This window comes from Bradyrhizobium sp. Ses1 (genome assembly GCF_059512365.1).
In genome coordinates, this window is record NZ_JCAMOQ010000054.1 from 1 (window position 1) to 54,377 (window position 54,377).

A 54,377-nucleotide genomic window follows, 5' to 3' on the forward strand; every position below is an offset into this window, starting at 1 on the left:
CCAAGGCTTCCTCCTAAAAGAAAGCCTTGAATCACGTTCCGTCTGATTTGAGAATCCCAAGAGTCCACACAGCCTAACCGGACAAGGGGTGAGCCGCCACGGCTCCCGCGTTTGCTCGCTTCCGCTTCAGGCGGCGCACGACCGGAATTCCGCCCGGGGTCAACTGCTGCGACGGCACCATGCGACGCCGACGCCACGCGTCCGTTTCGTTCTTCAGCTTGGCTGCCCAATCGGCTTCGCCGCCGATACCCTTGTCAGCCACATCCGAGCCAGCCATGCATTCTCCAACAATCATGTAAAATAACAGCCACGACGCTGCTCGCGCGATGACAGGCTTGGCCGCCGCGCTCGTGCGTTCTGCAACGATCAGGTTCATTGAATTCTCGAGCCCGGGCTGCAGTTCCCTCGGCAACGCCGATCGCAGCCTCGCGCTTGTGCGGGTCGAAGAATGCTGCATCGTGTTCTTACGTCCCGCCGAAGGGAACGGAATCTCCACTGCAATGGTTAGGGTGAACAGCAGTCCGGGCGTTCATCATGGCCATTGATGATCGCAACCCCGACATTTGGTGGTGGATTCGTCGCGCCGCTGAAATAGTGGGAAAAATCGGAAAAATCGCCGCGGCGTCCTCCGGCAAGAGCAGATGCGGTGATTGCAAAAATCAACAATTTTCGTTGCTGATCGTCCGATCAGTCGGATGCTCCTTGGCAATCGATATCGGGATAAAATGGAAATTCGCTCGGCGCGCCCCGGAACTTGTGCGAGTCCATGAAGTTCTTTGAGCGCCGCATGTCGCGGCGAGGAGAATCCAGATGAGGAAGATGCTTTTGCTTTCCGCGGCTATCGCTCTGATGTCGAGCGGTGCGCTCGCGCAGAGCACCGTGACGACTACGACCGGGGCCGGACGTGCAACGGTTCAGATCGAGCCAGAGTACCGCACCAGAATCAAGACCTACGTCACCGAGCACAAGGTTCGTCCCGTGACGACAAAGGAAAAGATCGTCGTCGGCGGAACGGTGCCGAGTGATGTCGAGCTCGCGGCGGTGCCGTCCGATTGGGGACCATCGCTCACGAAGTATCGCTATGTGTATTCCGGGGACCGCGTGATGCTGGTGGATCCCGGCACGCGCACCGTCGTTCAGGAAATTGACTGATGCAGGATAGAGGCTGCCGTTATGGCGGCCTCTGTCTCTTCCAATGGAGGGAAATTTGGAATCTCATCGCGAGGCCAGGATCGTGGGCGTGAGCCTGGCCATGGTCTACGTCGCCTGCCTGGTATTCGCCGCCATCAGCCTGGCCTGACGGGAAGTACTCGGCGGCTATTCGGTTCTGATGCAATCAGAACCGAATATGCTCTAATCCGGATACGAAAAGGCCGCCCAAAGGCGGCCTTTTGATTTGATTGTTAGAGGGGCTCAGAAGCCCATGCCGCCCATACCGCCGCCTCCGGGCGGCATCGCAGGCGCCGGCTCCTTCGGCAGTTCGGCGACCATGGCTTCCGTCGTCACCAGGAGGCCGGCGACCGAGGAGGCGTCCTGCAGCGCGGTGCGCACAACCTTGGCGGGGTCGATGATGCCTTCTTCGACCATGTCGACATATTCCTCGGTCTGGGCGTCGAAGCCGAAGGTCTCCGACTTGTTCTCGAGGATTTTGCCGACCACGATCGAGCCTTCGACGCCGGCGTTTTCCGAGATCTGGCGCACAGGGGCTTCGAGGGCCTTCAGCACGATGTTGATGCCGGCCTGGACGTCGGAATTGTCGTTGGAGAGACGGCCGACCGCCTTCTTGGCGCGCAGCAGCGCCACGCCGCCGCCGGGCACGATGCCTTCCTGCACCGCGGCGCGGGTTGCGTTCAGCGCGTCCTCGACACGGTCCTTCTTCTCCTTGACCTCGACCTCAGTTGCGCCGCCGACGCGGATCACCGCGACGCCGCCGGCCAGCTTGGCCAGCCGCTCCTGCAGCTTCTCGCGGTCGTAGTCGGAGGTGGTCTCCTCGATCTGCGCCTTGATCTGGCCGACGCGTGCCTCGATGTCGGCCTTCTTGCCGGCGCCGTTGACGATCGTGGTGTTCTCCTTGTCGATCACGACCTTGCGGGCGCGGCCGAGCATCTTGATCGTGACGTTCTCGAGCTTGATGCCGAGCTCTTCGGAGATCAACTGGCCGCCGGTCAGGACCGCGATGTCCTCCAGCATCGCCTTCCGGCGGTCGCCGAAGCCCGGCGCCTTGACGGCGGCGACCTTCAACCCGCCGCGCAGGCGGTTGACCACCAGTGTCGCCAGCGCCTCGCCCTCGACGTCCTCGGCGATGATCAAGAGCGGACGGCCGGACTGCACGACAGCTTCCAGCACCGGCAGCATCGCCTGCAGACCGGAGAGCTTCTTCTCGTGCAGGAGGATGTAGGCGTCCTCGAGCTCGGCGGTCATCTTCTCGGCATTGGTGATGAAATAGGGCGAGAGATAGCCGCGGTCGAACTTCATGCCTTCGACGATGTCGACCTCGGTCTCCAGCGACTTGTTCTCCTCGACCGTGATCACGCCCTCATTGCCGACCTTCTGCATGGCCTGGGCGATCATCTTGCCGATCGCGGTGTCGCCATTGGCCGAGATGGTGCCGACCTGGGCGACCTCGGAAGAGGCGGCCACTGGCTTGGCGCGCTTCTCGAGGTCCTTGACCACGGCGGCGACGGCAAGGTCGATGCCGCGCTTCAGGTCCATCGGGTTCATGCCCGCAGCAACCGCCTTGCCGCCCTCTCGCACGATCGCCTGCGCCAGCACGGTCGCGGTGGTGGTGCCGTCACCCGCGGTGTCGTTGGTCTTGGAGGCGACTTCGCGCAGCATCTGCGCGCCCATGTTCTCGAACTTGTCCTCGAGCTCGATCTCCTTGGCGACGGTGACGCCGTCCTTGGTGATGCGAGGGGCACCGAAGCTCTTTTCGATGACGACGTTGCGGCCCTTCGGGCCGAGCGTGACCTTTACCGCATTGGCAAGGACATCGACGCCGCGCAGCATTCGCTCGCGGGCTTCTCCGGCAAATTTAACGTCTTTGGCAGCCATATCTTGCTCCTGGAATGATTGAGGGCACTGGGCCGCACACCCTTGTCGTCATTGCCGGGCTTGACCCGGCAAATCCATCGCTCTTGAAGATCGATGGATGCCCGGGTCAGGCCCGGGCATGACATGTGTGGATGTTGCGGCCGCTCCGCTAAGTTGCGTTAGACCAGCACGCCCATGATGTCGGACTCCTTCATGATCAGGAGTTCCTCGCCGTCGAGCTTGACCTCGGTGCCTGACCATTTGCCGAACAGCACGCGATCGCCGACCTTGACGTCGATCGGGATCAGCTTGCCGGTCTCGTCGCGGCCGCCTGGCCCGACGGCGGTGACTTCGCCCTGAGAGGGCTTTTCCTTGGCGGTGTCGGGGATGATGATGCCGCCCTTGGACTTCTCTTCGGCTTCGATGCGCTTGACCACGACGCGGTCATGCAGCGGGCGGAATTTGGATTTAGCCATGACGTTTCCTCTTGGAGGCTCGGTTTCAGGTCTCGTTCATCGAGGCCGGGGTTGAATGCCGGCCGGTCGATGGCTCGCGGGCAGGATATCCAGCGCATTAGCAATCGTCGCGCCAGAGTGCTAATTGTGGGGCGGGGAATATGGCTTGGCGCCTTTCCTGTCAAGCAAAGTGGTTAAGGCCTTGGTGAGGCCAATATAGGATGCTGCAACCAAATCAAATCAGAGCCCAGGTTGGAGTTCTCACGTCATCGTTTCGACGTCATTGCTCTGCCTTACGTTTTAAGCTTGGCTGCAGGACGGGTGCGGCCCAAAGGTGCGACCCAAGGATATTTCGGGGGAATACGGATGATCGGATCAGGTGACGCGCGCGCGGTTGCGAAATTTGCGACCGTCTCGGCGCTGACGCTTCTGTTGGGCGCGTGCAGCAGCGTCAACCTGCCGTCGCTGTCATCCAACCCGGGGCCTGGGCCCGAGGAGGCCGCGCCGGAAATGCCCGCCACCATTCGTTCCGACGAGATCGTCGGCCGCTGGGGCTTGGCCTCCTACCAAAATCCGGCGGACCGCGCCCGCACCGAGAAGATGGCGCGCGACCAGTGCAAGCAGCCTTACGTGATCGGCGCCGGCCAGTCCGGCGGCGTGATCATGCATCTCGCAGACCAGGCCACCCCCCAGGAGCTGCGTCTGAAGGGCTCTCCGAGCGGCAAGAACTATATCGGCCCGCCCGGGCCGTCCGGCGGCGAGCAGGACCGCGAGATCGTCTCCTTCGACGGCCGCGTCATGGTCACCCGCTTCGTCGACAAGGACGCCGCCGTCCGCTACGGCAACATGGTCTACGTCCGCTGCGCGCCACGGGCGTGAAGTGCCAATTGCTGTGCCCTCTCCCCTTACAAGGAGGGCTATATGCGGCGGTGCCGGTTGATGTGCCCTCGCCGCTTGGGAGAGGGCAGCTCCGCTGCCAGAACTGGACTCATTTGGGTGAGGGGTTCTCTCCGCGAACGCTATCGCTCGCGGAGACAACCCCTCATCCGGCGCTTCGCGCCACCTTCTCCCACAAGGGAGAAGGGAAGAGGGGGCGCCGCCGCGCATAAAAAAACGCCGGCGTCGCGCCGGCGTTTTGCGTTGTTCCCTGCGACCTGCCTGCTCAGTCGAACATCGCGTCGATATCGTCCTGCGAGGCGTGGCCCACGTCGCCGTCGAGCTTCGGGCCGTTGAGCAGGCGGGCGTCGCCCTCGCGGGTGTCGACGATCGGCGGCGCGTGCGCCTTGATGGCGTCGACACCGCCCCAGATATCCATCATCGCATTGATGTGCTGCTCGATGAACTTCATCGTGTTCATCACCTTGTTGATGCGCTGGCCGGTGAGGTCCTGGAAATTGCAGGCCTCGAAGATTGTCACCACACGTTCCTGGATATCCTCGGCAAGCAGCTTCTGCTGTTCGGGCGAGGCGACCTTGGTCAGCGCGGTGGCGGCCTGGTCGATCGCCTCAGTCGCCTCGAGGATCTGCTGGGTCGCCTCCTCGGTGCCGCCGACGACGGCCCCGAGCTCGCCGTTCACCTTGGCCATCTCCGGGCCATCGAAGCCCCTGCCGTGCAGCGCCGCGATCTCGCGCTTGGTGCGGTTGATGGCATCGTGGATCAGGTCGAGCTCGACCTTCAGCTTCTCGCATTGCTCGATCTGTGCCCGATAGGTGTCGAGCAGCGCATGCGCTTCGGCGACCTCGCGCGCCACCGCCGCCTCGGTGGCTTCGGCTGCGACCGGACGCTGGGCGTGGACGCCGAGCGCCATCTGCGCGCGGATGGATCGAAGCTCCGCCATGATCTCCCGATGCATTGGACCGATTTCACCGCCTTCCACCGTAACCGGTGCCGGCATCGGCATGTCGCCCATAATGGCTTGTTCAACACGAAAACGCTTGCGACTAACTGACATGAGACTGTTCCCGCCCCCTTCACTCCCAGTGTTCTACGCAGAAGCGATTTAATAGGGAGTTCACACGGGAATGTTTTGCAACGGCGTTTCGCGTCGCGCCGCATACCGGGGATTAACCATGACGCCTACGAATTTAAGCAAAATAAACGCTAATTTTGAAATCCGCCGCCGATTGCCGACGTGGTGAATCCAAACGCTGGTTACGTTTACCAAACCGATGCGGTTTTGATTTTGATTGGTCGCATGCCACGGCGCCTCACGCCGAGTGCTGCTGACGATTGACGAAACAGTACAGAGTACGTCGATGAAGAAAACATTCTTTGCGCTTGTTGCCGGCGCGTCCTTCCTGCCTGCCGCTCCGCACCAGGCGTTTGCGATCGATGGCGCGCCGCTCGCCGGGCCGACCGTGATCTATTCCTACCAGGCGCCGCCTCAGCCGGTGCGCAGGGCCTCCAGCCTCGGCGGCGGCTTTATCGAATTCCTGTTCGGCGACGGTCCCGACCAGGGCTACCCGCAATCCTACGAGCAGCAGCCGATCTATCAGCAGCAGCCGGGTTATTATGGTGGCCGGCGCACGATGCTGCCGCCGATGGATCCGCAGCAGCCGATGATGCGCGAGGAGCAGGCGGCCGATCCCGCGCAGCGGCCGTTCGATCCGAGATATGAGAAGCAGCTTGTCGACTATGACGGCAAGGAAGCTCCGGGCACGATCGTCGTCGATACCCCGAACAAGTTCCTTTATCTCGTGCAGGCTGACGGCAAGGCACTGCGCTACGGCATCGGCGTCGGCCGCCCCGGCTTCACCTGGTCGGGCGTTAAGACGATCTCCGCCAAGCGCGAATGGCCGGACTGGACGCCGCCGCCGGAAATGCTGGCGCGCCGTCCCGATCTGCCGCGGCATATGGTGGGCGGACCGGAAAATCCGCTCGGCGCGCGTGCGATGTATCTCGGCTCCTCGCTCTATCGCATCCACGGCTCGAACGAGCCCTGGACCATCGGCACCAACGTGTCCTCCGGCTGCATCCGCATGCGCAACGAGGACGTCATCGACCTCTATGGTCGCGTCAACGTCGGCACCAGGGTGATCGTGATCTAGCGATGCTGTCGTCCCGGGCAAGCGAAGCGCAGACCCGGGACCCATAATCACAGGCGTTTGTGGTGTGCCCCGCTGCAACAGCTTGCTCGCGTCACAATAGCTTCCTGTGGTTGGGGGACGACGAAAGAGAAACGGCCGCTCACTCGAGCGGCCGTTCTGCTTTGGAATTTGCGTGCGGCTTACGCGTAGTCGCTGCCACCGTCGTCGCCGCCGTCATCGAACCCATCGTCGTCATCGTCGGGACCATAGCCATCGTCGTCATTGTTGTTGTCGTTGTTGTTCGACGCCTGATCGTACAGGCCGGAGCGCGAGTCGTTGTCGCGCCCGCCAGAGCCGATGTCGTTGACGCCGGCATCGCGCGCAAGATTGCCGCCCGACTGGTCATTGCCCCACGGCTTGTTGTCGCCGAGACTGGCGGAGTCCCCGAACGCCTGGTGACCGCCGCCACCGCCCATCAGCCCGCGGATGCTGTTCATCAAGAGCGAGCCACCGACGACGCCGGCGGCGGCCGCCGCAGCGGTGCCGAGGAACGAGCCGCCGCCACCGCCGAACGGAGCCGCCTGTGGCGCGCCATAGGGCTGGGGCTGCTGGCCGTAAGGCGGCTGGCCATACGGTCCAGGACCCTGCGCCTGCTGCAGTGCCTGGCCGGTATTCCAGGCAGGGCGGCTGCCACCCTCCGGCGGGCGCACCGGCGGAACCGAGCCGCGCGGCTGATTCTGGTTCTGGCCGAAGATCGCATCGCGCATCGAATCGAGGAAGCCGCCGCCTTGGCCCTGCTGCTGCGGTCCACCGCCGAGTTCTGCTTCCAATTGCTGGATATGGTCGTTGGCGCGCTTCAGCGCCTCGTCCTGCACCAGCGTGGTCTGCACCAGCGCATAGACGGCGTTGGGCGCCTTGCGCAGCCCTTCCGAGATGGCGGCCAGCGCCTCCGGATCACGCGGGGCGCTCTCCAGCTTGGCGAGCCGGTCGAAGAGATCGTCGATCAATTGGCGTTCTTGCGGGGTCATGGCCTTCTCCATCGCGTCGATTGCGTCGAAGCGCGGAACATGTAAGGCCGCCTTTGTGGCGCAAGGAGTGGGGCCGCGAATTAAATTTGCGTATGCGACAAAACGACCGGCGGATTTCTCTTTGCGCACGATCTTTTCGGAAAACCGGTACCCACTTTTCCGGATCATGCTCAGGCGAGCGTAACATTGTTCGCCGCCAGCAATTGCGGGAAGTGCTCGCTGCCGAGGTAGGCATGCTCATTTTCGCGCTGGGTCGTCAGCGGATCGAGCTCCCTCAGCGTCTCGTCGACGAAGCCGGGATGGCACATCACGAGCCCGCCGTCGGGCAGTCCCTCGAGAAACTGTCGCATCAGGGGACCGAAATCGGGCGATCTCGAAAAATCATAGGCGCCGGCAAAAGCGGGGTTGAAGGCAATGCCGGCGCGTCGTGCACGCTTCCTGAACTGCGCGCTCAGCGTGTCCAGCACCAGTGCTTTCGGCGACCGCAAGCGTTGCGATAACGGCTGGCTGCGTCCGCCCTGGCGCACCCAGGCTTCGGGCGCGGCGTCCTTCACGGCGCGCAAGAAGGCGTCCCGCACCTGCGGAAACAATTGCACATGCTGATGGCCGTCAACAAAGTCAGGCGCGCGGCCGAACATGTCCTTGAACGTCGCGAGCTGCTCGACGAGCTCGGCATGGATCATCTCGCGATCGAGCCGCCGGAGCAGGCCGGCGCGCAACATTTTCGGGAAGGGCAGGAACAGCCCGCCATTGACGGGTCGGAAATGCATGGTCAGCGGACGGAACGGCGCGCTCAGCGTCGCGTGCAGCCCGACCGCGCAGCGCGGGCTTTCGGCGGCAACGCGCTTTAGGGCCGCCACTTCGTCGCGGCCGATTGCCGCGCCCACCACCATCACCGAGGTCGCGTTGAGACGGCCGCGCGCGATGAGATCGCGAATGGCGCGGTTGACGCTCTCGCTCAATCCGTAATCGTCGGCGCAGAGCCAGATCCGGCGCGGCTGCGCGGCATCGTTCATTCGGCCGCGGTCCGTTCGCTGCCCGCGGCGGCCGCATCGGGGCCGGCGCGCTTCTCGCTATGCTCGGCGACGAAATAGATCGGCCGCGCCTTCAGCTCGGACAGGATCTTGCCGATATATTCGCCGACGATGCCGATCATGATGAGCTGCACGCCGCCGATCGTCATCAACCCGATCACCAGCGAGGGATAGCCGGGCACCTGCTTGCCGGTCGTGAAGACCTCCCACAGGATCGAAAGCCCGAACAGGAACGCCGCGGTCGCCAGCAGCACGCCGAGCAGGCTCGCGAAGCGCAGCGGCGCTACCGAAAACGATGTCACTCCTTCGATGGACAGACCGATCAGCCGCGTCGCGCTGAAGGTGGTGACGCCATGCGCGCGCGGCGCCGGCTCGTAGTCGACCCTGATCTGGCGGAAGCCGATCCAGCTCGCCAGCCCCTTGAAGAAGCGGTTGCGCTCGGGCAATTGCCGCAGCGCCGCCACCGCGCGCGGCGACAAGAGGCGGAAGTCGCCGGCATCTTCGGGGATCTTCTGCCGCGCGCCCCAGTTGATCAGCGCATAGAAGCCGTGCACCGCGAGCCTGCGCAGGAACGGCTCGTTGTCGCGATGCGCTTTCGCGGTATAGACGACATCGTAGCCGTCATCGATCCAGTGTGAGACCAGTTTCTCGACCAGGCTGGGCGGGTGCTGGCCGTCGCCATCCATGAACAGCACGGCGCCGCGCCGGGCATGGTCGAGGCCAGCCATCAGCGCAGCCTCTTTGCCGAAATTGCGCGACAGCGACACCACCTGGACATCCAGCGTGTCGGGGATAAGCGAACGCGCGATCGCAAGGGTGTTGTCCTTGCTGCCGTCGTCGACATAGACGACCTCGCAAGCGAGCCCGTAGCGATCCCTCAAAGTCCGCGCCAGCCCGATCAACCGCTCGTGCAGCAGCGCCAGCCCCGCAGCCTCGTTGTAAACGGGAACGACGACCGACAACCCCTGCGCCGCGGCATTCGTCGCGGTGGTGGTCAGGCCGGAAACGTCAGAGCCCAGCGTCATCGATCAGGTTCCAGGGTTCTCAAAGATATATGATACCGCCTGCCGGCTGTCGCCACGATGAACGGACCGGACGCCTCATTGCCGCAGGAAGGCCTCGAGCCTGGCGAACAGCGGATTCTCGCGGTCGAAGACGTAGTCGAGCGAGACCACCGACACTGTATCGGCGCCATGCTCGCGCAGGAAGCTGCCGAGCGCATAGAGCTGCGTCGGTGGGCAGTGCAGCGTCAGCATGCCGGATGAGGTCGGCCCGCCGAACGGGGTGACCACGCCGAAGCGGTTGTGGGCTTCCGCGAGCAATGCTGCATCGCATCCTTTGAAACGGGTGCGGACCTCGCGATATTTGTTGGCCCGGGCGCGCGCGGCGATGTGATCCAGGATGACGCGGGCGGCCTCGCGGGCCTCGGTCGACCAGTCGGCGTCTTTCGAGGCGACGAGGTTGGCCTGGCTGCGCAGGATCACGCCGTCGTCGAGCACCTTCAACCCGTTGGCAGCGAGCGTCGCGCCGGTCGTGGTGATGTCAACGATCAGCTCCGCCGTGCCGACGGCGGGCGCACCTTCGGTCGCGCCGGCGCTCTCGACAATGCGGTAGTCGAGGATGCCGCGGGAGGCGAAGAAGGTTCGCGTCAGGTTGATGTACTTGGTCGCGATCCGCATCCGCCGGTGATGCTGCTCGCGGAAGCCGGTGGTGACGTCGTCCAGATCGGCCATGGTCCGGACATCGATCCAGGCCTGCGGCACCGCGACCACCACATTGGCGTAGCCGAAACCCAATCCGTCGATCAGGTGCACCCGCTTGTCGGCATCGGCGATGCTCTCGCGCACGAGGTCCTCGCCGGTGACGCCAAGATGCACCATGCCTCGCGCGAGCTGGGAGGCGATCTCGCTGGCCGAGAGATAGGCGATCTCGACATTGTCGAGCCCTGCGATGGTGCCGCGATAATCGCGTGCGCCGCCGGGCTTCGACAGCGTCAATCCGGCGCGGGCGAAAAATGCCTCGGCATTTTCCTGCAGACGTCCTTTAGACGGGACGGCGAGAACGAAGGGTGCGCTCATGCCTTGCCTCCGCCGCGAGGCTTGCCATGCTGCGTCAGCGCCTCGATCCAGACCGAGAAGCCGACCGCCGGGATCGGCTCAGCCGAGCCGAGCTGCGTCATCAATCCATCATAGCGGCCGCCGGCGACCAGCGGCTCGGTGCCGTTGCCCCTGGCGTGCAATTCGAACTCGAAGCCGGTGTAGTAATCGAGCCCGCGCCCGAACGAGGTCGAGAAGCGCGTCTTGCTGGTATCGATGCCGCGCGCGGCCATGAAGCCGACGCGGCGTTCGAGCTCGTCGATCGCGCCGGAGAGGTCGAGCCTCGCGTCTTCAGCCAATGCGCGCAGTTGCGCGATGGCCTCGTCCGGCTCGCCCGCAATCGATAGGAAGCGCTTGATGGTGGCGATCGCATCGCGCGGCAATGCGCCTGCTTTCAGCGTCGACTGTTCGAGGAAGCGGTCAGCGATCTCGGCGACGGTGCGGCCGCCGACATTGGTGGTGCCGGCGATCGACATCAGGTCGGTGACGAGCGCCAGCGCCGCCTTGCGGTCGGAGCCGGCAAGGGCGGCCAGCACGCCCTGATATTCGTTGCCGCCGGGGCCGCCGGTCAGCGTCAGCCGTTCGATGTCCTCGGTGAGGTTGACCTTGCGGTTGAAATCCTTGATCAGGCGGCGGCGCCACACGGGATAGAGTCCAAGCGTCTCGATGAGCGCATTGAACAGGGCGACGTCGCCGGTGCGGATCTCGACGTCGGTCAGTCCGAACGCCGCCGTCGCCTCCAGCGCCAGCGCCAGCATTTCGGCATCCGCCGCGGCGCGGTCCTGCCGGCCGAATGATTCGATGCCGGCCTGCAGGAACTCGCTGGGCTGGCCGCCGCGATAGCGGAACACCGGGCCGAGATAGCTGAAACCGGCCGGCTTTCCGGCCTCCGGCGAGGCGAGGTAGTCACGCGCCACCGGGATCGTCAGGTCCGGGCGCAGGCACAGGTCCTCGCCGCTGGCGTCGGTGGTGAGGTAAAGGCTCTTGCGGATCCCCTCGCCCGAGAGGTCGAGGAACGGCTCGGCCGGTTGCAGGATTGTCGGCTCGGACCTGATGTAACCGGCCTGCGCAAATGACAGCAGCAGTGCATCCGCCCATGCGGCGGAGGAGGCGGCACCGCGTGTGGTGGCGGTTACGGTCATCTCGACGTCCAAATCGCCCGAAAATGGGTTCCCGGAGTGGCTTTAAGGGTTCGCGGCGAGCCCTTAGCACGGCAAAAGTGTCGTTTCGACAACCATCGGCCAAATCGCTTAATGAGCGCGTAGCCCGGGTGGAGCGAATGCGCAACCCGGGACATCTGCCTCGGCGTTTGCCATTGATCCCGGGTTACGCTGGCGCTCCACCCGTGCTAGGGCGCCAGTCCCCGAGCGCCGCCTGCACCAAGACCAGCGCCGCGACCCCTGCGGTGTCCGCGCGCAGGATCCGCGGCCCCAGCGACAGCCGGAGGGTCTTGGGCTGGCGCAGTAGCAGCGTGCGCTCCTCTTCGGCGAACCCGCCCTCCGGGCCGATCAAGACGTCGATGCCGTCAGTGGCGGCCCCCTGTTGCAGGGCATACAGGGGATCGCCCAGATCGGCGGCTTCGTCGCAGAATACCAGGAGCCGGTCGCCCACGCGCTCGGTCAGGAAGCGCTCGAGCGGGACGGGATCGGCGACCTCGGCGAGGGCGGTGATCCCGCATTGCTCGGCCGCCTCGACCACATTGGCCCGCATCCGCTCGCCGTTCACCCGCGAAACCTGTGTGAAGCGGGTCAGGACCGGCTGCAGGCGCGAGGCGCCCATTTCGACCGCCTTCTGCACCATGTAATCGAGCCGGGCGTGCTTTAAGGGCGCGAAGACATAGGCGATGTCGGGCAGGCGATCCTGCGGCCGGGTCTGGCGATGGACCGTCAGCGTGTCCGCCCGCTTGCGGCCACTGAGCTCGGCCTGCCATTCGCCGTCGCGGCCATTGAACACCAGGATGGCGTCGCCGGCCTTCAACCGTAATACGTTACCGAGATAGTTGCTCTGGTCGCGGTCCAGCGCGACAATTTCGCCCGCTTGCAGGGGCGCATCGACGAACAGGCGAGGGGCGCGAAAGTCGTAGTCCGGCATGTGTTAATGTTCCGTCGTCACGCAACTCGGCCGCGCTTTTAGCCTAAAGCGCTAGAATCTGTAGCTTATTTTTGATCGATGGCGCGGCGTGACGCCGCGCTGTTGCCCCAATCCACGGGTTGTTAAGGAACGGCTGGAATCGTAAAAAGCCGCATGGAAATTGTGCTTCGTTTGGAAGCCGGCTGCCGGAGAAATATCCTTGATGACCCGCCTGATGGTGTCGCTGACGGTCGCCGCCGTGGTGCTCCACGCCGGCCAGGTTTTTGCGCAGGGCGCGTTTCCCGCGCCGCTGCCCGGTCAGCAGGCCGCAGCGCCTGCCAACGCCTCGCCCTTCCCGCCGGTGAACGGCGGGGTACCTTCCGCGTCGATCGGGGCGCCTTCGGCGTTCCCGAGCCAGGGGGCGGCGCCGATCGGGGGCGGTGGTGCCGGGTTTGCACCGCCACCCTCCCAGTCCGCGGGCGCGGGCCCGTCGGACGCCTGCATGAAGGGCTTCGTCCCCTTGCGCGAGGAGACCGAGCGGCGCGGCAAGCTGATCAAGGCCGCCGGTGAAAAGAAGGCCGGTCCGGACGAGGCCTGCAAGCTGATCGGCAATTACAGCCAGGCCGAGCTGAAGATGATGAAATACGTCAAGGACAACTCGGCGAAGTGCGGAATCCCGCCGCAGATCCTCGAGCAGCTCCAGAACGGCCACAAGAACACCGAGGCGATGCAGAAGAAGGTCTGCGCGGTGGCGCAGCAGATGGCGACGCAACAGGCGCGCGGTCCGGCTGGCCCGACATTGAGCGAAGTGCTGGGCTCGGCCTCCGCGCCCGAAGCAGTGCCGACGCGCAAGGGCGGCAGCACCTTTGACACGCTGAACGGCAACGTGCTGTCGCGATGAGCGACGTCACCGCCCGCGTTGCCGATGCGACCGGCAACTGGGTCGACAGCCACGCGCCGCTCTGGTCGCGGCCCTACTTGCGTCTCTCCCGCTTCGACCGGCCAATCGGCTCGTGGCTTCTGTTGATGCCGTGCTGGTGGTCGGCGGCGCTCGCCGCCGGCATCGCCCATGACCGTCAGCAGCTCCCGCTTGCCATCGTTCTGTTCTTCATCGGCGCCTTCGTGATGCGCGGCGCGGGCTGCACCTGGAACGACATCACCGATCGCAATCTCGATGCGAAAGTGGAGCGGACGCGGTCGCGGCCGATTCCGGCGGGGCAGGTGAGCGTGACGCAGGCGCTGATCTTCCTGGTCGGCCAGGCGCTGATCGGCCTTATCGTGCTGCTGCAGTTCAATCGTTTTGCGGTCGCGACCGGCATCGCCTCGCTCGTCATCGTCGCAATCTATCCCTTCATGAAGCGCATCACGTGGTGGCCGCAGGTGGTGCTGGGACTCGCCTTCTCCTGGGGCGCTCTGATGGGGTTTGCCGTCATCCTCGAGCGCATCGATCTGACAGCGCTTGCGCTCTATGCCGGCTCGATCTCCTGGGTGATCGGCTACGACACCATCTACGCGCATCAGGACGCCGAGGACGACGCGCTGATCGGCATCAAGTCGACCGCACGCCTGTTCGGCGCGGCCACGCACAAGGCGCTCGTGGTGTTCTATTCGCTCGCGGTGGTCCTGATCGGCATAGCGCTCGTGCTGGCCGGCGCGCACTGGTTCGCGTGGATCGGCCTCGCCGCCTTCGCGTTGCATCTGGCGATCCAGATCAGACGGCTCGACATCAGCGATCCCGCCTTGTGCCTGCGCGTCTTCAAGTCCAACCGCGACGCCGGCCTCATCCTGTTCGCCGGATTGCTCGCTGACGCCGTGATGCGCTGACGCTTCCCCGGTCATTCCGGGGCGCGCCCCTTGGCGCGAGCCCGGAATCCATCGGGCCGCATGTACTGGTGGTGAAATGGCTTCCGGGCTCACCGCTTCGCGGCGCCCCGGAATGACGGTGTGTGTTGTGGCGCTCAATCCCGCGCGATGATCTCGCGTTCGCCGCGATGGACATTCCCCGCATCGAGCGGGCGGCCACGGCGGCGGCGTACCAGGAAGCGCGGGCGGCGCGTGTGGATGACGTTGCGGCGCCTGCGCCGGGCTGCAGGCTCGCGCGGCGCTTGCTCGCTGAGTTGCGGCAGGCGGAGCACGTCGCTCCACATCTGCCAGGCGCTTTCGATCTCGTCGCGATCGGAACTGACGCCAAGCGGGATTGCGAGCGACGGATCGCGGTGGACGAGCGTCAGCATCTGCTCGTCGCCCAAATCGCGCAACGCGACGCCGATGAAGTCGCAGACGCGAACATTGATCGCCATCCGCATGCCCTTGACGGCACGGCGCAGCACGACGCGTTCGTGGTGAAGTTCAACCTGCCGCATGCCACCATCCGCGCGGATATCCTGCGCATGGAAGCTGAGCGGAAGAGAAAGCGGGTCGAGCCGTTGCACACGGCCCGACCCGGCGGGGTTGAGCCCGCCTGTTGCTGTTTGACGCCTCACGGCTTTATCTCCCCGCCGGGATTATGTTCCCGGTCGATGCGCGAGACCTTAGCGCAGCCATTTCCCGATCAGCTTAAGAAGGCTGGTTAAAGAGACGTCAAAGGCGCGCATGCTTGACAAGACCTTGCCGCGCTCGAGCAATTCTTCTTCATCGCGCGGCAAAACGCTTGAAATCGCTGCAAATCCGGCCCACTTGGTGGGTTTGGCGCGCCGCGCTGCGTTGAGCCCTTCAATGTCAGGAATCTGTTCGTGAACCCTTCACCCTCGCTTGCCGAAAAGTCCGCGACCGACCTGTTCGACCAGTCGGTTTTGAGTGAACTGGCGCAGCGTCTTGTCGAGGCCGCCAAGCGCGCCGGCGCGGATGCGGCGGATGCGATCGCGGTGCGCGGCGTTTCGCAAGGCGTTGAGGTGCGCGACGGGCGCGTCGAGGAGTCCGAGCGCTCCGAAGGCGACGATGTCGGCCTGCGCGTGCTGGTCGGTCAGCGCCAGGCGGTGGTCTCCACCAATGATGTCACTGGCGACGGGATCGCCAAGCTTGCCGAGCGCGCGGTCGCGATGGCGCGCGTTGCGCCCGATGACAAATATGTCGGGCTTGCGGATCCTGCGCTGCTGGCGCGCGACTTCCCCGCTCTCGACCTGCTCGACCGCAACGTGCCCTCGACCGCGGAACTCGAACGCCGCGCCACCGAGGCGGAAGCGGCGGCGCTCGCGGTGAATGGCGTGACCAAATCCGGCGGCGCGTCGGCTTCCTCCGGCATCGGCGGCATGGTGCTGGTGACCTCGACCGGTTTCCATGGTTCCTACCTGCGCTCGAGCCACGGCATCTCGATGACCGCGATCTCGGGCGAGGGCACCGGCATGGAGCGCGACTATGATTTCACGAGCGCGTTGCATGCATCCGATCTTGCTTCGCCTGCAAGTGTCGGCCGCAAGGCGGGCGAGCGCGCGGTGGCGCGCACCGATCCGCGCAAGGTCGAGACCTGCAAGGTGCCCGTCGTCTACGATCCACGCGTTGCGAACTCGATCGTCGGCCATCTCGTCGGCGCCATCAACGGTGCATCGATCGCGCGCAAGACCAGTTTCCTGAAGGATCGTCTCGGCCAGCAATTGTTCGCGAGCAATATCCGCATCATCGACGATCCTTTGCGGGTGCGCGGCCTGCGCTCGCAGACCTTCGATGCCGAAGGCGTCAAGGTGAAGAAGACCGCCCTGATCGATGACGGCGTTCTGACCACCTGGCTGCTCGATTGCGCCACCGCGCGCGAGCTCGGCATGGTGACGACGGGACACGCGCATCGCGGCGTCTCCTCGGTGCCGTCGCCGGGGGCCTATAATCTGCATCTCGAGCCCGGCTCGGCGACGCCGAAGGAATTGATCGCCGATATCAAGCAGGGCTTTTACGTCACCGACCTGATCGGTTCGGGCGTCAACGGCGTGACCGGCGACTACAGCCGCGGCGCCTCGGGCTTCTGGATCGAGAACGGCGAGATCACCTATGCCGTGAGCGAAGTGACCATCGCAGGCCATCTGCTGGCGATGTTCAAATCGCTGGTCGCCGCGAACGATCTGGAATTCCGCTACAGCGTGAACGCGCCGACCCTGCGCATCGAGGGACTGACGCTTGGCGGACGCTGATACGGACGACGGGATCCTGGCGCGCGACGCCGCGCTGCTGGCGGAGGCGGTGCGGGAAGCAGGGGCGCTGGCGCTCTCGCTATTTCGCACCGAATTGAAGAACTGGATCAAGGGCGCCTCATCGCCGGTGTCGGAGGCCGATATTGCGGTCAATGACCTGCTGGAGCAGCGCCTGCGCTCGGCAACGCCCGATTATGGCTGGCTATCGGAGGAGAGCGCCGATGACCAGGCACGGCTTGGCAAGCGAATGGTGTGGATCGTCGATCCCATCGACGGCACCCGTTCCTATCTGGCCGGGCGCGAGGACTGGTGCGTCAGCGTGGCGCTGGTTGAAAATGCCGCGCCCGTACTGGCGGCGGTATTCGCACCCGCCAGCAAGGAGTTCTTTTTCGCCGCGCGCGGGCAGGGCGCCACGCGCAATGGCATCGCGGTGCGCGCGACCGCGGGCACCGATCTCGATTTCTCTCGCATGGCCGGCCCGAAGCCGCTCCTGCAGCGATTGAGCCCTTCGACGCAGGAGATCACACTGCATCCGCGAATCGGTTCGCTGGCGCTCCGGCTATGCCGGGTCGCGCATGGTGAGCTCGATGCGGCCTTCGCAGGCGGCAATAGTCACGATTGGGATCTTGCGGCGGCGAATTTGATCGTGCAGGAAGCGGATGGTAAGATGACGGCACTCTCGGGGGATGCGATTGAGTATAATCGCCGGGAGCTGGCGCATGGGGTGCTGGTGGCAGCGGGACATGATCGTCATGCACGTATTGTCGAGCATTTTCGCAACCGCCCGTTGCACTGACCGCCGCGCGCCGCAGGACTTGCCTGCCGGGCATCTCATCAGGAAAAACGATTATGTCAGATAGTGCCCAGCCGCAGCAATTGTTGCATCTCGTCATCGGTGGCGAGCTGATCGACCTCCAGCACAACACCTTCAAGGATCTCGATAAGGTCGAGATCGTCGGCGTATATCCGAACTACGCCAGCGCCCACGTGGCCTGGAAGGCGAAGGCGCAGCAGACCGTGGACAACGCCCACATGCGCTATTTCATCGTCCACCTCCATCGGCTGCTCGATCCGGGTCAAGACACAAAGCCCTCCCTTTGAAACGACTGATTCGCGATTTCCTGCGCAGCGGCCTCGTGCAGCGTGCGCTGGGCCTGCTTGCGGCCGAATATCTGCGGCTGGTCTGGCTGACCAACAGGTTCAGCCTTGAGCCGCCTGACGTCTACGAGCAGGTGGAACCGCAGATGCCCTGCATCTTCGTATTCTGGCACGGCCAGCACCTGATGACCCCCTTCATCCGGATCAGGGGAAACCATCGCGCCAAGGTCCTGATCTCCCGGCACCGGGACGGCGAGTTCAACGCGATCGCGGCCGAGCGGCTCGGCGTCGGCACCATCAGGGGGTCGGGGGACCATTCCGGCGGCTTCCATCGCAAAGGGGGCGTCGGCGCTTTCAGGGAGATGCTGCAGGCGCTGGAGGACAAGTGGAACGTCGCGACCACCGCCGACGTGCCCAAGCGCGCCCGGGTCGCCGGCCTCGGCATCATCATGCTGGCCCGCGAGTCGGGCCGGCCGATCATGCCCTTTGCCATGGTGACCAGCCGGTTCATCCGGTTGAAAAACTGGGATTCCACCACCATCAATTTGCCATTCGGAAGGGGCGCATTGGTGGGCATCGATTCCGTGGAGGTGCCGCCCGACGCCGACGCAGAGACCATGGAAACGCTGCGGCTCAGGGTGGAGGCCTTGCTGAACGAAGCGACCCGAAAGGCCTATGCGGTCGTCGGGCGTCCGGAGGGAGCGCTTGGCTAACTCGCTGCCGATGACGTTGCGGGTCTACCAAAGACTGTCGTCCGCGATGGTGCCGCTCGCGCCTGCGCTGATCCGGCGGCGGCTGAAGCTCGGCAAGGAGGATCCAGCCCGCGTCGGCGAACGGCGCGGCGTCAGCGCCGATGTGCGACCGCACGGGCCGCTGGTGTGGATCCATGGCGCCAGCGTCGGCGAGGTGCTGGCGGCGGCGGCGCTGATCGAGAAGCTGCGCGAGCTCAATTTGCGCATCCTGCTCACCTCCGGCACCGTCACCTCGGCGGCGATCGTTGCCAAGCGCTTTCCGCCCGACGTCATCCATCAATATGTGCCCTATGATTCCCCGCGCTTTGTCGCGCGCTTCCTCGATCACTGGCGGCCGTCGCTGGCACTGTTCATCGAGTCGGATCTCTGGCCGAACCTGATTCTTTCGAGCTCCGCGCGCCGCTTGCCGATGGTGCTGATCAACGGACGAATGTCGCAGCGCTCGTTTCCGCGCTGGCAGCGGATGTCGCACACGATCTCGGCCCTGCTCGATCGCTTCGATATCTGCCTGGCCCAGTCGGGAATGGACGCCGAGCGCTTTGCGGCGCTCGGCAGTCGCAACGTCGTCATCACCGGCAACCTCAAGCTCGACGTCGCGGCGCCGCCGGCCGATCCTGCGAAGCTGGAGCGGCTGATGGCGGTGACGCGCGGCCGCCCGATTGTGGTCGCAGCCTCCACCCATCCCGGCGAGGAAGAGCAGCTCGTGGAAGCGCATCGCGCGCTTGCGGGATTCTTTCCCTCGCTGCTCACGGTGATCGTGCCGAGGCACCCGGATCGCGGCGAGGCGGTCGCGCGCGTCGTCGATGGCGCCGGCCTGCACAGCGCGCTGCGGTCGCGCGAGGAGCTGCCGATTGCGACCACCGACGTCTATGTCGCCGACACCATGGGCGAGCTCGGCCTGTTCTATCGATTGGCGCCGATCGTGTTCATGGGCGGTTCGCTGGTTCCGCACGGCGGCCAGAACCCGATCGAGGCCGTGAAGCTTGGCGCAGCGATCGTGCACGGCCCGCACGTCTTCAATTTCACCGACGTCTATGAGGCGCTCGACCGTGCCGGCGGTGCGCGGCGTGCCGAGACGCAGGAAGCGCTGGTGAAGCAGCTCGGCCAGTTGCTGGACGATGCCAAGGCGCGCGAAGCCTCGCTGGGGGCGGCCGAACTTGTGGTGCGGCAGCTCGGCGGCGCGCTGGAGCGAACACTTGGGGCGCTCGAACCGTATCTCTTGCAGTTGCGGATCGAGATGGGAGCCGCCAATGCGTGAGCCGGCCTTCTGGCACGGTCCGGCATCCCTAAAATCGCATCTGTTGCAACCGCTCGCCACGCTCTATGGCGCCATCGCCGCCAGACGTATGCAGCGCAAGGGGATCGACGCCGGCATTCCCGTGCTCTGCGTCGGCAATTATCACACGGGCGGCGCCGGCAAGACGCCGACCGTGCTGGCGCTGGCAAAGCTGCTGCGCGAACTCGGGGAAGTGCCTGTTGTGCTCAGCCGCGGCTATGGTGGCCAGTTGCGCGGGCCGGTGCAGGTCGATCCTGCCAAACATTCCGCCGCCGATGTCGGCGATGAACCGCTGATGCTGGCCGAGCGGCTGCCGGTCGTGGTCGCGCGCGACCGTGCCGAAGGCGTCGCGCTGGTGAAGTCGCTGGGAGCGACCGTACTGGTGATGGATGACGGCTTCCAGAATCCGGCGGTCGCGAAGGATGCCTCGATCATCGTGATCGACAGCCACCGCGGCCTCGGCAATGGAAAGGTGTTTCCGGCCGGCCCGTTGCGCGCGCCGCTGTCGCCGCAGGTTGCGCGTACCGACGCGCTCGTTGTGGTCGGCGGCGGCCCTGCCGCGAAGATGCTGGCGACCGAACTCACGGTGCGCGGAAAGCCTGTGCTGGCGGCGCGGCTGCGGCCGGACGATGCATCGCTTGCGTCGCTCCAGGGCCGGCGCGTGCTCGCCTTTGCCGGCATTGGCGATCCCGCGCGCTTCTTCAACACCCTCCGCAACAGCGGCGTCGACGTCATCAAAGAGAGTGCGTTCCCCGATCACCACGTGTTCTCGAAGGCTGACATCGATAGCCTGGTGTCGCAGGCGAGAGGCGACGGGCTGACATTGGTGACCACGGAAAAGGATCTGGCGCGGCTCAAGCAGCGCGGAGAGCTGCCTGTCTGGGCGCAGGCGGTGGTGCGGTTCGCGGTGACGCTGGAGTTCGAGGATGCAGCATCGCTGCGAAAGTTCGTCTCAGACAGCCTGTCCAAGGCGCGCGAAAACAGGCTCCGTATCTAACTTCGTAGCCCGGGTGGAGCGCAGCGCAACCCGGGACCGCTGCATCCACATCGAGAGCAGACCCCGGGTTACGCGGGCGCTCCACCCGGGGCTACGGCAGTGCCATCTATGGCAGCGCTATCCCTGCTTCAGTGCAGCGGGAAAATGCCGCTGCAGCACCGCGCTCGGGGTGGCATAGGCCTCCTGCAGATCGACGCTCCAGTACTTCAGCTCGTCGAGCGGAATCCGTACGTCCGTGAGGGCGCAGCGCACATAGGTTCCGGGCGAGACCACGCGGAAATCGCCATCCAGATATTGCACCTGTGCTTCGCCATGACCCGAGGGACCAAACTTGTTCAGCACTATGAAACTCTCCGCCCGGCCCTAACACGAGGCCTCGTTGGGGTTGCGATTTTTACCTACCATAAATAGGCTGTAATGTCCGCAGGTTAAACCACCGACTTGTGATGAATTGCGGCCATGCTGCATGATAGTTTGGCAGCCGTGGTCCGCTCGGTCAGCAGCGCCACCATGATCCGGCCAATTGAGATGCGGTTTTTAGCCATTTTCCTGACGTTCGTTGCTGTGGCTTCCGCCGCGACGGCCGCGCCGCTGCCTGCGCCGCATCAGGTCGATATTCCCGCCACCAATCTCACGTTGCACGCGCAGCTCTACAAACCCGACGGCGATGGCCCGTTTCCGACCGTGATTGCGCTGCATGGCTGCGGCGGTCTCGCCGGGCGTTCGGAGCCGGTCTTGCCGCGCTACCGCGACTGGGCGGAACAATTGCTCAAGGCTGGCCACGCCGTGCTGTTGCCCGACAGCTACGGCTCGCGCGAGGTCGGCCCGCAATGCCGCGTCAAGGACCGGGAACGGCATGTGCTGGCGCGCCGCGAGCGGGTCGCCGATATCATGGCGGCGCGGCAATGGCTGATGCAGCAGCCTTGGGTGGCGCATGAGCGCATCAGCCTGATCGGCTGGGCCAATGGCGCCAGTGCGCTGTTGTGGGCCGTGCGGCCGCAACTTCCCTCGCGCAGCACCGAGCCGGATTTCCGCTCGGCGATTGCGTTCTATCCGGATTGCCGGCTGTCCTCCAAGCTCGGCTGGAGCACGCGGGTGCCGACCTTGGTCATGATCGGCGCCAATGATGATGTCAGTTCGCCGCCGGCCTGCCACCAGATGGTCGACGGCGCGCGAGGCCGCAGCGCGCTGGCTCGGATCATCACCTATCCCGGCGCCTATCACGACTTCGATCTCGCCAACCTGCCGCTGCGGGCGATTGCCGGAACAGCCGATGCCGCAATGCCCGAGGTCGGCCACATCGGCACCGATGCGGAGGCGCGCACCGACGCGCAGAAGCAAGTCGCCGCCTGGCTCTCGCGTTAGTGCCAGGTGAGGGCTCTCTTTCCCCACTGCCGTAGCCCGGGTGAAGCGCCCGCGTAACCCGGGGCCGCTCGCAACGCGGACACAGGTGTCCCGGGTTACGCGTTCCACCCGGGCTACAGGCTAGAACAGGCTGCCCTGGTCGACCGGCTTTACGAGCCGCTTCGGCGCGGGTTTCGACTCGCGCGTGACCGGCTTCGGCTCAGGCGTCGGTGCCGCGATGGCCGGGCGATCGCCATCGGCGGTAGCAGCCACGCGGCCGTCGGCGAATTCGATCGACAGAAGTGCATTCGGCGCGACGCTGGCCGCGGCATGTACCGGATGTCCCGCGTCGTCGCGCACCAGGGCAAAGCCGCGCGCCAGCACGCTGCGATAGGAGAGCGCCGCCAGCAATTTTCCGCTCTGGCCGACGCGTGCATCTAACCGCTGCAGCAATGTGACCATGGCGCGCTGCGCGCGCTCGGCGAGCCGATGGGTGCGTTCGCGCTGCCGTGCGATCGCGTTCCGCTGCGCCTGTGCATTGGCGAGCTTGGACGCCTTGAAGCGAACCTCCAGCCCCGTAAAGCGCTCGCGCCGGCTGCGCAGCAGTGAGCGTGCCGAGAGCGCGATGCGCTCGCCCGAGACGGTCAGGCGCTGCCTGGCATGCGAAATCTGCCCGTGCAGCACGCGCAGCGTCAGCCGGCCGCTGGTGGAGGCGAAGCGGCGGAAATGTGCGTGCGTGTTTGCCTTCAATCCGCGCGGCAATGCTGCGCCCAGATGGTCGAGCCGCTGCCGCGGGATCGCCAACAGCTCGCTCGGCGCCGGCAGCGCGCGCGCCGCAGCCCGCAGTTCGTTGCGGCGGGCCTCCTGGCCGCGCTGCCAGCACACGGAGACACGCCGGGCCAGTGCAGCGACTTCGGTGAGCAGTTCGCTGCGCACCGGCACCGCCATCTCGGCGGCCGCCGTCGGCGTCGGCGCCCGCTTGTCGGCGGCGAAATCGATCAGCGTGATGTCGGTCTCATGGCCCACGGCCGAGATCAGCGGGATCATGCTGTCGGCGGCGGCGCGAACCACGATCTCCTCATTGAAGGACCAGAGGTCTTCGAGCGAACCGCCGCCGCGCGCGACGATCAAAAGATCGGGTCGCGGAATCCTTCCGCCTTCGGGGAGTGCGTTGAAGCCGCGGATCGCGGCGGCGACCTGCTCGGCGGAGCCGTCGCCCTGCACCTTTACCGGCCACACCAGCACGCGGCGCGGAAAGCGGTCTTCCAGGCGATGCAGGATATCGCGGATCACCGCGCCGGTCGGCGAGGTGACGACGCCGATCACTTCCGGCAGCCAGGGCAGGAGCTGCTTGCGCGCCTCGTCGAACAGGCCCTCGGCGGCGAGCTTCTTCTTGCGCTCCTCCATCAGCGCCATCAGCGCGCCGATGCCGGCGGGCTCCAACGCCTCGATCACGATCTGGTATTTGGAGGAATTCGGATAGGTCGTGAGCTTGCCGGTCGCGATGACCTCGAGCCCCTCCTGGGGCTTGAAGCGCATGCGGGCGTGGGCGAACTTCCAGATCACCGCCTCGATCTTGGCGTTCTCGTCCTTCAGCGCGAAATAGCAATGGCCGGAGGAATGCGGGCCCCGGAAGCCCGTGATCTCGCCGCGGACCCGGACATGGCCGAACCGGTCCTCCACCGTTCGCTTCAGCGCGGAGGACAGTTCCGAGACGGTGAATTCGGGCGCGTTGAGCAGATTCGGTGCGGCGGTCATCACTTGTTAGAATCGGGCTTTTTAGGCGCGGGCGCAAGGTCCTGGGATGCCAACCAGCCCGTCAGGCCACATATCCACATCAGAGCGGAGCCATTCCTTGCGGCGGCGTGATGCCGTGCTAAACCGTCGCGCTACGGCGCGGCAACCCTTAATTCTGACTGCAATCGCATGAACATTCTCCTGATCGGTTCCGGCGGCCGCGAACATGCGCTGGCGTGGAAGATCGCCGCCTCTCCATTGGTGACAAAGCTGTGGTGCGCCCCGGGCAACGCCGGGATCGCGCGCGAGGCTGAATGCGTGGCGCTCGATGTCGCCGATCATTCCGCCGTGATTGAGTTCTGCAGGCGCAACGCCGTCGATCTCGTCGTGGTCGGTCCGGAGATCCCGCTCGCCGCGGGGATCGTGGATGATCTCGCTGCCGCCGGCATCAAGGCGTTCGGCCCGAGCAGGCTCGCGGCGCAGCTTGAGGGGTCCAAGGGGTTCACCAAGGACCTCTGCAGCGAGTTCAACATTCCAACCGGCGCCTACCGCCGCTTTGATAATGCCGATGATGCGCTGGCCTATGTGCGGGCGCAGGGCGCGCCGATCGTGGTCAAGGCCGACGGACTCGCGGCGGGCAAGGGCGTCGTGGTCGCCAAAACGCTGGACGAGGCGGAAGCGGCGATCGCGATGATGTTCGAGGGCGGATTCGGCTCGGCTGGCGCTGAGGTCGTGATCGAGGAGTTCCTGTCCGGCCGCGAGATCAGCTTCTTCGCGCTGTGCGACGGCGAGACCGCAATCCCGCTTGCCTCCGCGCAGGACCACAAGCGCGTGTTCGATCACGATGAGGGGCCGAACACCGGCGGCATGGGCGCCTATTCGCCGACGCCGTTCGTGACGCCTGAGATCCACGACCAGATCATGGCGCGGATCATCCTGCCGACCGTTGCCGGCATGAAGCAGCGCGGCACGCCGTTCCGCGGCGTGCTCTATGCCGGCGTGATGCTGACGGAGCAGGGCCCGAAACTGTTCGAATACAACGTCCGCTTCGGCGATCCCGAATGCCAGGTGCTGATGCTGCGGATGATGTCCGACATCGTGCCGGCCTTCCTCGCTGCCTGTGACGGGCAGCTCAAGAATTTTGATCTGCGCTGGTTCCCCGAGCCGGCGCTGACGGTGGTGATGGCGGCGAAGGGCTATCCCGGCGATTACAAGAAGGGCACGCGCATCGAAGGGCTCGACGAGGCCGCTCAGATCGAGGGCGTCGAGATCTTCCATGCCGGCACGGTCGAGAAGGATGGCGCCATCCTCGCCAATGGCGGCCGCGTGCTCAACATCTGCGCGTCGGGCAACACCGTCACTGAGGCCAAGCGGCGCGCCTACGCCGCGATTGACCGCATCCACTGGCCGGACGGCTTTTGCCGCCGCGATATCGCCTGGCAGGCGGTGGAGGCCGAGAAGGGCGTCTGACGAACTCGTCATATGCGGGCTTGACCCGCGTATCCATCTTCAAAGAATCTCTTGGTAGGATGGATTGCCGGGTCAGGCCCGGCAATGACACCGCCGCAGGAGTGTTCGCGAATGTCCGATCTCGCCGATCTGTTTCCCGGTTATGCCTCTGAATGGATCAATACGTCCTCCGGCCGCATCTTCGCGCGCGTCGGCGGCAAGGGGCCGCCGCTGCTGCTGCTCCATGGGTTTTCGTCCACGCATGTGATGTGGCATTCGGTGGCGCCAAAGCTCGACGACAGGTTCACGCTGATCATCGCCGACCTGCCGGGCTATGGCTGGTCCGACATGCCTGACAGCGACAAGGACCACACGCCCTATACCAAGCGTGCGATGGCGAAGACGCTGATCGAGGCGATGGAGAAGCTCGGCCATGTGCATTTCGCGCTTGCCGGCCACGACCGCGGCGGCCGCGTCTCCTATCGGCTGGCGCTCGACCATCCGGGCCGGCTATCGAAGCTCGCGGTGCTCGATATCCTGCCGACCTATAATTACTGGGAGCGCATCAACCGGCTCTATGCGCTGAAGATCTATCACTGGACCTTCCTGGCGCAGCCGGCCCCGTTTCCGGAGACGCTGATCCTGGGCGCGCCGGATTTCTTCCTGAAGCACAAGATGGCGAGCCAGACCAAATCGAAAACGCTGGATGCCATCGATCCGCGCGCGCTGGAGCATTATCTGGCGCCGTTCCGCGATCCCTCGCGCGTGCATGCGATGTGCGAGGATTACCGCGCCGGTGCTTATGCCGATTACGAGATCGACAAGGCGGACTTCGAGGCGGGCAAGAAGATCACGATCCCGATGCTGGCGCTGTGGGGCGATGCCGGGATCGCGAGTGCCGCGGCGACGCCGCTCGACACCTGGAAGCAGTGGGCGACCAATGTCAGCGGAGCGCCCGTCGATTCCGGGCATTTCCTGACCGAGGAGAATCCGGAGGCGACGGCAAAATTGCTGCGGGAGTTTTTCCTGGCGGGGTGATCGTCATTGCGAGGAGCGAAGCGACGAAGCAATCCATGCCTCAGCAAGTGGCGGCATGGATTGCTTCGCTCCGCTCGCAATGACGGGCGGGCCCGCTACCGCCGCTCCCGAAAGAACTCCCGCAGCAGCGCCGCCGCCTCTCGCTCGCCGATGGCGGGATAGATTTCCGGCCGGTGGTGGCAGGTGGGCTGCGAGAAGAACCGCACGCCGGATTCGACGGCGCCGCCCTTGGGGTCGGCCGCGCCGTAATAGAGCCGGCGGATGCGGGCGAACGAGATCGCGGCGGCGCACATGGTGCAGGGCTCGAGCGTGACATAGAGGTCGCAATCCACCAATCGCTCGGTGCCGATCGCCTCGGCGGCCTGCCGGATCGCCAAAATCTCGGCATGCGCGGTCGGGTCGCGGTCGGTGAGGGTCCGGTTGCCGGCGGTGGCGATCACGTCGTAGCCTCGCACGATCACGCAGCCGATCGGAACTTCGCCGGCGTTTCCGGCGTTTTTGGCGGTTTTCAGCGCCAAATCCATGAAAGAAGGGGCAGTCATGCCTCGTATCATCGCAAGAAACCTGCTACTAGCTGCGCCTTCAGCAACAGTGGACACCCGGCTTTGCAAGAGATGCGGCCCGATAGCGGCGCACGCAAATGCCTTTTTGACCGACATTTGAGAAGCGAGACCTTTCATGCCCCGCGACCGCGACAAACACAACGACTCCCCGCGCGGCCGGCGGGACCGGCCCCCCGGCAAGAGCCGTTCCGGCGCGGCGCGCGGGCCGGAGAAAAAGTTCGCTAAGCGCGGCTATGGGCGGGACCGGGACGAGGGTGAGAAGCGTTCGTTTGGCGGCAAGCGCGAGGATCGCCCGTTCCGCCGCCGCGAGGAGGGCGATGCGCCGCGCCGCGAGTTTGGCGATCGACCGCGCTTCAAGCGCGACGACCGCCCGCGCGAGGATCGCGGCGAGCGCACCTTCAAGCCGCGCGGCGATCGTCCGAAATTCGGTCGCGATGATCGCGCGCCGCGCGATGATGCCCGACCGGCCGGCCGCTTTTCGGACCGGAAGTTCGGCGACAGGAAGCCATACGCTTCACGCGACCGCGACGGCGAGAAGCGACCGTTCCGCGAGCGCGGTGAGGGTCCTCGCGGCGAACGCTCATTTGGCGAGCGTTCCGAGAGAAAATTTGGTGGCGACAAGAAATTCTCCCGCGGCGGGGATCGCAAGAGCGACCGCGGACCGCGCAAGGATTTCGGCGATCGTCCGCCGCGTGGCGAGTCCAAGCCGTGGGAGAAGCGCGAGCGCGATTTCGACCGGCCGAAGTTCGACAAGCCGCGCTATGACCGGCCGCGCGACGATCGTGGCGGCGACGAGCGCCCGCGCTTTTCGCGCTCGCGCGACGACCGTCAGCAGGGCGATCGTCCATTCCGTGAGCGGCCGAAATGCGATCGCCCGCGCGAGCGCGATGATCGCAAGTTCGATCGTCGCAGCGAGCGCCCCGAGGGGCGGACCGATTGGCAGGAGCATCCGCGCAGCGAAGGCCGTTTCGGCGATCGTCCGCGCCGCGACAATGAGGATGACAGCAAGATCTTTGCGAAGCGCCCGGCCTTCGGCGGCCGCGGCGCCTATCGCGAACGTCCGGCGGACTTCGAGAGGCGGCCGCGTCCGGAGCCGAAGCCGAAAAAGTCCGGCGAGCGGATTGCAAAAGTGCTGGCGCGTGCCGGCCTGGCCTCACGCCGCGATGCCGAGGAGATGGTGACGCAGGGCCGCGTCACCGTGAACGGCCGCGTCATCAATTCGCCGGCCCTCGACGTCACCGCGAACGATGTCGTCGCCGTCGACGGCAAGCCGTTGCCGCCGCGCGAGCGGACGCGATTGTTCATGTATCACAAGCCACGCGGCCTGATGACGACCCATGACGATCCCGAAGGGCGTCCGACCGTGTTCGACAATCTGCCCGAAGGCCTGCCGCGGCTGATCAGCGTCGGCCGGCTCGATTTCAACACCGAGGGATTGCTGCTGCTCACCAATGACGGCGGGCTCGCGCGCGTGCTCGAACTGCCCGACACCGGCTGGCTGCGCCGCTATCGCGTCCGCGCCCATGGCGAGGTCACGCAGGCGCAGCTCGATGAACTGAAGAAGGGCGTCGAGGTCGAGGGCGTCAAATACGGTCCGATCGAGGCGACGCTGGAGCGCGACCAGGGCTCGAACGTCTGGCTGGTGTTCGCGATCCGCGAGGGCAAGAACCGCGAGGTGCGCAATGTGATGGCGCATCTCGGCCTCGAGGTGAACCGGCTGATCCGGATCTCCTACGGTCCGTTCCAGCTCGGCGAGCTCGAGGAAGGCAAGGTCGATGAGGTCAAGACACGGGTGCTGCGCGAGCAGCTCGGCGAGAAGGTCGCCAAGCTTGCGGGCGCCGACTTCGCCCGGCCAGAGCACCATGCCGGCGGTGACGACGATGCGCTACGTGACAGGAAGCCGCCCAAAAGCAAGCGCGCGGTGATTGCCGACAGCAAGGGCCACCGCGTGCTGGTGCAGCGCTCCGGCAGCGAGGAGGCGCGCATTCGTAACGAGGAAGAGAATGCCGGCTACGGCCCGCCGCGCCGCGTCAAGCGCGCCTATCACGGCAAGCGCGACTTCAAGCCGAAGGACGAGTAGGCGGGCCGATGCGTAGCGGCAATCGGTCCGCTCTCAGTGCTTCGTCATGGCCGGGCTTGACCCGGCCATCCACGGCTTTCTCGCGCCGCGGACTGAAGCACGTGGATGCCCGGGTCGAGCCCGGGCATGACGGAGAGTTGTGAATGCGCGTCGTCGGGGGACGATTGAAGGGCCGCAACCTGGCCGCGCCATCTTCACGCGACATCCGTCCGACCGCGGATCGATTGCGCGAGTCCGTGTTCAACATCCTCGTCCACGCCTATGACGATCCGATCGAGGGCGCGCGCGTGCTCGACCTCTTCGCCGGCACCGGCGCGCTCGGCATCGAGGCGGTGTCGCGCGGCGCGAAGTTCGCGCTGTTCGTCGATAACGGCGCCGAAGCCCGCGCGCTGCTGCGTAACAATGTGGAGTCGCTGGGCCTCGGCGGCGTGACAAAAGTATTCCGCCGCGACGCCACCAATCTCGGGCCTGCGCATCCCGTCGAACCGTTCTCGCTGGTGTTCCTCGATCCGCCCTACGGCAAGGGACTGGCGGAGAAGGCGCTGGCGTCCTTACGCGACGGTGCGTGGCTGACGCCGGGCGCGCTGCTGGTGGTGGAAGAGGCGAAAGCCGCCGCGCTCGCTGCGCCGGATGGTTTCGAGGAATTGGAGCGCCGCGCCTACGACGACACCGAGTTCGTGTTCTTGAAGGTGCCGTAGGGTTGGCAAAGCGAAGCGTGCCCACCATTGCGAGCGCAGTGCTGATGGTGGGCACGGCGCAAGCGCGCCTTTGCCCACCCTACCGCATCTCACGCCTCATCTTCTGCCGAACAGCTTCTCGATATCCGACAATTTCAATTCCACATAGGTCGGCCGGCCGTGGTTGCACTGGCCGGAGTTCGGCGTATCTTCCATCTCGCGGAGCAGCGCGTTCATCTCTTCCGGCTTGAGGCGGCGGCCGGCGCGGACCGAGCCGTGGCAGGCCATGGTGGCGGCGACATGCATCAGGCGTCGCTCGAGCGGCAGCGCCTCGTCCCATTCGGCCATGTGCTCGGCGAGGTCGCGCAAGAGCCCGGCCGCGTTGGCCTTGCCGAGCAGCGACGGCGTCTCGCGCACCGCGACCGCGCCGGGGCCGAAGGACTCGATCGCAAGCCCGTAACTGGCAAGCTCCTCGGCGCGATCGAGCAGCTTCTCGACGGTGGATTCATCGAGCTCGACGATTTCAGGAATCAGCAGGATCTGCCGCTGCACGCCGTTTTTGGCCAGCGACGCCTTCAGCCTTTCATAGACGATGCGTTCATGGGCGGCGTGCTGATCCACCACGACGAGCCCGTCGCGGGTCTGCGAGACGATGTAGGTCTCGTGGATCTGCGTGCGCGCTGCGCCAAGCGGGCGATCGAGCAGGTCGGCCGCCGGCTGCGCCTCGAAGCGGACATCGGCGGTCGGCGTGCCGACGTCGAAGGCGGCCTGGCCAGGTTCGGCCAACGCGTTCGCGGCCGCGCCGTCGAATGAAGGCATCGGCCGCACCGGATAGGCCGGCGACTGGCGCCAATCCCAATTGCTCGGCCGTGGCGGCGCGAACGAGGGACGGAAGGCGGAGAGCGCCGCGCCGTCAGTATTGGCCGCGGTGCGCCGTCCCTCGCGCCCGAGGCCTTCTTTGAGCGCATGCACGATCAGGGCGCGGACGAGGCCGGCATTGCGGAAGCGCACCTCGGTCTTGGCCGGATGCACATTGGCGTCGACCTCCTGCGGCGGCAGCGTGACGAACAGCGCCACCACCGGATGGCGGTCGCGCGGCAGGTAGTCGGCATAGGCCGCGCGCACCGCGCCCAGGATCAGCTTGTCGCGCACCGGGCGACCGTTGACGAACAGGTACTGCCCAAGCGCATTCGCCCGCGTCAGCGAGGGCGCGGCGGCAAAGCCTTCGATCACGACGCCCTCGCGCTCGGCGCGGACCTCAATGGCGCATCCGCGGAAATCGCTCCCCAGGATATCACCGAGCCGCGTCAGCCGTCCGGGGGCGCCGGGCAGTGCCGCAGCCCAGGTCACGGGCGCGCGCTCCTCGCCGGCGAGGGTGAAGGCGATGTCGGGCCGCGCCATCGCCAGCCGCCGCACCACCTCGCGGATCGCTTCCGCTTCGGTGCGGTCGGTCTTGAGGAATTTCAGCCGCGCCGGCGTCGCATAGAAGAGATCGCCGACCTCGACGCGGGTGCCCTGACCGAGCGCCGCGGGCATGATCTCGGACTTCGCGCCGGCTTCGACCGAGAGCGACCATGCATGCGGCTCGCTCGCATGTCGCGTCACGATGTTGAGCCTTGCCACCGCGCCGATCGAAGGCAGCGCCTCGCCGCGGAACCCCAGCGTCCGGATCCGCAGCAGGTCCTCGTCGTCGAGTTTTGAGGTGGCATGGCGGTCGACCGCAAGCGCGAGGTCGGCGCGGGTCATGCCGCCGCCGTCGTCGGTGATGCCGATCCGCCGCCGCCCGCCGCCATCGGTAAAGATGTCGATCCGGCTGGCGCCGGCATCGATCGCATTCTCCACCAGTTCCTTGACCACGCTCGCGGGACGCTCGACCACCTCGCCGGCGGCGATGCGATTGACGACCTGTTCGGGAAGCTGACGGACGGGCATGGCGTGGGATCGATTCGGGTTAAGGCCGCATTCTAGGCGGGCGCCGCAGCAAATGCATGCGCCCGGTCCGGAAATCCACGCCGCGCTGGGGACGGGACCTGCCTATCGTCTTGAAGAGACTGGCATTCGCTGGACGCTGCCTGTGCAGCGCAGGATTGTCGGGTTGTGCGGCCGGGTATATCGTTTAGAAAAATTATAATCTGGCAGGAGGATTCCATGTGCCATTTGTTCGCCCATCAGCCGCAACGCGACTACGAATCGCAGACCAGATCGCTGCGACTTGGCGGCCATTGCACCTCGATCCGGCTGGAACTGGCATTCTGGGACACACTGGAAGAGATCGCGGCGAAGGAGGGGATGAGCCTGGCGAAATTCCTCACCACGCTGCACAACGAGGTTCTCGACCATCACGGCGAGGTCAGCAATTTCGCCTCGCTGCTGCGCTGCTCCTGCCTGATCTATCGCTCCAAGAGCGCGGCCTCGCCCGAGTTGCGCGACAGGCCCGCCATTCTCGACGCCGCGGAGTAGGGCGGCTCCCTCTCCCGCTTGCGGGAGAGGGCTGGGGTGAGGGTGTCTCTACGATGGGACTAGCCGTGGGGAGAGAGCCCCCACCCGCCGCGCTCAGGCGCGCAAGAGCGCTGCCGAGCGCGTCGGCCTCCCCCGCAAGCGGGAGAGGCGGAGCGAGTGCGCGGTTGGAGCGATTCGTCCAACCTAAATCTCCTTCCGCTGCATCGCGCCGGCAATATGGTCCGCCTGCCGGATCGCGAGCGACACGATCGTCAGGGTCGGGTTGCACGCCGCACCGCTGGTGAACTGGCTGCCATCCGAGACGAAGAGGTTCTTGATGTCGTGGGTCTGGCCGTATTTGTTCACCACGCCATCTTTCGCCTTCTCGCTCATCCGGTTGGTGCCGAGATTGTGCGTGCTCGGGTAGGGCGGTGTCGGATAGGTGACGGTGGCGCCGACCGCCTCGTAGACCGCGGCACCCTGCTTGTAGGCATGGGCGCGCATCGCGAGATCGTTCGGATGATCGTCGAAATGCACGCTCGCGACCGGCATGCCGAACTTGTCCTTCGCCTTGGGATCAAGCGTGACACGGTTGGTCTCCTGCGCCATGTCCTCGCCGACCAGCCACATGCCGGCCATCCGTGGATAGCCTTCCATCGCACTGGTGAACGGGCGTCCCCATGCGCCGGGACTGAGGAAGGCAGCCATGAATGGCAGGCCGAGCGACAGCGTCTCCATCTCATAGCCGCCGACGAAGCCGCGTGAGGGATCGTTCTTGGCCTCGTCGCGGATGATGCCGGCCATCGTGGTGCCGCGATACATGTGCACCGATTTCTCGAAGGTCGCATACACGCTGCCAGTCATGTGCCGCATGTAGTTGCGGCCGACCTGGCCGGACGAGTTGGCGAGCCCATCCGGGAACATGTTCGAGGCGCTGTTGAGCAGCAGCCGCGGGCTCTCGATCGAATTGCCGGCGACCGCGACCACGCGGGCCTTCTGGCGCTGCATCGCGCCGCTTTCGTCGGCATAGACCACGCCGGTCACCTTGCCGGATTGATCGTGCTCGATTTTGATCACCATGCTGCCCGGGCGCACTTCGAGATTGCCTGTGGCTTCGCCCTTCGGGATTTCGGTGTAAAGCGTCGACCATTTCGCGCCCGACTTGCAGCCCTGGAAGCAGAAGCCGATCTGCTGGCAGGAGCCGCGGCCGTCACGCGGTTCGCTGTTGATCGCCATGTTGCCGGTGTGCACGGTCTTGTAGCCGAGCTTCCTGGCGCCGGCCTCCAGCACCTTGAAATTGTTGTTGCCGGGCAGGCCCGGAATGCCGTTGGTCCGCGTCACGCCCATCTTGTTCTCGGCCTTGGCGTAATACGGCTCCATCTCGGCGAGCGTGATCGGCCAGTCCAGCAGATTGGCGCCGGGGATGCCGCCATAGGTGCTCTTGACCTTGAATTCGTGCTCGTCGAAACGGAGAGAGGCGCCGGCCCAGTGCGTGGTCGAGCCGCCCACCGCCTTCACGATCCACGCCGGCAGATTCGGAAAGTCCTTGGCAACGCGCCAGCTTCCCGACGTCGTGCGCATGTCCGACCAGGCGAGCTGCGCAAAGCTGTCCCACTCGTCGTTGATGAAGTCCTGGTTCTCGATGCGCGGTCCGGCTTCGAGGATGACGACCTTCACGCCCTTCTGCGCCAGCTCATTGCCGAGCGTTCCACCGCCCGCGCCGGAGCCCACGATCACCACCACGCCACTGTCATTGAGATCGAATTTTGCCATGTGATCCTCCCAGAGCGTTACTTTGTTTTGAGCATGATCTCCGCGCAAACGCTTCGCGTTTGTCGCAGGGAAAACCGGTACCCACTTTTCCGGATCATGCTCTAAGCTTTCGGGAGCCAGTCGATGTCGGCGAAGCCGCGCTTTATGTAGCCGCCATGTTCGGCGGACGAGCCCTCATAACCGAACTTCGGCCAGACCTCTTTCTGGTTGTAGAGCGAGACGACGAGATCGCCGCGGATCTTCTGGAAGAATGCGCTTTGCTCGATCCCTTGCAACAGCACCACGCGGTCAGCTTCCCAGGGCACCTGGACGTAGGGGACCTTGTGGCGGTCGTTGGCCTCCTGGTCCAGTCTGACGACTCCCTCGTTGATCAGCGACTTGATCGCGGGATCCTTGGCCGCCTTGCCGTCCCAGGGCTTGATCGCGATGATGTAATAGCTGTCACCCAGGAAATCGTGCGGATAGATGTCGCGCGCCATCTTCACCAGTGTCTTCAAGGTCGCCGGCGTCAGCGTGGTGGCGTCATCGGCCCAGGCATCGCTGATGGTCAGTCCCGCGCTGGTGGCAATGGCGACGGTCGGTACCGCCGTCGCCGCGCCCTTCAGGAAGACGCGGCGATCATATTTGCTTCGACGATCGACTTCTCTCATGGGTTTCCTCCGTGGAATGTTTTGTCATTGTTGATTGCTTGTTATTGGGAATTATCCGAAGCGGCCGCCGCGCTGGATCACCTCGATCTTGTAGCCATCGGGATCGGCGACGAAGAAGAAGCGCGCCAGCGTCTTGCCGTCATGCTTGAAATCGCGCAGCGGTCCCGGCGCGAGCTTCTCCCGCTCGAACCGCGCATGCTCGGCATCGACATCGTCGACGATCACAGCGAGATGGCCGTAGCCGTCGCCGAGCGTATAGGGCTCCTTGCGGTCGAAATTGACGGTCAGCTCGACCTCGAAGGGGGAGGACGGGTGGCGCAGGTAGATCAGCGCGAAATCGTCAAACTTGAGATGATCGGCGACCTTAAGGCCGAAGGCGCGCGCGTAGAAATCGAGCGACTTCGCCTCGTCGAGCACGCGGATCATCGAGTGAACGGGTTTTGCCATTCAGTTGAGCTCCTTCAGATAGGCGATGATGGCGGCGCGGGTCTCCGGTTTGGCCTGGCGATAGGCCATGATGGAGCCGGGGATCATCGCCTGCGGGTTGGTGAGCCAGGCGTCGAGCCTGGCGTCGTCCCAGATGAAATCGGCTTGCGCGAAGCCGGACGAATAGTGAAAGCCCTCGGCCTTGCCCGCGGGGCGGCCGACGATCTTGAACAGAGGCGGGCCTTGGCGGACCGGATCGGACAGGTTCGTGGTGTGGCAGGTCCCGCATTGCTGCTTGAACAGCGCAGCACCATCGGGCGGCTTGGCGGCAGGCAATGGCATCTGCGCAGCCGCGATCGTGGCGAGCAACGCACTGCAACATCCAAGCCCGATTGCTGCCGTTGCGCGTAACCTTCTCATCCACATCACCGCCTGTACGCGGTAACTCTAGGTCGCGCACGAAAGGTGGTGGTAGTAGCGGGCTGTTTCACCGCAGAACAAAACGCGTCGATGACCTGCGGCTAGGAAAATCGTGCCGGCCAAACCGCTTGATGCCGCCGCATATGTGAAGCGCAATTTCGCGAAATTGCCCCGAAATCCCTGCACGATCTCCACACGACGCAGATTGCATGGCGCACGCGTCGTTTGCGAGACGTTCAATCCGCGTGAAGGGGAGACCGGCGCAGCAGGCGGCGTATGGAACCGCCGAACCTTCCCGCACGAACAAAATCCAGGAGCAATGGATGAAGCTAGCGAAAACCTCTGTGATTGCGCTTGCCCTCTCGGCCGCACTTGTCGGCCCTGTCCTTGCGCAAGGTGCTGCCACCGGCGGCACGATCCGCGGCGGCGCGCAGGAAAGGGGCGCGGCGCCGGGTGGGATGACGGGCAGCGGCGATGAGGAGATGAACGCGCAGACGGCCGCTCCGACCGGAAAGGCCGGCGCGAAGGCCGGCGCTAAGGGCACGGTGGGCGCCGGCGCCGGATCTGGAGCGCACAAAGGCACGGCAACGGAGCCCGCTGCTCCCGGCAGCAAGCGCTACTAGCGCGAACTCTTCACCTCTCCCGCTTGCGGGAGAGGCATAGGCCGCCTTCGGCGGCCGTTCTCCCAGTGCGGAGACACCTCACCCCAACCCTCTCCCGCAAGCGGGAGAGGGAGCGCAGCATCCGCGCGTTTGGCATCAATCCTCAAACCCTCTTGCGCCGCGCCGTGCCTTGATGTCGCCGCGGCGCTTCTTGCCTTCCAGGCGCCGCTGCTTGGAGCCGAGCGTCGGCTTGGTCGGTCGGCGCGGGGTTGGCCGAACCATGGCTTCGCGCAACAACTCGAGCAGGCGCTCAATCGCGTCGGCGCGATTGCGCTCCTGGGTGCGGAAGCGCTGGGCGTGGATCACGATCACACCATCCTTGGTCATGCGCTGGCCGGCCAATCGGACCAGCCGCGCCCGGACATCCTCGGCGAGCGCGATCTTGTGCGTGTCGAGGCGTAGCTGCGCCGCAGTCGCGAGCTTGTTGACGTTCTGCCCGCCCGGACCCGAGGCGCGCACGAAACCGATCTCGATATCGTTCTCGTCAATGAAGAGGTCGCGGGCAACCCGCAGCATGGCATCACCGGTGGTCGATCAGAGCGAAGCTCTAAGGGAATCGTCCACCGCACCATAGCGGTTTTCCCATGCACATGCTCCGCGAGCACAGACCCTCATCCTGAGGAGGCCGCGTCTCGAAGGATGGCCGCGGGCGAGACCGGGGCCTCATGGTTCGAGACGGCGCTACGCGCCTCCTCACCATGAGGGACGGATAGTGTAGCTCGCGGGGCGAGCAGCCCGACTCAGTTCGGCGCGGACGGCTTTGCGGCTGACGGCGCGGCGGCAGGTGGGCTTGCGGCCGGCGGCGTTGCGGCTGATGGCGCGCTGGCCGGTTGGGCCGCGGCCTGCGGGGTGCGGCCGACAACGACCGTGAGCAGGCCCTGGCCCCAGAGCCGCTGCGACACCTTCCTGGCGTCGTCCAGCGTCACCGCGTCGACGATGGCGTTGCGCTTCTCGATGTAGTCGATCGGCAGCTTGTCGGTCTGATACTGCAGCATCGCCTGCGCGAGCTTCGAGGAGGTATCGAGCGCCAGCATCTGCGAACCCTTCAAATACGACTTGGCCTCGTCGAGCTCCTTCTGGGTCGGGCCCTCCTCGGCCATGCGGCGGACTTCCTTCTCGATCGCGTCCACCGTTTCGCCGGCGCGATCGGCGCGGGTGCCGGTATTGCCGATGAACAGCGAGGAGTGCTCCATCCAGACCAGCGCTCCATAGACGGAATAAGCCAGCCCGCGCTTCTCGCGCACTTCGCGGTAAAGCCGCGAGGACAATCCGCCGCCGCCGAGGATGTGGTTGACGACGTAGCCCGGCATGAAGTCTGGCTCGTTGCGGCGGATGCCGGGGCCGCCGAAGGTCACGACCGTTTGCGGCACGTCGAGCGGAATGAGGGTGCGCTGCGGCGGCTTGGCCGCGACGACGTCGGCGACCGGCGTGAGCGTGGCCTTGGCCGGCAGCCCGCCAAAGGTCTTGTCGAGCAATTTGCCGAGCGTGTCCGGATCGACATCGCCGACCACGGCGACCTTGAGCGTGTCCTTGGCGAGGACCCGGCGGACATAGTCCTTGAGCTCGGCGATCTCGATCGTCGGCACGCTCTCGAGCGTGCCCTGGGCTCCCCGGCCGTAGGGATGGTCGCCGAACGCGACTTCGAGGAATTTGCGGCCTGCAAGCGAACTCGGGTTGGTGGATTCGCGGCGCAGGTTGGACAGCACCTGCGCGCGGATGCGCTCGACATCGCTCGGCTCGAAGCGCGGCGAGGTCAGCGCCGTGCGCAAGAGGTCGAAGGCCTCGTCCTTGTTGTCCTTGAGCATGCGCAGCGAGCCGCGGAAATTGTCGCGCTGCGAGGAAAAGCTCAATTCGATGGCGCGGCGATCGAGCCGCTCGTGGAAGGTCTTGGAATCGAGATCGCCGGAACCTTCGTCGAGCAGGTCGCCGACCAGATTGCCGACGCCGGGCTTGGCGGCGGGATCCTGGCTGGCGCCGCCACCGAAGGCGTATTCCATCGCGATCAGCGGCACGGTCGAATCCTGCACGAACCAGGCCTCGATGCCGCCGGGCGATACAAGACGCTGGATCTTGGTTGCGGCCTGCGACGGGCGCGATGCGAGCATCGTCGTCAGCGCGAGCGCGCTGCCGCCGACGAGGACCGAACGCCGAGTGAGAGAATAAGTCACGAGCGCTTCTCCTCGCGTTTGGGCGCAGTATCCTTGATCAAGTAACCGGTCACGGAACGCTTCTTGTCGAGCCAGTTTTGCGCGGCTTCGCGGACCTGTTCGGCGGTGACGGCGCGGATGCGCTCGGGCCAGCTCCTGATATCGTCGACACTCAAACCCGTGGTGAGCGCGCCGCCATACCAGCGTGCCAGCGTCGCCTGGTTATCCTGCGCGTAGATCGATTCCGCGATCAACTGGGTCTTCACGCGCTCGAGGTCCTCGGCGCGCGGCGGGTTCTGCGCGATATCGGCAATGACCTTGTCGATCGCGTCCTCGATCTGCGCGAACTCGACGCCAGGCTTCGGTGTTGCGGCGATGATGAACTGCGAGGGATCGAGCGCGGTGCCCTGGTAATTGGCGCCGGTCGAGATCGCGAGCTGACGGTCGATCACCAGCGAGCGGTAGAGGTAGGAATTGGCGCCGCCGCCCATCAGTTGCGCGAGCACGTCGAGCGCGGGGCTTTCACCGACCGCCGCCGTGGCGGCCGACGGGACGAGGTAATAGCGGCGCATGGTCGGCTGCTCGACGCGTGGATCGGCCAGCGTCACCGTGCGCGGCGAGACCGGCGTCGGTTCCTGCGGCCGCAGCCGCTTTGCGGGGATCGAGGATTGCGCAGGAATGTCGGCGAAATTCTTCTCCACCATCGGGCGGATCTCGCTCGCGTCGACGTCGCCGGCGATGATCAGGATCGCGTTGTTGGGCGCATAGAAGCGCTTGTAGAAGGCGAGCGCGTCCTCGCGGTCGAGCTTTTCGATTTCCTGGTGCCAGCCGATCACCGGACGGCCATAGGGATGGTTGAGATAGAGCGCCGCCATGATCTGCTCGGTGAGCCGCGCATCCGGATTGTTGGCGACGCGCATGTTGTATTCTTCCAGCACGACATCGCGCTCCGGCAGCACGTTCTCGTCCTGCAGGATCAGGCCGGTCATCCGGTCGGCCTCGAATTCCATCATCTTGCCGAGCTGCTCGCGCGGCACGCGCTGGAAATAGCCGGTGTAGTCGGTGGAGGTGAAGGCGTTCTCATTGCCGCCGACCCGCAGCACCGTCTGGGAGAATTCGCCGGCCGGATGCTTGGCGGTTCCCTTGAACATCAGGTGTTCGAGGAAATGCGCCAATCCCGATTTGCCGGGGGTCTCGTCGGCGGAACCGACCCTGTACCACATCATCTGCGTCACGACCGGAGTGCGGTGATCGGGGATCACCACCACCTGCAGGCCGTTGTTCAGCGTGAAGCTCGCAGGGCGTTCCGAGGTGACCGTGGTCTGGGCAATGGCGCTGGAGGCGGAAAGGGAGGCCGTCGAAAGCAATCCGGCAAGAAGCGAAACCACAAGGCGGTGCTGGGACATCAGGACCTATCTAAAAAACCCGGAGCAAGATTGCTCCGGGTATGACAGCATCATAGGCTGCGCTCAAATCTGTTATCGTCACGAAGGCGAGAGACGAGATTAATTAATCGCCATACTTGCCCTGCGACGGGTTGTATTCCTTGTTGAGCGATTCCTTCGGCCCGGTGCCATAGGCATAGTTCGGCGATGGCGTCTGGTAGCCGGGCGGCGGCTGGGTCAGGGATTCCCGGTTCGGCTCGCCCTTGAAGGGGGCGGTCTCCGTCTTGGCGCCGCCGAACAGCCCGCTGAAGCCGCCCTTATAGCCGAGCTGGTCCGGCGAGAGGATCGCGTTGGCGCCGGGGTTGCCGCCGGGCTGGTCGACCGACTCGCCGCCGCTGGACTTCTTGTCGCTCTTCTGAGCGAGCTCGCTCGGCGTCAGGATGCGGCTGGCTTCGCGCGGATCCTTGTTGGTGTTCTTCCGCGCCGCGATTGCCGCCTTGCGGCGCGCCTCGTCGGGATCCTTCGGCCAATTCGGCACCTTGGCCTCGGCGGAAGCCGCCGGCGCGGGCAGGTTGAGGTTGGGGGGCACGACCAGCGGCGAGCGCTCGCGGTAGTCGATGCCGCGGTTTTCCATGTTGGTGCCGCCGAGGCCCTTCATGATGCCTTCGATGACCTTCTCTTCGAAGGTCTTGTCATCCTCGTCGTCCCCGTCATCGCCGGCCCGCACAGGACCTGCGGCCATCACGAGGCCGATGCCGAGGGCGACCGCGGAGAGCCGCAATCCATGCATCAGCGCTTTCCAGGAAGTCGAGCTATCGGCTTGTGGAGCGTTGGCTTCAGTGTGGCGCATCGCGCTCTTCCCCACTCTTTAAATTCGCTAGGGTGATCACCGGCTTAGGCACGGTTCCGCCCTTGAAATCCTACCCGCTAGCAGAGCCGTATCGGCCGCGATCAGGGCGCTTTTGCGGCGGGGACCCCCAGGAAGGAATCATACAATAGTGCGGCTACCCCGACAACGATCGCCACGTCCGCGAGGTTAAAGACGTACCAATTGAGGGTTTTTTCCCCGATCTGGATATGAAACAGGGCGAAATCGACCACCGCGCCATAGGCGAAGCGGTCGATGGCGTTGCCGATCGCGCCGCCGATGATCAGCCCGAGCGCAATTGTCGCAAGCAGGGTCCGCGAGTACGCCATCCAGATCGCCAGCGCCACCACCGCGATCGCCTTGACCGCCATCAGCACGAGCTGCGCCGCCGGGCTGTTGCTCTGGAACCAGCCGAAGCTGATCCCGACGTTCCATGCTAGCACCAGGTCGAAGAACGGCGTCACCTTCACCACGCCGCGCCCGGGGAGGTCGAACACGAACAGCAGCCAGAGCTTCGATGCTTGGTCGAGGATCAGCGTGATGACCGCCGCGATGATGCCGGCGCGCACGGGAGGGGTCATGCGGGCAGTTACACGGCTACCCCGAGCGCCTTCCACTCCCGCAACGCCTGCGCGTCGCGCGGGGAGACGTCGGGATATTCGGCATCCTCGCCGACGGTGGGCAGGATCTTCCACGAGCGCGCGCATTTGCGGCCGACCGCTTTCTCCACCACCACCGCAACGCCCGGCACCTCGTTGAGGCGGAATGCATGCTCCGGCGCGTCCTGGTTGGTCACCATCGCGTTCGATGTGATGCAGACTTCCGCAAGATCGACGTTGAACAGCGTGTCGAGCATCTCCTGGTCGGAGACGTAGACCAGCGGCGAGGCTTCCAGCGAGGAGCCGATGTTCTTGGCCGCACGCTCGATCTCGAGCGCGCCGGTGACGACGCGCCTGATGTCGCGGACGGTCTCCCATTTGGTGGCCAGCCGCTCGTCGCGGAATTTCTCCAGCCCCTCGGGGAACAGCGTCAGGTGCACGGACGGCTCCGCGTCCGGCCGGTACATCCGCCACGCCTCGTCGGCGGTGAAGCTCAGCACCGGCGCCAGCCATTTCAGGACCGCATCGCAGATCATGTCGATCGTGGTCAGCGCCGCCTTGCGCGCGACCGAGGACGGCGGATCGCAATAGAGCGTGTCCTTGCGGATGTCGAAATAGAAAGCCGACAATTCCGTGTTCATGAACGTCGCAAGGCTCGCGACCACGGTCTTGTAGTCGAATTCGGCGTAGGCCTTGCGGATGATCGCGGCCTGGCCGGCCAGCTCATGCAGCATCAGCCGCTCGAGCTCGGGCATCTCGCCATAGGCGACCTTCTCGCTGGGCTTGAAGTGATGCAGCGTGCCGAGCATCCAGCGCACCGTGTTGCGCAGCTTGCGATAGGTCTCGATGGTGTTCTTCAGGATTTCCGGGCCGATGCGCTGGTCGTCGGAATAGTCGGTCGCGCAGACCCACAGCCGCAGGATGTCGGCGCCGGAATCCTTGATCACCTTCTGCGGCTCGACGGTGTTGCCGAGCGATTTCGACATCTTGCGGCCGTTCTCGTCCAGCGTGAAGCCGTGGGTCAACACGACGTCATACGGCGCACGGCCGCGGGTGCCGCAGCTCTCCAGCAGCGAGGAATGAAACCAGCCGCGATGCTGGTCGCTTCCTTCCAGATACATCACGGTGTCGTCGCCGCCCTCGATCTTGCGCTTGATGCCGGCAAGCCCCGGGAAGTGCACGGGGTCTTCCAGCACGAAGGCGTGCGTCGAGCCGGAGTCGAACCAGACGTCCAGGATGTCGTCGACCTTCTTCCAATCCTCATTGGCGAGCGAGCCGAGAAAGCGCTCGCGCGCGCCATTGGCGTACCAGGCGTCGGCGCCTTCCTGCTCGAATGCGTCTGCAATGCGTTTGTTGACCGCCTCGTCCCGCAGGATCTCGGCCGAGCCGTCGCCCTTCTCGCGCACGAACACGGCGATCGGCACGCCCCAGGCGCGCTGGCGCGAGATCACCCAGTCGGGGCGGTTTGCGATCATGCCGTTGATGCGGTTCTGGCCCGACGGCGGCACCCATTGCGTCACCGAGATCGCCTGCAGCGCGCGGGCGCGCAGCGTATCCCCTGGCTTCGCCTTGCCGTCCGCTGCGATGTCCTTATCCATCGCGATGAACCATTGCGGCGTGTTGCGGAAGATCACCGGCTTCTTCGAGCGCCAGGAATGCGGATATTGGTGTTTCAGCCGCCCGCGCGCGAGCAGCATGCCGCGCTCGATCAGGGCCTTGATCACGGCCTCGTTGGCGTCGCCCTTCTCGCCCTTGTCGTTGATCACGCGCTTGCCCTCGAAGCCCGGAGCCTGATGCGTGAAGGCGCCGTTCTCGTCGACGGTATAGGGGATCGTGGGGTTGATGCCGCGGCTTTCCAGTTCGCGCGCATTCGCGGTCCAGACGTCGAAGTCCTCGCGGCCATGGCCGGGCGCGGTGTGCACGAAGCCGGTGCCGGTGTCGTCGGTGACGTGATCGCCCGGGAGCAGCGGGACCGTGAATTCATAGCCGCCCGCGAGACCCTTGAGGGGATGCGCGGTCTCCACCGCGTCGAGCGTATCGCCCGGCAGATCGCGCACCTTCTCGTAAGCGGTAACGCGCGCCTGCTTGAAGACGCTTTCCGCGAGCGCATCCGCCAGGATCAGGAGATCACCCGCCTTCGCCCAATTGTCGGCAGGCGCATCGGTGACCTCATAGAGGCCATAGGCGATCTTCGGCGAGAAGCTGATGGCGCGGTTGCCGGGCAGCGTCCATGGCGTCGTGGTCCAGATCACGATGCTCGCCTTCGCCAAGACGCCATGCGCGGGCGAGGTGACTGGAAATTTCACCCACACCGTGTCTGAGGTGTAGTCCTCGTACTCGACTTCGGCTTCCGCCAGCGCGGTCTTCTCCACCACGCTCCACATCACCGGCTTGGAGCCGCGATAGAGCGTGCCGTTGGCCGCGAACTTCATCAATTCGCGCGCGATCTGCGCCTCGGCGGGATAGGTCATGGTCTCATAAGGATGATCCCAGTCGCCGATCACACCTAGCCGCTTGAACTCCTCGCGCTGCACGTTGATCCAGTGCGTCGCATAGGCGCGGCACTCTTTCCGGAACGCCACCATCGCCGCGGAGTCGCGGAAATCCGGCTTCTGCTTGCCCTTGCGGCGGTAGTTCTCCTCCTCGATCTTCCACTCGATCGGCAGGCCGTGGCAGTCCCAGCCCGGCACGTAGTTGGAATCGAAGCCCAGCATCTGCTGGCTCTTGGTCACCACGTCCTTCAGGATCTTGTTCAGCGCGTGCCCGATATGGATGTTGCCGTTGGCATAGGGCGGGCCGTCATGCAGGACGAATTTGGCGCGTCCTTTGGCGGATTGGCGCAGCCTGTCGTAGAGATCGATCTCGTTCCAATATTTGAGGATTTCCGGCTCGCGCTGGGGCAGGCCGGCGCGCATCGGGAATTCGGTCTGCGGCAGGAACAGGGTCTTGGAATAGTCGTTGGCGTCGGACTTTTGCGGCTTTTCGGACATCGGACCAGGTTTGACTAGGATGGGCTCGTTTAGCGATCTATCGCGGGAGGAACATGAAAATCCCGGTCTCGCGCCGAGCCTTTAAGAGCTCAGGCGGAAGCCGGGCCGCTAATGCCGATGATGCGCCGTATCAACATGGCGCCTTCCATAGCAGCCGGAGGAGGAAATCGCAAAGGCCGGCGAGGAGATGGTCCCGATGCGCTTGTGGTTTTTTCCAAAGATACTAATCTATTGATTATTGGAGAGAATTCATGAGCGCTCAACCGCTGGCCGAGGCATATGAGAGGTTGAAGGAGCTTCGCCGACAGGGCGATTCTAACGGCGATATCGATTCCATGCTGCAATCGATGCGCGACGACGTGGCAGCGCAGAGCCTCGTCGAGCCGACGCTTGCGCCCGAGGGGCTTGTCAGGGCAATCGAAATCAAGACGCTCGCTGATCGTGTTTTCGGCGATCAAAAGAAAGCGATTACTTGGTTGAAGCGTCCGAATGCCACGTTGTCGGGTCAAAGGCCGATCGACCTCCTCAAGGACGAACTAGGCACGGCCGTGGTCCGCGAAATGCTCGAACGGATAGATCACGGAATCTTTGCCTGAGCCCACGACATGGAGCTTTGGCGGATATCGAACTACCCGGATCTTTCGGGAATTGGCGGCCTGAGGGCTAGCGGCCGGTGGCATTCGCAGGGCAGACGAATTGTCTATCTAGCGGATCATCCATCAAGCGCACTACTTGAGATGCTGGTCCATATCGATCGCGACCTCATTCCGGCCAGCTACCAACTACTCCGTGTCAAGCCTCTGCCGGACATCGCGATTGAAGTGGTCGCCGACCTACCCGATGATTGGCGATCTCAGACGATGATCACCCGTGACATCGGTGATCGCTGGCTTAACGGTTCCTCGAGCGCGTTGTTGCAAGTGCCATCGGCGATCAGCCAAGGCCAGAACTTTCTCCTCAATCCTGCACATCGAGACGCGGCCAAGGTTAGCGTGGCCGAAATTATTCGGGCTCCGTTCGATTCCCGCCTTCTCGGGTAGCCGGTCGCTCCGAGGAACTCATCACGGACGCGGCCGGGCCGGGTTTCCGGTGACAATTTGGCCCGCGGCGACGTCCCGCGTGACTACGCTGCCGGCGCCGATTACGGCGTCGTCGCCGATCGAGACGCCGGGCAGGATGATGGCACCGCCTCCGATCCAGACGTCGCGGCCGATCCGCACCGGTCGGCCGAATTCGAGGCCGGTGCGCCGGGTCTCGGCATCGCGCGGATGGTCGGCGGCATAGATCTGCACGGCGGGCCCGATCTGGGTGCGGTCGCCGATAACGACCTCGACGATGTCGAGAATGACGCAGTTGAAATTGAGGAAGACCTCCTCGCCCACGTGGATGTTGTAGCCATAGTCGCAGAAGAACGGCGGACGGATCACGGCGCCCTTGCCGACATGGCCGAAATGTTCCGACAGCAGCGCGTGCCGTTCAGATGCCGGCGCGGCCAGGGCGGCGTTGTAGCGCGCGAGCCAAGCCTTGTTGGCGGCCGCATCAGCCTGCAATTCCGGATCGCCCGGACGATACAATTCGCCCGCCAGCATCTTCTGTTTTTCGGTCTTGCTCAATCGATCGCTCCGAGTTTCGGGAACGCCTCAGGGGCGGCGGCGAGTTGCGCCCTGGCGCGGGCGCTGTCGTCGTCCATCTGCCGGATCAACGCTTCAATGTTGTCGAATTTCAGCTCATCGCGGATAAAGCCGATGAAGGCGACGTCAAGCACATTGCCGTAGAGATCGCCCTTGAAGTCGAACAGGAACACTTCAAGCAATGGCGCGCCATTGTCGAAAGTCGGGCGGCGGCCGAAGCTGGCGACGCCGTCGATGCGCTCCGAACCGCGGCCGACGCGCACCGCATAGATGCCGTGCTTCAGGCCACAATTCTTGTCGAGGCGGATGTTGGCGGTGGGATAGCCGAGATCGCGGCCGCGTTTCTCGCCATGGATCACCTCGCCGGTGACGAACCAGGGACCGCCCAGCATGGCGTTGGCATCCGCGATCTGGCCTTCCGCGAGCGCCATGCGGATGGCGCTGGAGGAAACCGGCCGTTCCTCGATATCGACATGCGCCTGGACATCGATCTCGATGCCGAGCCGCGGCGCCTCGGCAACTAGGAGACTCGGTGAGCCGACGCGGCCCTTGCCGAAATGGAAGTCGTAGCCGACCGCGATCCCGCTGATGCCGAGCCGTTCGATCAGGTCATGGTGGATGAAATCCTGCGCGCTGGTGCCGGCGCGGCCCTTGTCGAAGGTCATCACCACGGCGCCGGCAAGCCCGGTGCCTGCGAGCAGGCGCAGCTTGTTGGTCTCATTGGTCAGGCGGAACTGCGGCGTGTTCGGGCTGAAAAAGCTGCGCGGATGCGGCTCGAAGGTCAGCGCCAGCGCAGGTTTCCCATGCGCCTCGCCCATTCGCAGGGCGGCCTCGATCACGGCGCGGTGGCCGAGATGGACGCCGTCAAAATTGCCCATCGCCACCACGGCCCCCCTCGGGATCGCGCTCTGCGGGGTATTGTCGCGAATAACGGTAAAACCGGTCGTCATTTTTTCTTGCGTTCTTCAGGAATTCTTAAGGTCGATTGATGCCGGCGGACGGTGGCTTGTTGGCCCCACAGAAGTCAAGCGGGCGAAATCGCGTCAAAACGGATGCAATCCGTCCCCGGCCGGTTAACGCGCTGTTTAACGCCTGATGCTACTGCTTGAGGTGAGGAATGCGGGCCGCGCAGGCCTGTCGGTTTTTCTTGCAAGCGTCAGTCGCGTGTTTTGGGGGAGAGAAGATGGCGGTTGATTTATCCATGTCGGTCCTGGTGGTTGATGACTACAGCACCATGATCCGCATCATCCGGAATCTTCTGAAACAGCTCGGTTTCGAGAACATCGACGACGCGTCCGATGGTTCCGCGGCGCTGAACAAGATGCGCGCCAAGAAATATGGTCTCGTGATCTCCGACTGGAATATGGAGCCGATGACCGGCTACGATCTGCTCAAGGAAGTCCGCGCCGATCCCAACCTCGCCACCACGCCCTTCATCATGATCACGGCGGAATCCAAGACCGAGAACGTGATCGCGGCCAAGAAGGCCGGCGTGAACAATTACATCGTCAAGCCGTTCAACGCGGCGACGCTGAAGACCAAGATCGAGGCGGTCTTCCCGGACATGGCAACGGCGTAAGTCCAAGCCTCCGCTTTATCAGTTTCGTCATGCCCGGGCTTGTCCCGGGCATCCACGTTCTTGGGCCGCGTGCGCGGAGGCGCGTGGATGGCCGGGACTAGCCCGGCCACGACGGCGGAGAGAGGCGCGCCCTCTCAACTCACTACCACCTCAACTCCCGGATCAGCGCCTTCGGCGGGTGGCCGAACAGCTCCGTCACCGAGGCCGGATCGAGCTGGTCGACGCCTTCGAACTCTTCGGAATGGATGCCGCGGGTCACGAACAGGCAGTCGATGCCAAAGCCCTTGGCGCCCGCAATGTCGGTGCGCACGGAATCCCCGATCGCCAGCACGCGATTGAGTTCGACCGGATGGCCAGCCCGTTCGGCCGCCAGTTGCATCGCGCGCTCGTAGATCGGCTGGTGCGGCTTGCCGTAGAAGATCGCTTCGCCGCCAAGCTCGCGATAGAGCTCGGCGATCGCGCCGGCGCAATAAATCAGCCGGTCGCCGCGCTCGACCACGATATCGGGATTGGCGCAAATCAGTGAAAGCTTGCGTTCGCGCGCCTTCAGGAGCATCGCGCGATAGTCTTCCGGAGTCTCGGTCTCGTCATCGAACAGGCCGGTGCAGATGATGTAATCGGCCTGTTCCAGCGGCGTCAGCGGCGCATCGAGGCCGCGGTGGATCGAGGAGTCGCGCTCCGGGCCGACCCAGTGGATCTTCTTGCCGGGATGCTCGGCGACGAAATGCCGGGTCAGGTCCCCGGACGAGACGATCGCATCATAGGTCTCGTCGGCCACGCCCAATTTGCGCAATTGGCGCTGCACCGAGTCGGCCGGCCGCGGCGCGTTGGTGATCAGGATGACGGTGCCGCCCCGCTGGCGGAACGTGTGCAGCGCCTCGCAGGCCTCGGGAAACGACTCGAGCCCGTTATGCACCACGCCCCAGACGTCGGAGAGCACCACGTCGACGTCGCCAACGACATCGCGCAGCCGCTCGACAAAGTGAAGTGAGGTCATGATCGCGCGTTGCCTAGAGTGAAGTGATTGTTGCGTCGAGTGCCGTGGCCGCGGGCTCCCACCTCTCCCCAGCGGGGAGAGGTCGATTTGCTCCTGGCGATGCGAAGCATCGTCCAGCGCAAATCGGGTGAGGGGGTACAGGTCCCACGAGAGAGCGTAACCCCTCACCCGCGCCTTCGGCGCGACCTCTCCCTGTGGGAGAGGTCGGCACCTCCGAGGCGGCAACACGTTGCTCTAACCGCATCATACCCTAACCCGGGCCCACGACGCGGCGCGCCAGCGCGGCATTGCCGGTAACCCGCTGTGGCGGGTCGATGGTCGGGCTATTCTGGGGGAGGGGAGTGTTGGCGCCATTGGCTTCCTGCGGCTTGGGCGGCGAGGCCCCGGCGGTAGCAGATGCGCCTTCGGGCCGCAACGGCCGCGGCGGCGCGAACAGGAACCCCTGGCCGAACCGTACGTCGTAGTCGAGCAGGTCGACGACGGCGCGCTCGCCTTCGATCTTCTCCGCGATCAGATCGATGCCGTAGCGGCCGAGCAGGTCGGACAGATCTGAGGGGTGAATATCCGAGGTCGAGCTCTGCCTGGGATCGAGCAACAATGCCGCCGGCACCTTGATGAAGCGCACGCCGCGGTCGGCGAGCTCGCGCGGCTCGAAACGGAGGTCGCCGACGTTGTCGATCGAGAAGCGATAGCCGCGCTGCGACAGCGCGGCGAGATGCTCGCTCTCGGTCGGGCCGAGATTGCGGAAAGTCGACTGCTTGAATTCGAGCACGAAGGATGGGGCCAGCGCCCGATTGGCTTCGAGGAAATCCAGGCACTGGGTGAAATTGACGGCGTTGCCGAGCGTCGCTGCGGAGACGTTGCAGAATATGCCGACATCCTTGTTGCGGACCATCAGCCGGCGCAGCACTTGGACACAGCGCAACATCACCATGTGGTCGATGCGCCCGATCAGGCCGCCGGCTTCCGCTGCGCCGATGAACTCGTCGGCGGCGACGATCTGGTCGCGCTCGTCGCGCAGCCGCGTGACCGCTTCATAGTAGCGCACCTTGCGCTGCGGCAGCGTCACCATCGGCTGCAGGTAGAGGTCGAGCCGGTTGGCCTCGATCGCATTCCTGATGGTGGTGAGCAACTGACCCTGGCTGCGCGAGGCCTCGATGGCCTCGGCCGGAGTGGATACCGCCGGTGCCGGCGCCGCTGAGAAAACCTGTGGGGCCGTCGTCAGAGCTGCGGCCCTCCACACGGTGCCAGCTACCGGAGCTGGAGCGGTAGCGCGTGGCTCCGGTTCCAGCTCTGCTGCGGGCCCACTCGAAGGCGCGCCCGCAGCGGTTGCCAGCATGTCTTCATGGCTGGCGACGGAGGCCGCAAGCTGCTTCACCAGATTGCCGAGCTCGTTGATTTCGCCGACCACCGCCTGCAGGCGGTCGGCGCTGGCGGAATTGGCCGACACCACGCGGCCCTCGACGGCGGCGAGCCGGCGGCCGAATTCGGCAACCTGGCGGGCGAGATCGGCGGTGCCGCGGGAGAGGTCCGCGATCTGGCCGCCGACATCGGAGCGGTCGCGCAGCCGCAGCGACACGGCATTGTAGAGGATCATGAAGGTCAACGCGGTCAGCGCCACGATGGCCGATTCGGTTCCGCTGATGCCAGCGACCGAATAGAGCACAAGGCCAAGCGAGGCCGCGACCAGAACCATGCAGATGGCGATGAAGATCGTCGAAATGCGAATCATGTCCGCGCGTTACGCTCTCAAGTTTGGCTGTCCACCTCGGCTGTCCCACCCGGGAAAACACGGGCCTCTTAGGCGCGGTCTTGTCTGCGTTCCCCCAAGCGGGACTACTGTACCATCAAGTTTGATTCGGCAGGCTAGCGTTCTTTGGGAGGCTTACGAAACCGCCGGTCCAACCGTGTCGGCGACCTCGGCCTTGCGGGTGCCAAGCGGCTTCGGGCGGCCTATGGTTGTGTCCACCGCGGTCTGGTGCTCGATCTCCGCATTCAGCTCCGCACCCAGCAACATGATGCTGGTCGACATCCACATCCACATCATCAGCCCGATGGCCGCGCCAAGCGATCCATAGGTAGCCGTGTAGTTTCCGAAATTCGATAGATACCAGGACAGCGCCGCTGAGCCGGCGATCCAGAGCAGCGCGGAAGCCAGCGTCCCGATGCTGAGCCATTCCCAACGCGGCGCGCGGCGACTCGGTCCATACCGGTAGAGCACCGCGAGCCCGGCCGCCAGGATCAGGAACAGCAGCGGCCATCGCCCAAGGCTGACGAGAAGCTGGCTTTCGGGCTTCAGCCCAAGACGATCGAGCAGCAGGGGAAGCACGACCACCGCGCTCACCATCACCAGGAGGGCTGCGATCGCGCTGAGGGTGAGGGCGAGCGAGATCAGGTTCAATCGAATGAAGCCGCGTGTCTCGCGCTCGTCATAGGCGACATTGAGCGCATCGATCACGGCCTTCATTCCGGCATTGGCGCTCCAGACCGCGAGCGCCAGCCCGAACAGGAAGGTCGCGCCCAATTCTCCGGTGCCCTTCGCGAGCACCCGGCCGATCTGATCCTGCACGATCTGGAACGAGCCTTCCGGCAGCATCAGCGCCAATGTCTGAAGATTCCTGGTGATGGTCGAAGGATCGGCATAGAGCCCGTAAAACGAGACCAGCGCGGTGATGGTCGGGAACACCGCCAAGAGGCCGTAGAACACGACGCCTGCGGCGGTGGCGAGCAGGCGGTCGTCATTGATGCGCTGATAGCAGCGCCACAGGATGTCCTTCCAGCCCGCGAGCGGGATCTGGAGCGGGCTCTCCGCGCGGCGTCCCCTGCCGGGTTCGGCCAGTTCGCGGGCGAAACGGCCCGGCGCTCTCGCCGGGTCTATAGCGTTGTGGGCGGGCGCGGGCTTCGGATCGGGCTGAAGAAAGCGATGGACGAGAAGGAGCAGGATCGTCGTCGCCGCGATCAAGAGCCAATTCTCGCCCGGTCCGGGGCGCGCGTCGGACATCGGATTCCTCCAGCGAGGAGTTGTCCCTGTTCGGGATGAACGTGAGCCGGATTTGAATGTTCCGGAACGACGACCCCCTCCGTCATTCCGGGGCGCGCCTCTTGGCGCGAGCCCGGAATCCATCGAGCCGCAACCGCATGTGGAGAAATGGATTCCGGGCTCATCGCTTTGCGATGCCCCGGAATGACTGAGGGACATTTGAATCAGAACTCGCCTGCTTCATTGCGAGCAAAGCGCATTCCAACCTATCGCCTCACCCTCTCAGGATGAGGGTCCAGCAAAATCGAACGCTACGCCACCGCGCGGATGATCTTGCCGACCTTGTCGACGATCTCGCCGATCTGATCCTCGCTGACGATCAAGGGCGGCGTCAGGCACAGCGAGTCGCCGGCGATCCGCAGCATCAGGTCGTTGTCGTGGAAGGCGCTGTTGAGTGCGGCGAAGCCGCGCTTGCCAGGGCCATCCGCGATCGGGGCGAGATCGATGCCGGCGGTGAGGCCGACGGTGCGGATATCGACCACGTTCGGCTGCTCGCGCAGCGACATCACGGCGTCGGCGAATTTCGGCTCGAGCTTGCTTGCGCGTTCGAACAGCTTCTCCTCGCGATAGATGTCGAGCGTCGCAAGGCCGGCGGCACAGGCCAGCGGATGGGCCGAATAGGTGTAGCCATGGGTCAGCTCGACCACATGCTCAGGGCCATTCATGAAGGCGTCGTGGATGGCGCCGCGCACGATCACGCCGCCCATTGGAGCCGCGCCATTGGTGATGCCCTTGGCGAAGGTGATCATGTCGGGCGTCACGCCATAGCGCTCCGCAGCGAAGGCAAAGCCGAGCCGGCCATAGCCGGTGATGACCTCGTCGAAGATCAGGAGAATGCCATGCCTCTCGGTGATCTCGCGCAGCCGCTTCAGATAACCCTTCGGCGCCGGCAGCACGCCGGTCGAGCCAGCCATCGGCTCGACGATCACGGCGGCAATCGTGTTGGCGCCGTGCAGGTTGACGAGGCGCTCCAGCTCATCGGCGAAATGCACGCCATAGTCCGGCTCGCCCTTGGTGAAGGCCTGCTTCCCGCGGTCATAGGTCGCCGGCAGATGATCGACGCCGGTGAGCAGCGAGCCGAACAGCTTGCGGTTGCCGACGATGCCGCCGACGGAGGTGCCGCCGAAGCCGACGCCGTGATAGCCGCGTTCGCGGCCGATCAGGCGGATGCGGCTGCCCTGGCCGCTGATCTGGTGATAGGCCAGCGCGATCTTCAGCGCGGTGTCGGCCGCTTCCGAGCCCGAATTGCAGAAGAACACGTTGTCGAGTCCTTCGGGCGCCAGGTCGGCGATGCGGCTGGCGAGCTCGAAGGCTTGCGGGATGCCGAACTGGAACGGTGGCGCGTAGTCCATCGCCGCGGCCTGCTTGGCGATTGCTTCGGCAATCTGGGTGCGGCCATGGCCTGCGTTGCAGCACCACATGCCGGCGGCTGCGTCGATGATCTGGCGGCCGTCGACGGTGAAATAGTGCATGTCCTTGGAGCCGGCGAGCAGCCGCGGCTGCTTCTTGAAGGCGCGGTTGGCGGTGAACGGCATCCAATGCGCGGCGAGATCGTTGGGAACGTTGACGGCGGCGGGGCGGGGGCTCTTGTCCAGCATGGGGGCCTCGTTGATCGCGTGAGCTGATTTGCCTTGAAAGTATCAGCTTCGCTGGGCGAGGTGAACGGCGCGAGCTGCGATATTTCCGCCGCGTTGCACTGCGTCACGCGGCGTCATCGCGCGAAGCGGACACTCGTTGCGAAGAAAAGCGTCAAACCGACGAGAGATCGGATGCGCTGATCCAGAACACTTCGCCTTCGGAATCCTCGGTATCGAGCCAGAGCAGCGGCAAGTGCGGATAGGCGGCTTCCAGGACCTCGCGCCCGCGGCCGATCTCGCAGAGCAGCCCACCTTCCGGAGTCAGATGCTGCGGCGCCTCGTCGAGGATGCGCCTGACGATGTCGAGCCCGTCGGCGCCGCCGTCGAAGGCGAGTTTCGGCTCGGCGCGGCATTCGCGCGGCAGCGAGGCCATGCCGAGCGCATCGACATAGGGCGGATTGGAGATGATGAGGTCGTAACGCCTGCCCACGAGCGGTTTGAACAGGTCGCCCTGGTGCAGCGTCAGCCGATCCTCGAGTCCATAATCCCGGACGTTGCGCGCGGCGACCGCCAGCGCGTCCTTGGAGATATCGACGGCGTCGATATCGGCATTCGGGAAGCTTTGGCTGGCGAGGATCGCAAGGCATCCGGAGCCGGTGCAGAGGTCGAGCACGGTCACGACGGACAAGGGATCGTCGATCAGCGAGCCGCCTTCCTCATCGCCGGCGAAATGCGAATCCAGCAGCTCGCCGATGAAGGAGCGCGGCACGATGGTGCGCTCGTCGACATAGAAGGGCAGGCCGCGCATGTAGATCTTGTTGACGAGATAGGCGGCCGGCTTCCGCGTCGCGATGCGGCGCTCGATCAGATCGAGGATCCGCTTGCCCTCATGCGCGGTGACGCGTGCGCCGGCGAACTGGTCGAACTGATCGGGATGCAGGTGCAGGGTTTCGCAGACCAGGAAAGCGGCCTCGGCCACCGGATCGGTGGTGCCGTGCGCGAACACGAGCTTTGACTCGGTGAAGCGGCTCACCGCATAGCGGACGAAATCGAGCAGCGTCTTGAGCTCGCCCGCGGCAACCTTGGGGGACTTCGCTGCAGATCGGCTACCCTTGGCAGCCGGCGTGGTACGTTTGGCCATCAGGACTTGGTCCAGCGCGCGGCTGCCGCGTCATCATGGTCGCGCGCCTCGATCCAGCTCGATCCCCGCGCGCTTTCCTCGCGCTTCCAGAACGGCGCGCTAGTCTTGAGGTAGTCCATCAGGAATTCGGCGGCCTGGAACGCGGCCTGCCGGTGCTGCGACGCCGTTACCACCAGCACGATGTT

Annotated in this window: 55 protein-coding genes (1 of these 55 running past the window's edge); 22 read left to right on the forward strand and 33 right to left on the reverse strand. The window is 64.9% G+C overall.

Annotation, left to right across the window (positions count from 1 at the left end; genetic code table 11):
* Positions 1–73: 73 nt before the first annotated feature.
* Entirely contained in the window at positions 74–376 is a 303-nt protein-coding gene (locus AC5ZG5_RS37725; RefSeq protein WP_456645879.1) for a hypothetical protein, read from the reverse strand.
* 158 nt (positions 377–534) lie between these two features.
* Here AC5ZG5_RS37725 and AC5ZG5_RS37730 point away from each other — a divergent pair, with 158 nt between their 5' ends.
* Both AC5ZG5_RS37730 and AC5ZG5_RS37735 read left to right on the forward strand, forming a co-directional pair.
* On the forward strand, positions 535–780 hold the full coding sequence (locus AC5ZG5_RS37730) for a hypothetical protein (protein WP_456645880.1): 246 nt from the start codon (positions 535–537) through the stop codon (positions 778–780).
* 30 nt (positions 781–810) lie between these two features.
* Positions 811–1,152: a DUF1236 domain-containing protein gene (locus tag AC5ZG5_RS37735; protein WP_028166957.1), complete on the forward strand. Its 342-nt coding sequence runs from the start codon at positions 811–813 to the stop codon at positions 1,150–1,152.
* 261 nt (positions 1,153–1,413) lie between these two features.
* Here AC5ZG5_RS37735 and groL read toward each other — a convergent pair whose 3' ends face one another.
* Together groL and AC5ZG5_RS37745 are read right to left on the reverse strand one after the other, a co-directional pair.
* Positions 1,414–3,051, reverse strand: a complete 1,638-nt coding sequence (groL, locus tag AC5ZG5_RS37740) for a chaperonin GroEL (RefSeq protein WP_028166956.1) — start codon at positions 3,049–3,051, stop codon at positions 1,414–1,416.
* 158 nt (positions 3,052–3,209) lie between these two features.
* A complete protein-coding gene (locus AC5ZG5_RS37745; RefSeq protein WP_027580177.1) occupies positions 3,210–3,506 on the reverse strand; it encodes a co-chaperone GroES in 297 nt (98 codons plus the stop codon).
* A gap of 345 nt (positions 3,507–3,851) precedes the next feature.
* Here AC5ZG5_RS37745 and AC5ZG5_RS37750 point away from each other — a divergent pair, with 345 nt between their 5' ends.
* Positions 3,852–4,364: a hypothetical protein gene (locus tag AC5ZG5_RS37750; RefSeq protein ID WP_130228010.1), complete on the forward strand. Its 513-nt coding sequence runs from the start codon at positions 3,852–3,854 to the stop codon at positions 4,362–4,364.
* A 283-nt stretch (positions 4,365–4,647) separates the two neighbouring features.
* Here the strand turns inward: AC5ZG5_RS37750 and AC5ZG5_RS37755 are convergent, their stop codons facing one another.
* Positions 4,648–5,436 carry a protein phosphatase CheZ gene (locus tag AC5ZG5_RS37755; protein WP_028166954.1) on the reverse strand — a complete coding sequence of 263 codons (789 nt, stop codon included), beginning with the start codon at positions 5,434–5,436 and terminating at the stop codon, positions 4,648–4,650.
* Positions 5,437–5,740: 304 nt separating this feature from the next.
* Between AC5ZG5_RS37755 and AC5ZG5_RS37760 the strand changes: the two genes are divergently transcribed.
* Complete coding sequence (locus AC5ZG5_RS37760; RefSeq protein ID WP_456645881.1) at positions 5,741–6,532, forward strand: L,D-transpeptidase; 792 nt, start codon at positions 5,741–5,743, stop codon at positions 6,530–6,532.
* A 179-nt stretch (positions 6,533–6,711) separates the two neighbouring features.
* On the opposite strand, the gene AC5ZG5_RS37765 is transcribed toward AC5ZG5_RS37760, so the two are convergent.
* The 6 genes from AC5ZG5_RS37765 to AC5ZG5_RS37790 form a co-directional block, all read right to left on the reverse strand.
* Positions 6,712–7,539, reverse strand: coding sequence for a DUF2076 domain-containing protein (locus AC5ZG5_RS37765; protein WP_456645882.1), 828 nt, complete (start codon positions 7,537–7,539; stop codon positions 6,712–6,714).
* Between the two features lie 170 nt (positions 7,540–7,709).
* Positions 7,710–8,555 (reverse strand): ChbG/HpnK family deacetylase, encoded by an 846-nt coding sequence (locus AC5ZG5_RS37770; protein WP_456645883.1) that lies wholly within the window; start codon positions 8,553–8,555, stop codon positions 7,710–7,712.
* The gene (locus AC5ZG5_RS37775) at positions 8,552–9,598 is read right to left on the reverse strand and encodes a glycosyltransferase family 2 protein (protein ID WP_456645884.1); all 1,047 of its coding nucleotides are present in this window, start codon (positions 9,596–9,598) and stop codon (positions 8,552–8,554) included. The genes AC5ZG5_RS37770 and AC5ZG5_RS37775 overlap by 4 nt, the downstream gene beginning before the upstream one ends.
* A gap of 75 nt (positions 9,599–9,673) precedes the next feature.
* Positions 9,674–10,651 carry an ATP phosphoribosyltransferase gene (gene hisG / locus AC5ZG5_RS37780; RefSeq protein WP_456645885.1) on the reverse strand — a complete coding sequence of 326 codons (978 nt, stop codon included), beginning with the start codon at positions 10,649–10,651 and terminating at the stop codon, positions 9,674–9,676.
* Complete coding sequence (locus tag AC5ZG5_RS37785; protein WP_456645886.1) at positions 10,648–11,811, reverse strand: ATP phosphoribosyltransferase regulatory subunit; 1,164 nt, start codon at positions 11,809–11,811, stop codon at positions 10,648–10,650. Before AC5ZG5_RS37785 ends, hisG begins: the two co-directional genes overlap by 4 nt.
* A gap of 184 nt (positions 11,812–11,995) precedes the next feature.
* Positions 11,996–12,760: a 16S rRNA (uracil(1498)-N(3))-methyltransferase gene (locus AC5ZG5_RS37790; RefSeq protein ID WP_456645887.1), complete on the reverse strand. Its 765-nt coding sequence runs from the start codon at positions 12,758–12,760 to the stop codon at positions 11,996–11,998.
* A gap of 199 nt (positions 12,761–12,959) precedes the next feature.
* Between AC5ZG5_RS37790 and AC5ZG5_RS37795 the strand changes: the two genes are divergently transcribed.
* Both AC5ZG5_RS37795 and ubiA read left to right on the forward strand, forming a co-directional pair.
* A complete protein-coding gene (locus AC5ZG5_RS37795) occupies positions 12,960–13,640 on the forward strand; it encodes a hypothetical protein (RefSeq protein WP_165435384.1) in 681 nt (226 codons plus the stop codon).
* Positions 13,637–14,563 carry a 4-hydroxybenzoate octaprenyltransferase gene (ubiA, locus tag AC5ZG5_RS37800; protein ID WP_456645888.1) on the forward strand — a complete coding sequence of 309 codons (927 nt, stop codon included), beginning with the start codon at positions 13,637–13,639 and terminating at the stop codon, positions 14,561–14,563. Before AC5ZG5_RS37795 ends, ubiA begins: the two co-directional genes overlap by 4 nt.
* Before the next feature lie 134 nt (positions 14,564–14,697).
* Here ubiA and AC5ZG5_RS37805 read toward each other — a convergent pair whose 3' ends face one another.
* Positions 14,698–15,222, reverse strand: a complete 525-nt coding sequence (locus tag AC5ZG5_RS37805) for a DUF6101 family protein (RefSeq protein WP_456645889.1) — start codon at positions 15,220–15,222, stop codon at positions 14,698–14,700.
* A gap of 249 nt (positions 15,223–15,471) precedes the next feature.
* On the opposite strand from AC5ZG5_RS37805, the gene AC5ZG5_RS37810 reads away from it, so the two are divergent.
* The 6 genes from AC5ZG5_RS37810 to lpxK are packed head-to-tail and all read left to right on the forward strand — an operon-like array spanning position 15,472 to position 20,980.
* Positions 15,472–16,857: a TldD/PmbA family protein gene (locus AC5ZG5_RS37810; RefSeq protein ID WP_456645890.1), complete on the forward strand. Its 1,386-nt coding sequence runs from the start codon at positions 15,472–15,474 to the stop codon at positions 16,855–16,857.
* On the forward strand, positions 16,844–17,653 hold the full coding sequence (locus AC5ZG5_RS37815; protein ID WP_456645891.1) for a 3'(2'),5'-bisphosphate nucleotidase CysQ: 810 nt from the start codon (positions 16,844–16,846) through the stop codon (positions 17,651–17,653). The genes AC5ZG5_RS37810 and AC5ZG5_RS37815 overlap by 14 nt, the downstream gene beginning before the upstream one ends.
* 53 nt (positions 17,654–17,706) lie before the next feature.
* Complete coding sequence (locus tag AC5ZG5_RS37820; RefSeq protein ID WP_028166941.1) at positions 17,707–17,958, forward strand: DUF4170 domain-containing protein; 252 nt, start codon at positions 17,707–17,709, stop codon at positions 17,956–17,958.
* The gene (locus AC5ZG5_RS37825) at positions 17,955–18,668 is read left to right on the forward strand and encodes a lysophospholipid acyltransferase family protein (RefSeq protein ID WP_028166940.1); all 714 of its coding nucleotides are present in this window, start codon (positions 17,955–17,957) and stop codon (positions 18,666–18,668) included. The genes AC5ZG5_RS37820 and AC5ZG5_RS37825 overlap by 4 nt, the downstream gene beginning before the upstream one ends.
* Entirely contained in the window at positions 18,631–19,965 is a 1,335-nt protein-coding gene (locus tag AC5ZG5_RS37830; protein ID WP_456645892.1) for a 3-deoxy-D-manno-octulosonic acid transferase, read from the forward strand. Before AC5ZG5_RS37825 ends, AC5ZG5_RS37830 begins: the two co-directional genes overlap by 38 nt.
* Positions 19,958–20,980: a tetraacyldisaccharide 4'-kinase gene (gene lpxK, locus AC5ZG5_RS37835; protein WP_456645893.1), complete on the forward strand. Its 1,023-nt coding sequence runs from the start codon at positions 19,958–19,960 to the stop codon at positions 20,978–20,980. Before AC5ZG5_RS37830 ends, lpxK begins: the two co-directional genes overlap by 8 nt.
* A 117-nt stretch (positions 20,981–21,097) precedes the next feature.
* On the opposite strand, the gene AC5ZG5_RS37840 is transcribed toward lpxK, so the two are convergent.
* Positions 21,098–21,322 carry a DUF2093 domain-containing protein gene (locus AC5ZG5_RS37840; protein ID WP_456645894.1) on the reverse strand — a complete coding sequence of 75 codons (225 nt, stop codon included), beginning with the start codon at positions 21,320–21,322 and terminating at the stop codon, positions 21,098–21,100.
* Positions 21,323–21,508: 186 nt separating this feature from the next.
* Here AC5ZG5_RS37840 and AC5ZG5_RS37845 point away from each other — a divergent pair, with 186 nt between their 5' ends.
* A complete protein-coding gene (locus tag AC5ZG5_RS37845) occupies positions 21,509–22,345 on the forward strand; it encodes a dienelactone hydrolase family protein (protein WP_456645916.1) in 837 nt (278 codons plus the stop codon).
* Between the two features lie 120 nt (positions 22,346–22,465).
* Here AC5ZG5_RS37845 and xseA read toward each other — a convergent pair whose 3' ends face one another.
* Positions 22,466–24,082, reverse strand: coding sequence for an exodeoxyribonuclease VII large subunit (gene xseA / locus AC5ZG5_RS37850; RefSeq protein ID WP_456645895.1), 1,617 nt, complete (start codon positions 24,080–24,082; stop codon positions 22,466–22,468).
* A 168-nt stretch (positions 24,083–24,250) separates the two neighbouring features.
* Here xseA and purD point away from each other — a divergent pair, with 168 nt between their 5' ends.
* Complete coding sequence (purD, locus tag AC5ZG5_RS37855; protein WP_456645896.1) at positions 24,251–25,531, forward strand: phosphoribosylamine--glycine ligase; 1,281 nt, start codon at positions 24,251–24,253, stop codon at positions 25,529–25,531.
* A gap of 111 nt (positions 25,532–25,642) precedes the next feature.
* Complete coding sequence (locus tag AC5ZG5_RS37860; protein ID WP_456645897.1) at positions 25,643–26,548, forward strand: alpha/beta fold hydrolase; 906 nt, start codon at positions 25,643–25,645, stop codon at positions 26,546–26,548.
* 95 nt (positions 26,549–26,643) lie between these two features.
* Here AC5ZG5_RS37860 and AC5ZG5_RS37865 read toward each other — a convergent pair whose 3' ends face one another.
* The gene (locus AC5ZG5_RS37865; RefSeq protein ID WP_035691530.1) at positions 26,644–27,102 is read right to left on the reverse strand and encodes a nucleoside deaminase; all 459 of its coding nucleotides are present in this window, start codon (positions 27,100–27,102) and stop codon (positions 26,644–26,646) included.
* A 124-nt stretch (positions 27,103–27,226) separates the two neighbouring features.
* Between AC5ZG5_RS37865 and AC5ZG5_RS37870 the strand changes: the two genes are divergently transcribed.
* Positions 27,227–29,191 carry a pseudouridine synthase gene (locus tag AC5ZG5_RS37870; protein WP_456645898.1) on the forward strand — a complete coding sequence of 655 codons (1,965 nt, stop codon included), beginning with the start codon at positions 27,227–27,229 and terminating at the stop codon, positions 29,189–29,191.
* A gap of 143 nt (positions 29,192–29,334) precedes the next feature.
* A complete protein-coding gene (rsmD, locus tag AC5ZG5_RS37875; protein WP_456645899.1) occupies positions 29,335–29,889 on the forward strand; it encodes a 16S rRNA (guanine(966)-N(2))-methyltransferase RsmD in 555 nt (184 codons plus the stop codon).
* Positions 29,890–29,985: 96 nt separating this feature from the next.
* Here rsmD and mutL read toward each other — a convergent pair whose 3' ends face one another.
* Positions 29,986–31,800: a DNA mismatch repair endonuclease MutL gene (mutL, locus tag AC5ZG5_RS37880; protein ID WP_456645900.1), complete on the reverse strand. Its 1,815-nt coding sequence runs from the start codon at positions 31,798–31,800 to the stop codon at positions 29,986–29,988.
* A 216-nt stretch (positions 31,801–32,016) separates the two neighbouring features.
* Between mutL and AC5ZG5_RS37885 the strand changes: the two genes are divergently transcribed.
* Positions 32,017–32,328: a ribbon-helix-helix domain-containing protein gene (locus tag AC5ZG5_RS37885; protein ID WP_028163938.1), complete on the forward strand. Its 312-nt coding sequence runs from the start codon at positions 32,017–32,019 to the stop codon at positions 32,326–32,328.
* A gap of 183 nt (positions 32,329–32,511) precedes the next feature.
* Here the strand turns inward: AC5ZG5_RS37885 and AC5ZG5_RS37890 are convergent, their stop codons facing one another.
* The 4 genes from AC5ZG5_RS37890 to AC5ZG5_RS37905 all read right to left on the reverse strand — a co-directional run bounded on the left by AC5ZG5_RS37890 (position 32,512) and on the right by AC5ZG5_RS37905 (position 35,498).
* Positions 32,512–34,080: a GMC family oxidoreductase gene (locus AC5ZG5_RS37890; RefSeq protein WP_130230609.1), complete on the reverse strand. Its 1,569-nt coding sequence runs from the start codon at positions 34,078–34,080 to the stop codon at positions 32,512–32,514.
* Between the two features lie 101 nt (positions 34,081–34,181).
* Positions 34,182–34,730 (reverse strand): gluconate 2-dehydrogenase subunit 3 family protein, encoded by a 549-nt coding sequence (locus tag AC5ZG5_RS37895; protein ID WP_456645901.1) that lies wholly within the window; start codon positions 34,728–34,730, stop codon positions 34,182–34,184.
* A gap of 51 nt (positions 34,731–34,781) precedes the next feature.
* Positions 34,782–35,177, reverse strand: a complete 396-nt coding sequence (locus AC5ZG5_RS37900; protein WP_456645902.1) for a VOC family protein — start codon at positions 35,175–35,177, stop codon at positions 34,782–34,784.
* Complete coding sequence (locus AC5ZG5_RS37905) at positions 35,178–35,498, reverse strand: c-type cytochrome (protein WP_130230615.1); 321 nt, start codon at positions 35,496–35,498, stop codon at positions 35,178–35,180.
* A 401-nt stretch (positions 35,499–35,899) separates the two neighbouring features.
* On the opposite strand from AC5ZG5_RS37905, the gene AC5ZG5_RS37910 reads away from it, so the two are divergent.
* Positions 35,900–36,199 (forward strand): hypothetical protein, encoded by a 300-nt coding sequence (locus AC5ZG5_RS37910; protein ID WP_028163933.1) that lies wholly within the window; start codon positions 35,900–35,902, stop codon positions 36,197–36,199.
* A gap of 135 nt (positions 36,200–36,334) precedes the next feature.
* Here AC5ZG5_RS37910 and arfB read toward each other — a convergent pair whose 3' ends face one another.
* From arfB to ileS, 6 genes are all read right to left on the reverse strand, one after another.
* The gene (gene arfB, locus AC5ZG5_RS37915) at positions 36,335–36,754 is read right to left on the reverse strand and encodes an alternative ribosome rescue aminoacyl-tRNA hydrolase ArfB (protein WP_028163932.1); all 420 of its coding nucleotides are present in this window, start codon (positions 36,752–36,754) and stop codon (positions 36,335–36,337) included.
* A 224-nt stretch (positions 36,755–36,978) separates the two neighbouring features.
* Positions 36,979–38,343: a M16 family metallopeptidase gene (locus AC5ZG5_RS37920; RefSeq protein WP_456645917.1), complete on the reverse strand. Its 1,365-nt coding sequence runs from the start codon at positions 38,341–38,343 to the stop codon at positions 36,979–36,981.
* 59 nt (positions 38,344–38,402) lie between these two features.
* The gene (locus tag AC5ZG5_RS37925) at positions 38,403–39,791 is read right to left on the reverse strand and encodes a M16 family metallopeptidase (protein ID WP_208823716.1); all 1,389 of its coding nucleotides are present in this window, start codon (positions 39,789–39,791) and stop codon (positions 38,403–38,405) included.
* Between the two features lie 103 nt (positions 39,792–39,894).
* Positions 39,895–40,620: a hypothetical protein gene (locus tag AC5ZG5_RS37930; RefSeq protein ID WP_456645903.1), complete on the reverse strand. Its 726-nt coding sequence runs from the start codon at positions 40,618–40,620 to the stop codon at positions 39,895–39,897.
* Between the two features lie 101 nt (positions 40,621–40,721).
* Entirely contained in the window at positions 40,722–41,219 is a 498-nt protein-coding gene (gene lspA / locus AC5ZG5_RS37935) for a signal peptidase II (RefSeq protein ID WP_028163929.1), read from the reverse strand.
* A gap of 8 nt (positions 41,220–41,227) precedes the next feature.
* Complete coding sequence (gene ileS, locus AC5ZG5_RS37940) at positions 41,228–44,227, reverse strand: isoleucine--tRNA ligase (RefSeq protein ID WP_456645904.1); 3,000 nt, start codon at positions 44,225–44,227, stop codon at positions 41,228–41,230.
* A gap of 251 nt (positions 44,228–44,478) precedes the next feature.
* Between ileS and AC5ZG5_RS37945 the strand changes: the two genes are divergently transcribed.
* Both AC5ZG5_RS37945 and AC5ZG5_RS37950 read left to right on the forward strand, forming a co-directional pair.
* A complete protein-coding gene (locus tag AC5ZG5_RS37945; RefSeq protein WP_456645905.1) occupies positions 44,479–44,823 on the forward strand; it encodes an antitoxin Xre/MbcA/ParS toxin-binding domain-containing protein in 345 nt (114 codons plus the stop codon).
* 9 nt (positions 44,824–44,832) lie between these two features.
* On the forward strand, positions 44,833–45,267 hold the full coding sequence (locus tag AC5ZG5_RS37950) for an RES family NAD+ phosphorylase (protein WP_456645906.1): 435 nt from the start codon (positions 44,833–44,835) through the stop codon (positions 45,265–45,267).
* Between the two features lie 21 nt (positions 45,268–45,288).
* Here the strand turns inward: AC5ZG5_RS37950 and AC5ZG5_RS37955 are convergent, their stop codons facing one another.
* Positions 45,289–45,840 carry a sugar O-acetyltransferase gene (locus tag AC5ZG5_RS37955; RefSeq protein ID WP_028163926.1) on the reverse strand — a complete coding sequence of 184 codons (552 nt, stop codon included), beginning with the start codon at positions 45,838–45,840 and terminating at the stop codon, positions 45,289–45,291.
* Complete coding sequence (locus AC5ZG5_RS37960; RefSeq protein WP_028163925.1) at positions 45,837–46,808, reverse strand: bifunctional riboflavin kinase/FAD synthetase; 972 nt, start codon at positions 46,806–46,808, stop codon at positions 45,837–45,839. The genes AC5ZG5_RS37955 and AC5ZG5_RS37960 overlap by 4 nt, the downstream gene beginning before the upstream one ends.
* A gap of 233 nt (positions 46,809–47,041) precedes the next feature.
* Between AC5ZG5_RS37960 and AC5ZG5_RS37965 the strand changes: the two genes are divergently transcribed.
* Positions 47,042–47,437 carry a response regulator gene (locus tag AC5ZG5_RS37965; RefSeq protein WP_028163924.1) on the forward strand — a complete coding sequence of 132 codons (396 nt, stop codon included), beginning with the start codon at positions 47,042–47,044 and terminating at the stop codon, positions 47,435–47,437.
* A 142-nt stretch (positions 47,438–47,579) separates the two neighbouring features.
* Here the strand turns inward: AC5ZG5_RS37965 and AC5ZG5_RS37970 are convergent, their stop codons facing one another.
* From AC5ZG5_RS37970 to AC5ZG5_RS37995, 6 genes are all read right to left on the reverse strand, one after another.
* On the reverse strand, positions 47,580–48,434 hold the full coding sequence (locus AC5ZG5_RS37970) for a TIGR01459 family HAD-type hydrolase (protein ID WP_028163923.1): 855 nt from the start codon (positions 48,432–48,434) through the stop codon (positions 47,580–47,582).
* Between the two features lie 250 nt (positions 48,435–48,684).
* Complete coding sequence (locus AC5ZG5_RS37975; protein ID WP_456645907.1) at positions 48,685–50,166, reverse strand: EAL domain-containing protein; 1,482 nt, start codon at positions 50,164–50,166, stop codon at positions 48,685–48,687.
* 153 nt (positions 50,167–50,319) lie between these two features.
* Positions 50,320–51,435 (reverse strand): YihY/virulence factor BrkB family protein, encoded by a 1,116-nt coding sequence (locus tag AC5ZG5_RS37980; RefSeq protein ID WP_456645908.1) that lies wholly within the window; start codon positions 51,433–51,435, stop codon positions 50,320–50,322.
* 290 nt (positions 51,436–51,725) lie between these two features.
* Positions 51,726–53,072: an omega-aminotransferase AptA gene (aptA, locus tag AC5ZG5_RS37985; protein ID WP_456645909.1), complete on the reverse strand. Its 1,347-nt coding sequence runs from the start codon at positions 53,070–53,072 to the stop codon at positions 51,726–51,728.
* 151 nt (positions 53,073–53,223) lie between these two features.
* On the reverse strand, positions 53,224–54,192 hold the full coding sequence (gene prmB, locus AC5ZG5_RS37990; RefSeq protein ID WP_456645910.1) for a 50S ribosomal protein L3 N(5)-glutamine methyltransferase: 969 nt from the start codon (positions 54,190–54,192) through the stop codon (positions 53,224–53,226).
* Positions 54,192–54,377 carry the 3' portion of a molybdenum cofactor biosynthesis protein MoaE gene (locus AC5ZG5_RS37995; protein ID WP_130229535.1) on the reverse strand. Its footprint extends 282 nt past the window's final position, so only the last 186 of its 468 coding nucleotides appear in the window; the start codon falls outside the window, past its right edge — the gene reads right to left on this strand; it ends in the stop codon at positions 54,192–54,194. Before AC5ZG5_RS37995 ends, prmB begins: the two co-directional genes overlap by 1 nt.

Excerpts from the sequence above, each read along its gene's own strand:
- AC5ZG5_RS37895 (WP_456645901.1), bottom strand. The coding sequence starts at position 34,730 with ATGAGAGAAGTCGATCGTCGAAGCAAATATGATCGCCGCGTCTTCCTG.
- AC5ZG5_RS37830 (WP_456645892.1), top strand. The coding sequence starts at position 18,631 with ATGCGGTCGTCGGGCGTCCGGAGGGAGCGCTTGGCTAACTCGCTGCCG.
- AC5ZG5_RS37890 (WP_130230609.1), bottom strand. The coding sequence starts at position 34,080 with ATGGCAAAATTCGATCTCAATGACAGTGGCGTGGTGGTGATCGTGGGC.
- aptA (WP_456645909.1), bottom strand. The coding sequence starts at position 53,072 with ATGCTGGACAAGAGCCCCCGCCCCGCCGCCGTCAACGTTCCCAACGAT.
- AC5ZG5_RS37925 (WP_208823716.1), bottom strand. The coding sequence starts at position 39,791 with ATGTCCCAGCACCGCCTTGTGGTTTCGCTTCTTGCCGGATTGCTTTCG.
- AC5ZG5_RS37860 (WP_456645897.1), top strand. The coding sequence starts at position 25,643 with ATGTCCGATCTCGCCGATCTGTTTCCCGGTTATGCCTCTGAATGGATC.
- AC5ZG5_RS37755 (WP_028166954.1), bottom strand. The coding sequence starts at position 5,436 with ATGTCAGTTAGTCGCAAGCGTTTTCGTGTTGAACAAGCCATTATGGGC.
- ileS (WP_456645904.1), bottom strand. The coding sequence starts at position 44,227 with ATGTCCGAAAAGCCGCAAAAGTCCGACGCCAACGACTATTCCAAGACC.
- AC5ZG5_RS37870 (WP_456645898.1), top strand. The coding sequence starts at position 27,227 with ATGCCCCGCGACCGCGACAAACACAACGACTCCCCGCGCGGCCGGCGG.
- arfB (WP_028163932.1), bottom strand. The coding sequence starts at position 36,754 with ATGCTGCGGGTTGCCCGCGACCTCTTCATTGACGAGAACGATATCGAG.
- groL (WP_028166956.1), bottom strand. The coding sequence starts at position 3,051 with ATGGCTGCCAAAGACGTTAAATTTGCCGGAGAAGCCCGCGAGCGAATG.
- rsmD (WP_456645899.1), top strand. The coding sequence starts at position 29,335 with ATGCGCGTCGTCGGGGGACGATTGAAGGGCCGCAACCTGGCCGCGCCA.
- AC5ZG5_RS37765 (WP_456645882.1), bottom strand. The coding sequence starts at position 7,539 with ATGACCCCGCAAGAACGCCAATTGATCGACGATCTCTTCGACCGGCTC.
- hisG (WP_456645885.1), bottom strand. The coding sequence starts at position 10,651 with ATGAGCGCACCCTTCGTTCTCGCCGTCCCGTCTAAAGGACGTCTGCAG.
- AC5ZG5_RS37885 (WP_028163938.1), top strand. The coding sequence starts at position 32,017 with ATGTGCCATTTGTTCGCCCATCAGCCGCAACGCGACTACGAATCGCAG.
- AC5ZG5_RS37930 (WP_456645903.1), bottom strand. The coding sequence starts at position 40,620 with ATGCGCCACACTGAAGCCAACGCTCCACAAGCCGATAGCTCGACTTCC.
- AC5ZG5_RS37845 (WP_456645916.1), top strand. The coding sequence starts at position 21,509 with ATGCGGTTTTTAGCCATTTTCCTGACGTTCGTTGCTGTGGCTTCCGCC.
- AC5ZG5_RS37775 (WP_456645884.1), bottom strand. The coding sequence starts at position 9,598 with ATGACGCTGGGCTCTGACGTTTCCGGCCTGACCACCACCGCGACGAAT.
- AC5ZG5_RS37725 (WP_456645879.1), bottom strand. The coding sequence starts at position 376 with ATGAACCTGATCGTTGCAGAACGCACGAGCGCGGCGGCCAAGCCTGTC.
- AC5ZG5_RS37910 (WP_028163933.1), top strand. The coding sequence starts at position 35,900 with ATGAAGCTAGCGAAAACCTCTGTGATTGCGCTTGCCCTCTCGGCCGCA.
- purD (WP_456645896.1), top strand. The coding sequence starts at position 24,251 with ATGAACATTCTCCTGATCGGTTCCGGCGGCCGCGAACATGCGCTGGCG.
- prmB (WP_456645910.1), bottom strand. The coding sequence starts at position 54,192 with ATGGCCAAACGTACCACGCCGGCTGCCAAGGGTAGCCGATCTGCAGCG.
- AC5ZG5_RS37745 (WP_027580177.1), bottom strand. The coding sequence starts at position 3,506 with ATGGCTAAATCCAAATTCCGCCCGCTGCATGACCGCGTCGTGGTCAAG.
- ubiA (WP_456645888.1), top strand. The coding sequence starts at position 13,637 with ATGAGCGACGTCACCGCCCGCGTTGCCGATGCGACCGGCAACTGGGTC.
- AC5ZG5_RS37920 (WP_456645917.1), bottom strand. The coding sequence starts at position 38,343 with ATGCTCGCATCGCGCCCGTCGCAGGCCGCAACCAAGATCCAGCGTCTT.
- AC5ZG5_RS37760 (WP_456645881.1), top strand. The coding sequence starts at position 5,741 with ATGAAGAAAACATTCTTTGCGCTTGTTGCCGGCGCGTCCTTCCTGCCT.
- AC5ZG5_RS37945 (WP_456645905.1), top strand. The coding sequence starts at position 44,479 with ATGAGCGCTCAACCGCTGGCCGAGGCATATGAGAGGTTGAAGGAGCTT.
- lspA (WP_028163929.1), bottom strand. The coding sequence starts at position 41,219 with ATGACCCCTCCCGTGCGCGCCGGCATCATCGCGGCGGTCATCACGCTG.
- AC5ZG5_RS37900 (WP_456645902.1), bottom strand. The coding sequence starts at position 35,177 with ATGGCAAAACCCGTTCACTCGATGATCCGCGTGCTCGACGAGGCGAAG.
- AC5ZG5_RS37865 (WP_035691530.1), bottom strand. The coding sequence starts at position 27,102 with ATGATACGAGGCATGACTGCCCCTTCTTTCATGGATTTGGCGCTGAAA.
- AC5ZG5_RS37785 (WP_456645886.1), bottom strand. The coding sequence starts at position 11,811 with ATGACCGTAACCGCCACCACACGCGGTGCCGCCTCCTCCGCCGCATGG.
- AC5ZG5_RS37820 (WP_028166941.1), top strand. The coding sequence starts at position 17,707 with ATGTCAGATAGTGCCCAGCCGCAGCAATTGTTGCATCTCGTCATCGGT.
- xseA (WP_456645895.1), bottom strand. The coding sequence starts at position 24,082 with ATGACCGCCGCACCGAATCTGCTCAACGCGCCCGAATTCACCGTCTCG.
- AC5ZG5_RS37735 (WP_028166957.1), top strand. The coding sequence starts at position 811 with ATGAGGAAGATGCTTTTGCTTTCCGCGGCTATCGCTCTGATGTCGAGC.
- AC5ZG5_RS37970 (WP_028163923.1), bottom strand. The coding sequence starts at position 48,434 with ATGACCTCACTTCACTTTGTCGAGCGGCTGCGCGATGTCGTTGGCGAC.
- AC5ZG5_RS37790 (WP_456645887.1), bottom strand. The coding sequence starts at position 12,760 with ATGCCGGACTACGACTTTCGCGCCCCTCGCCTGTTCGTCGATGCGCCC.
- AC5ZG5_RS37950 (WP_456645906.1), top strand. The coding sequence starts at position 44,833 with ATGGAGCTTTGGCGGATATCGAACTACCCGGATCTTTCGGGAATTGGC.
- AC5ZG5_RS37750 (WP_130228010.1), top strand. The coding sequence starts at position 3,852 with ATGATCGGATCAGGTGACGCGCGCGCGGTTGCGAAATTTGCGACCGTC.
- lpxK (WP_456645893.1), top strand. The coding sequence starts at position 19,958 with ATGCGTGAGCCGGCCTTCTGGCACGGTCCGGCATCCCTAAAATCGCAT.
- AC5ZG5_RS37770 (WP_456645883.1), bottom strand. The coding sequence starts at position 8,555 with ATGAACGATGCCGCGCAGCCGCGCCGGATCTGGCTCTGCGCCGACGAT.
- AC5ZG5_RS37905 (WP_130230615.1), bottom strand. The coding sequence starts at position 35,498 with ATGCCATTGCCTGCCGCCAAGCCGCCCGATGGTGCTGCGCTGTTCAAG.
- AC5ZG5_RS37960 (WP_028163925.1), bottom strand. The coding sequence starts at position 46,808 with ATGACGACCGGTTTTACCGTTATTCGCGACAATACCCCGCAGAGCGCG.
- AC5ZG5_RS37980 (WP_456645908.1), bottom strand. The coding sequence starts at position 51,435 with ATGTCCGACGCGCGCCCCGGACCGGGCGAGAATTGGCTCTTGATCGCG.
- AC5ZG5_RS37975 (WP_456645907.1), bottom strand. The coding sequence starts at position 50,166 with ATGATTCGCATTTCGACGATCTTCATCGCCATCTGCATGGTTCTGGTC.
- mutL (WP_456645900.1), bottom strand. The coding sequence starts at position 31,800 with ATGCCCGTCCGTCAGCTTCCCGAACAGGTCGTCAATCGCATCGCCGCC.
- AC5ZG5_RS37730 (WP_456645880.1), top strand. The coding sequence starts at position 535 with ATGGCCATTGATGATCGCAACCCCGACATTTGGTGGTGGATTCGTCGC.
- AC5ZG5_RS37965 (WP_028163924.1), top strand. The coding sequence starts at position 47,042 with ATGGCGGTTGATTTATCCATGTCGGTCCTGGTGGTTGATGACTACAGC.